This is a genomic window from Caballeronia sp. TF1N1, from assembly GCF_022878925.1.
Lineage (GTDB): Bacteria > Pseudomonadota > Gammaproteobacteria > Burkholderiales > Burkholderiaceae > Caballeronia.
Map to the genome: position 1 here is coordinate 630,781 of NZ_CP084628.1, position 55,389 is coordinate 686,169.

Annotated in this window: 55 protein-coding genes and 1 pseudogene (2 of these 56 cut by a window edge); 31 read left to right on the top strand and 25 right to left on the bottom strand. The window is 63.0% G+C overall.

Annotation, left to right across the window (positions count from 1 at the left end; all coding sequences use genetic code 11):
* Window positions 1-98, top strand: partial view of an MFS transporter gene (locus LDZ28_RS23610; RefSeq protein WP_370652263.1) — the final stretch only. The gene continues 1,261 nt to the left of window position 1, outside the view; the window shows 98 of its 1,359 coding nt (coding positions 1,262-1,359); the start codon falls outside the window, past its left edge; the stop codon is at window positions 96-98.
* A gap of 6 nt (window positions 99-104) precedes the next feature.
* Here the strand turns inward: LDZ28_RS23610 and LDZ28_RS23615 are convergent, their stop codons facing one another.
* The 6 genes and pseudogenes from LDZ28_RS23615 to aldA all read right to left on the bottom strand — a co-directional run bounded on the left by LDZ28_RS23615 (window position 105) and on the right by aldA (window position 8,116).
* Window positions 105-995, bottom strand: a complete 891-nt coding sequence (locus tag LDZ28_RS23615) for a LysR substrate-binding domain-containing protein (protein ID WP_244829809.1) — start codon at window positions 993-995, stop codon at window positions 105-107.
* Window positions 996-1,306: 311 nt separating this feature from the next.
* Complete coding sequence (locus tag LDZ28_RS23620; protein WP_244829810.1) at window positions 1,307-2,224, bottom strand: LysR substrate-binding domain-containing protein; 918 nt, start codon at window positions 2,222-2,224, stop codon at window positions 1,307-1,309.
* A gap of 156 nt (window positions 2,225-2,380) precedes the next feature.
* Window positions 2,381-4,039: a GMC family oxidoreductase gene (locus tag LDZ28_RS23625; RefSeq protein WP_244829811.1), complete on the bottom strand. Its 1,659-nt coding sequence runs from the start codon at window positions 4,037-4,039 to the stop codon at window positions 2,381-2,383.
* Between the two features lie 21 nt (window positions 4,040-4,060).
* The gene (locus LDZ28_RS23630) at window positions 4,061-5,278 is read right to left on the bottom strand and encodes a mandelate racemase/muconate lactonizing enzyme family protein (RefSeq protein ID WP_244829812.1); all 1,218 of its coding nucleotides are present in this window, start codon (window positions 5,276-5,278) and stop codon (window positions 4,061-4,063) included.
* Window positions 5,275-6,583 (bottom strand): annotated as a pseudogene (locus tag LDZ28_RS23635) (nitrate/nitrite transporter). Before LDZ28_RS23635 ends, LDZ28_RS23630 begins: the two are co-directional and overlap by 4 nt.
* A gap of 108 nt (window positions 6,584-6,691) precedes the next feature.
* Window positions 6,692-8,116, bottom strand: coding sequence for an aldehyde dehydrogenase (gene aldA / locus LDZ28_RS23640; protein WP_244829813.1), 1,425 nt, complete (start codon window positions 8,114-8,116; stop codon window positions 6,692-6,694).
* A gap of 23 nt (window positions 8,117-8,139) precedes the next feature.
* On the opposite strand from aldA, the gene LDZ28_RS23645 reads away from it, so the two are divergent.
* Window positions 8,140-8,349 carry a hypothetical protein gene (locus tag LDZ28_RS23645; protein WP_244829814.1) on the top strand — a complete coding sequence of 70 codons (210 nt, stop codon included), beginning with the start codon at window positions 8,140-8,142 and terminating at the stop codon, window positions 8,347-8,349.
* A 68-nt stretch (window positions 8,350-8,417) separates the two neighbouring features.
* Entirely contained in the window at window positions 8,418-9,563 is a 1,146-nt protein-coding gene (locus tag LDZ28_RS23650; protein ID WP_244829815.1) for a porin, read from the top strand.
* Between the two features lie 69 nt (window positions 9,564-9,632).
* On the opposite strand, the gene LDZ28_RS23655 is transcribed toward LDZ28_RS23650, so the two are convergent.
* Complete coding sequence (locus tag LDZ28_RS23655) at window positions 9,633-11,426, bottom strand: ShlB/FhaC/HecB family hemolysin secretion/activation protein (protein ID WP_244829816.1); 1,794 nt, start codon at window positions 11,424-11,426, stop codon at window positions 9,633-9,635.
* Window positions 11,427-11,705: 279 nt separating this feature from the next.
* Here LDZ28_RS23655 and LDZ28_RS23660 point away from each other — a divergent pair, with 279 nt between their 5' ends.
* Window positions 11,706-13,064, top strand: coding sequence for an MFS transporter (locus tag LDZ28_RS23660; RefSeq protein WP_244829817.1), 1,359 nt, complete (start codon window positions 11,706-11,708; stop codon window positions 13,062-13,064).
* A 9-nt stretch (window positions 13,065-13,073) separates the two neighbouring features.
* On the opposite strand, the gene LDZ28_RS23665 is transcribed toward LDZ28_RS23660, so the two are convergent.
* Entirely contained in the window at window positions 13,074-13,820 is a 747-nt protein-coding gene (locus LDZ28_RS23665; RefSeq protein WP_244829818.1) for a DUF4105 domain-containing protein, read from the bottom strand.
* A gap of 398 nt (window positions 13,821-14,218) precedes the next feature.
* Between LDZ28_RS23665 and LDZ28_RS23670 the strand changes: the two genes are divergently transcribed.
* Window positions 14,219-16,609, top strand: coding sequence for an ATP-binding protein (locus LDZ28_RS23670; protein ID WP_244829819.1), 2,391 nt, complete (start codon window positions 14,219-14,221; stop codon window positions 16,607-16,609).
* Between the two features lie 94 nt (window positions 16,610-16,703).
* Here the strand turns inward: LDZ28_RS23670 and LDZ28_RS23675 are convergent, their stop codons facing one another.
* The 3 genes from LDZ28_RS23675 to LDZ28_RS23685 form a co-directional block, all read right to left on the bottom strand.
* The gene (locus LDZ28_RS23675; protein WP_244829820.1) at window positions 16,704-17,858 is read right to left on the bottom strand and encodes a porin; all 1,155 of its coding nucleotides are present in this window, start codon (window positions 17,856-17,858) and stop codon (window positions 16,704-16,706) included.
* A gap of 515 nt (window positions 17,859-18,373) precedes the next feature.
* Window positions 18,374-20,170 (bottom strand): ATP-dependent DNA helicase RecQ, encoded by a 1,797-nt coding sequence (locus tag LDZ28_RS23680; protein WP_244829821.1) that lies wholly within the window; start codon window positions 20,168-20,170, stop codon window positions 18,374-18,376.
* Window positions 20,171-20,190: 20 nt separating this feature from the next.
* Window positions 20,191-20,478, bottom strand: coding sequence for a hypothetical protein (locus LDZ28_RS23685; RefSeq protein WP_244829822.1), 288 nt, complete (start codon window positions 20,476-20,478; stop codon window positions 20,191-20,193).
* Window positions 20,479-20,828: 350 nt separating this feature from the next.
* Here LDZ28_RS23685 and LDZ28_RS23690 point away from each other — a divergent pair, with 350 nt between their 5' ends.
* Window positions 20,829-21,143 (top strand): hypothetical protein, encoded by a 315-nt coding sequence (locus LDZ28_RS23690; RefSeq protein ID WP_244829823.1) that lies wholly within the window; start codon window positions 20,829-20,831, stop codon window positions 21,141-21,143.
* Between the two features lie 25 nt (window positions 21,144-21,168).
* Here the strand turns inward: LDZ28_RS23690 and LDZ28_RS23695 are convergent, their stop codons facing one another.
* Window positions 21,169-21,558, bottom strand: coding sequence for a hypothetical protein (locus tag LDZ28_RS23695; protein WP_244829824.1), 390 nt, complete (start codon window positions 21,556-21,558; stop codon window positions 21,169-21,171).
* A 295-nt stretch (window positions 21,559-21,853) separates the two neighbouring features.
* Here LDZ28_RS23695 and LDZ28_RS23700 point away from each other — a divergent pair, with 295 nt between their 5' ends.
* Window positions 21,854-22,870, top strand: a complete 1,017-nt coding sequence (locus LDZ28_RS23700) for an alpha/beta fold hydrolase (protein ID WP_244829825.1) — start codon at window positions 21,854-21,856, stop codon at window positions 22,868-22,870.
* Window positions 22,871-22,882: 12 nt separating this feature from the next.
* On the opposite strand, the gene LDZ28_RS23705 is transcribed toward LDZ28_RS23700, so the two are convergent.
* Window positions 22,883-23,173, bottom strand: a complete 291-nt coding sequence (locus tag LDZ28_RS23705) for a hypothetical protein (protein WP_244829826.1) — start codon at window positions 23,171-23,173, stop codon at window positions 22,883-22,885.
* Between the two features lie 397 nt (window positions 23,174-23,570).
* Between LDZ28_RS23705 and LDZ28_RS23710 the strand changes: the two genes are divergently transcribed.
* Window positions 23,571-24,041: an SET domain-containing protein gene (locus tag LDZ28_RS23710; protein WP_244829827.1), complete on the top strand. Its 471-nt coding sequence runs from the start codon at window positions 23,571-23,573 to the stop codon at window positions 24,039-24,041.
* Here LDZ28_RS23710 and LDZ28_RS23715 read toward each other — a convergent pair.
* Window positions 24,038-24,799, bottom strand: coding sequence for an SDR family NAD(P)-dependent oxidoreductase (locus LDZ28_RS23715; protein ID WP_244829828.1), 762 nt, complete (start codon window positions 24,797-24,799; stop codon window positions 24,038-24,040). The two genes, LDZ28_RS23710 and LDZ28_RS23715, sit on opposite strands and share 4 nt — an antisense overlap.
* A gap of 125 nt (window positions 24,800-24,924) precedes the next feature.
* On the opposite strand from LDZ28_RS23715, the gene LDZ28_RS23720 reads away from it, so the two are divergent.
* The 10 genes from LDZ28_RS23720 to LDZ28_RS23765 all read left to right on the top strand — a co-directional run bounded on the left by LDZ28_RS23720 (window position 24,925) and on the right by LDZ28_RS23765 (window position 34,695).
* A complete protein-coding gene (locus LDZ28_RS23720) occupies window positions 24,925-25,833 on the top strand; it encodes a LysR family transcriptional regulator (protein ID WP_244829829.1) in 909 nt (302 codons plus the stop codon).
* Window positions 25,834-26,021: 188 nt separating this feature from the next.
* Entirely contained in the window at window positions 26,022-26,636 is a 615-nt protein-coding gene (locus LDZ28_RS23725) for a sigma-70 family RNA polymerase sigma factor (protein WP_244829830.1), read from the top strand.
* Complete coding sequence (locus LDZ28_RS23730; protein ID WP_244829831.1) at window positions 26,633-27,361, top strand: anti-sigma factor domain-containing protein; 729 nt, start codon at window positions 26,633-26,635, stop codon at window positions 27,359-27,361. The genes LDZ28_RS23725 and LDZ28_RS23730 overlap by 4 nt, the downstream gene beginning before the upstream one ends.
* 233 nt (window positions 27,362-27,594) lie before the next feature.
* Complete coding sequence (locus tag LDZ28_RS23735; protein WP_244829832.1) at window positions 27,595-28,383, top strand: DUF1295 domain-containing protein; 789 nt, start codon at window positions 27,595-27,597, stop codon at window positions 28,381-28,383.
* Window positions 28,384-28,399: 16 nt separating this feature from the next.
* Window positions 28,400-29,542 carry a cyclopropane-fatty-acyl-phospholipid synthase family protein gene (locus tag LDZ28_RS23740; RefSeq protein ID WP_244829833.1) on the top strand — a complete coding sequence of 381 codons (1,143 nt, stop codon included), beginning with the start codon at window positions 28,400-28,402 and terminating at the stop codon, window positions 29,540-29,542.
* The gene (locus tag LDZ28_RS23745; protein WP_244829834.1) at window positions 29,539-30,138 is read left to right on the top strand and encodes a lipocalin family protein; all 600 of its coding nucleotides are present in this window, start codon (window positions 29,539-29,541) and stop codon (window positions 30,136-30,138) included. The genes LDZ28_RS23740 and LDZ28_RS23745 overlap by 4 nt, the downstream gene beginning before the upstream one ends.
* A 112-nt stretch (window positions 30,139-30,250) precedes the next feature.
* Entirely contained in the window at window positions 30,251-31,552 is a 1,302-nt protein-coding gene (locus LDZ28_RS23750) for an NAD(P)/FAD-dependent oxidoreductase (RefSeq protein WP_244829835.1), read from the top strand.
* Complete coding sequence (locus LDZ28_RS23755) at window positions 31,537-32,346, top strand: DUF1365 domain-containing protein (RefSeq protein ID WP_244829836.1); 810 nt, start codon at window positions 31,537-31,539, stop codon at window positions 32,344-32,346. Before LDZ28_RS23750 ends, LDZ28_RS23755 begins: the two co-directional genes overlap by 16 nt.
* Window positions 32,347-32,364: 18 nt before the next feature.
* A complete protein-coding gene (locus tag LDZ28_RS23760) occupies window positions 32,365-33,567 on the top strand; it encodes a cyclopropane-fatty-acyl-phospholipid synthase family protein (protein ID WP_244829837.1) in 1,203 nt (400 codons plus the stop codon).
* An 84-nt stretch (window positions 33,568-33,651) separates the two neighbouring features.
* Window positions 33,652-34,695 (top strand): sensor domain-containing diguanylate cyclase, encoded by a 1,044-nt coding sequence (locus LDZ28_RS23765; protein ID WP_244829838.1) that lies wholly within the window; start codon window positions 33,652-33,654, stop codon window positions 34,693-34,695.
* Window positions 34,696-34,749: 54 nt separating this feature from the next.
* Here LDZ28_RS23765 and LDZ28_RS23770 read toward each other — a convergent pair whose 3' ends face one another.
* From LDZ28_RS23770 to LDZ28_RS23800, 7 genes are all read right to left on the bottom strand, one after another.
* Window positions 34,750-35,448: an SDR family oxidoreductase gene (locus LDZ28_RS23770; RefSeq protein ID WP_244829839.1), complete on the bottom strand. Its 699-nt coding sequence runs from the start codon at window positions 35,446-35,448 to the stop codon at window positions 34,750-34,752.
* 48 nt (window positions 35,449-35,496) lie between these two features.
* A complete protein-coding gene (locus LDZ28_RS23775; RefSeq protein ID WP_244829840.1) occupies window positions 35,497-36,291 on the bottom strand; it encodes an amidohydrolase in 795 nt (264 codons plus the stop codon).
* The gene (locus LDZ28_RS23780; RefSeq protein ID WP_244829841.1) at window positions 36,288-37,313 is read right to left on the bottom strand and encodes a hydroxyacid dehydrogenase; all 1,026 of its coding nucleotides are present in this window, start codon (window positions 37,311-37,313) and stop codon (window positions 36,288-36,290) included. Before LDZ28_RS23780 ends, LDZ28_RS23775 begins: the two co-directional genes overlap by 4 nt.
* Window positions 37,314-37,333: 20 nt before the next feature.
* Window positions 37,334-38,386, bottom strand: coding sequence for a LacI family DNA-binding transcriptional regulator (locus LDZ28_RS23785; protein ID WP_244829842.1), 1,053 nt, complete (start codon window positions 38,384-38,386; stop codon window positions 37,334-37,336).
* A gap of 32 nt (window positions 38,387-38,418) precedes the next feature.
* Entirely contained in the window at window positions 38,419-40,317 is a 1,899-nt protein-coding gene (locus tag LDZ28_RS23790; protein WP_244829843.1) for a TRAP transporter large permease subunit, read from the bottom strand.
* A gap of 5 nt (window positions 40,318-40,322) precedes the next feature.
* Window positions 40,323-41,354: a TRAP transporter substrate-binding protein gene (locus tag LDZ28_RS23795; RefSeq protein WP_244829844.1), complete on the bottom strand. Its 1,032-nt coding sequence runs from the start codon at window positions 41,352-41,354 to the stop codon at window positions 40,323-40,325.
* Window positions 41,355-41,492: 138 nt separating this feature from the next.
* On the bottom strand, window positions 41,493-43,037 hold the full coding sequence (locus LDZ28_RS23800; RefSeq protein ID WP_244829845.1) for an MFS transporter: 1,545 nt from the start codon (window positions 43,035-43,037) through the stop codon (window positions 41,493-41,495).
* A 113-nt stretch (window positions 43,038-43,150) separates the two neighbouring features.
* Here LDZ28_RS23800 and LDZ28_RS23805 point away from each other — a divergent pair, with 113 nt between their 5' ends.
* From LDZ28_RS23805 to LDZ28_RS23835, 7 genes are all read left to right on the top strand, one after another.
* Window positions 43,151-44,023 (top strand): LysR substrate-binding domain-containing protein, encoded by an 873-nt coding sequence (locus tag LDZ28_RS23805; protein ID WP_244829846.1) that lies wholly within the window; start codon window positions 43,151-43,153, stop codon window positions 44,021-44,023.
* 234 nt (window positions 44,024-44,257) lie between these two features.
* Window positions 44,258-44,494 carry a type II toxin-antitoxin system VapB family antitoxin gene (gene vapB, locus LDZ28_RS23810; protein ID WP_244829847.1) on the top strand — a complete coding sequence of 79 codons (237 nt, stop codon included), beginning with the start codon at window positions 44,258-44,260 and terminating at the stop codon, window positions 44,492-44,494.
* Window positions 44,494-44,901: a type II toxin-antitoxin system VapC family toxin gene (locus tag LDZ28_RS23815; protein ID WP_244829848.1), complete on the top strand. Its 408-nt coding sequence runs from the start codon at window positions 44,494-44,496 to the stop codon at window positions 44,899-44,901. The genes vapB and LDZ28_RS23815 overlap by 1 nt, the downstream gene beginning before the upstream one ends.
* Window positions 44,902-44,996: 95 nt before the next feature.
* Window positions 44,997-45,167, top strand: a complete 171-nt coding sequence (locus tag LDZ28_RS23820; RefSeq protein ID WP_244829849.1) for a hypothetical protein — start codon at window positions 44,997-44,999, stop codon at window positions 45,165-45,167.
* A gap of 221 nt (window positions 45,168-45,388) precedes the next feature.
* Complete coding sequence (locus tag LDZ28_RS23825) at window positions 45,389-46,183, top strand: hypothetical protein (protein ID WP_244829850.1); 795 nt, start codon at window positions 45,389-45,391, stop codon at window positions 46,181-46,183.
* A gap of 209 nt (window positions 46,184-46,392) precedes the next feature.
* On the top strand, window positions 46,393-47,658 hold the full coding sequence (locus tag LDZ28_RS23830; RefSeq protein WP_244829851.1) for a sorbosone dehydrogenase family protein: 1,266 nt from the start codon (window positions 46,393-46,395) through the stop codon (window positions 47,656-47,658).
* 20 nt (window positions 47,659-47,678) lie between these two features.
* Entirely contained in the window at window positions 47,679-47,972 is a 294-nt protein-coding gene (locus tag LDZ28_RS23835) for a cytochrome c (RefSeq protein WP_370652227.1), read from the top strand.
* A 512-nt stretch (window positions 47,973-48,484) separates the two neighbouring features.
* On the opposite strand, the gene LDZ28_RS23840 is transcribed toward LDZ28_RS23835, so the two are convergent.
* From LDZ28_RS23840 to LDZ28_RS23850, 3 genes are all read right to left on the bottom strand, one after another.
* Window positions 48,485-48,670 carry a hypothetical protein gene (locus tag LDZ28_RS23840; protein WP_244829853.1) on the bottom strand — a complete coding sequence of 62 codons (186 nt, stop codon included), beginning with the start codon at window positions 48,668-48,670 and terminating at the stop codon, window positions 48,485-48,487.
* Between the two features lie 153 nt (window positions 48,671-48,823).
* Window positions 48,824-49,504, bottom strand: coding sequence for a glutathione S-transferase family protein (locus LDZ28_RS23845; RefSeq protein WP_244829854.1), 681 nt, complete (start codon window positions 49,502-49,504; stop codon window positions 48,824-48,826).
* 4 nt (window positions 49,505-49,508) lie between these two features.
* Complete coding sequence (locus LDZ28_RS23850) at window positions 49,509-50,294, bottom strand: enoyl-CoA hydratase/isomerase family protein (RefSeq protein ID WP_370652264.1); 786 nt, start codon at window positions 50,292-50,294, stop codon at window positions 49,509-49,511.
* A 304-nt stretch (window positions 50,295-50,598) separates the two neighbouring features.
* On the opposite strand from LDZ28_RS23850, the gene modA reads away from it, so the two are divergent.
* The 3 genes from modA to modC are packed head-to-tail and all read left to right on the top strand — an operon-like array spanning window position 50,599 to window position 53,149.
* Window positions 50,599-51,354 carry a molybdate ABC transporter substrate-binding protein gene (gene modA, locus LDZ28_RS23855; protein WP_244829856.1) on the top strand — a complete coding sequence of 252 codons (756 nt, stop codon included), beginning with the start codon at window positions 50,599-50,601 and terminating at the stop codon, window positions 51,352-51,354.
* 9 nt (window positions 51,355-51,363) lie between these two features.
* Window positions 51,364-52,044, top strand: a complete 681-nt coding sequence (gene modB, locus LDZ28_RS23860) for a molybdate ABC transporter permease subunit (RefSeq protein WP_244829857.1) — start codon at window positions 51,364-51,366, stop codon at window positions 52,042-52,044.
* Window positions 52,037-53,149 (top strand): molybdenum ABC transporter ATP-binding protein, encoded by a 1,113-nt coding sequence (gene modC, locus LDZ28_RS23865; RefSeq protein ID WP_244829858.1) that lies wholly within the window; start codon window positions 52,037-52,039, stop codon window positions 53,147-53,149. Before modB ends, modC begins: the two co-directional genes overlap by 8 nt.
* Here modC and LDZ28_RS23870 read toward each other — a convergent pair.
* Window positions 53,071-53,733, bottom strand: a complete 663-nt coding sequence (locus tag LDZ28_RS23870) for an NUDIX domain-containing protein (protein ID WP_244829859.1) — start codon at window positions 53,731-53,733, stop codon at window positions 53,071-53,073. The genes modC and LDZ28_RS23870 overlap by 79 nt on opposite strands.
* Window positions 53,734-53,813: 80 nt before the next feature.
* On the opposite strand from LDZ28_RS23870, the gene LDZ28_RS23875 reads away from it, so the two are divergent.
* From LDZ28_RS23875 to LDZ28_RS23885, 3 genes are all read left to right on the top strand, one after another.
* Window positions 53,814-54,569 carry a DeoR/GlpR family DNA-binding transcription regulator gene (locus LDZ28_RS23875; protein ID WP_244829860.1) on the top strand — a complete coding sequence of 252 codons (756 nt, stop codon included), beginning with the start codon at window positions 53,814-53,816 and terminating at the stop codon, window positions 54,567-54,569.
* 172 nt (window positions 54,570-54,741) lie between these two features.
* On the top strand, window positions 54,742-55,092 hold the full coding sequence (locus LDZ28_RS23880) for a hypothetical protein (RefSeq protein ID WP_244829861.1): 351 nt from the start codon (window positions 54,742-54,744) through the stop codon (window positions 55,090-55,092).
* 16 nt (window positions 55,093-55,108) lie between these two features.
* Window positions 55,109-55,389, top strand: the 5' portion of a protein-coding gene (locus LDZ28_RS23885; protein ID WP_244829862.1) for a YMGG-like glycine zipper-containing protein. The gene runs 244 nt beyond the window's last position; 281 of the gene's 525 nt are visible here — the first part of the coding sequence; its start codon is at window positions 55,109-55,111; the stop codon falls past the right edge of the window.

The following is a 55,389-nucleotide window of genomic DNA, read 5'->3' on the forward strand; positions in this document are numbered from 1 at the left end:
TCGCGCTCGCCGCAGTGCTGTTCATCGGGATGCTGGTTTCGATTGCATGGGCGCCGGAAACGAAGCATCTGACGTTGAACGAGGCGAGTGGCAACTGAACTGCTTCAAGGCTGCGCTGCGTTCGCGTTTGTCACCCCTTCGCCACGCAGCCACTCCGCGAACGCCTGCACATGATCCTGCGCGGCAGCCGACGGCCCGATGTCCAGCCAGTATCCATAAGGCCCCGTGGATTCCACCGGCGACAGTTGCGCAAGCGTGCCGTCGTGCAACTCGTCCGCGATCATGTTGCGGTCCACCACCGCGAGGCCGGTTCCGGCTAGCGCGGCGCGAATCGCCTGATCGAGCGTCGAGAACTCGATGCCGTTTTCCGCGAAACCGCGCGACAGGCTCGCGGCATCGAGCCAGTTTGGCCAAAGCGTGAGGCGCGCGTCGTTGTGCAGAACGTGCAGCGTGGGCAGGCGTTCCAGCAGCGCCACGACGTCCTGGCCCGCATACTTCGACGCGCCGACGAGCACATGCCGCTCGATGAACAGCAACGCCGACCGATGATCCGCCCGTGCCTCGTGCCCGAAGCGGATCGTGCATTGAAACTCGCCCGTGGCGTCGGTGCGCACCGAGAGGTCGATGTCGGGCACCGCGTCCATCAGCGAACCGAGACGTGGCGACAGCCAGCGCGATGCGAACGTCGGCGGCGCGCTCACCGTGAGCCGCTTGCGTTCGCTCTTCGGAGAAATCGAGAGCTTGCGGGTCGTGCGTTCAATGGAATCGAACGCCTCGGAGACGCACGCGAGCAACTCCGTCCCTTGCGCGGTCAGGCGTATGCCTTTGTGATCGCGGTCAAAAAGCCGCGCGCCGAGCGCGTCTTCGAGCAGACGAATCTGGCGGCTGACCGCGCCTGGCGTCACGCACAACGCGGCGGCGGATTTGTTGAAGCTCATGTGGCGCGCGCTTTCTTCGAAGAAGCGTAGCGCGGTGAGTGAGGGCAGGCGGCGCATGGTGTCTCGCTAGATTGGTTTTTTTCCTATGGTAACGAGTCGACAGGCGGTTGCGTCCGGCCTTCGCGGCTCAAACCTCAAGGTCGCCGCAGCTTGAGCGCTACAAGAATCCCGCATGAGCCTGTTTTGTAGCCTTCAGGCCGCGAATCGTGTGCAACGCCGACCGCCACCCGAAGAACATCGCGCTGTTCTGGTTCACATTCGGCGATGCGGCAATCACGCCCGCCTAAGACATCTGACGATGCAGGCTTACAACCCGCCGGGGTTATCCGTGGACGGACGCAAGAGCTCGGCGCCCGGCAACTCGTGACTCATCTTGCCGCCCGCATCCGCGCAAAGCATCGCTGCTGCTCGTCGACCTGTCCGCGCAGCCACTCGCGAAACATCGCGACATGCGGCGCATCGTCCTGTCCCGCGCGCGTCACGAGCCAGTACGACTGATGCCCGTCCACTTCGACATCCAGTAGCGGCACGAGCGCGCCGCGCGCAAGCTCCGGCGCGATCATGTGACGATCCGCGATGGTGACGCCAATGCCATCCACCGCCGCATGGATCGAATGATCGAGCAGGTCGAATTCGTAGCCGTCGTGGGTATCGACATCGTCGATGCCCGCCGCGTTCAGCCAGTGTTGCCAGGTGAGATAGCGCTGATCGTTGCTTGCAAGCACATGCAGCAAGGTGAACGCATTCAGGTCCACCGAGGTCGTCGCGCGCTCGCCCAGCAATTCGGGCGAGCACACGGCAATATGCCGCTCGTTCATCAGCAATTGATTGTCGAGCCCGGCCCATTCGCCGTTGCCGAAGCGAATGGCGCAATCGAGCGCGCCGGATTCGACGAGCTCGTCGGTGCGGCGCGTGGTCAGGGTGACTTCGACTTCAGGCGCGGCGGCACGAAGGGATGGCAGGCGCGGCATGAGCCAGCGGCTCGCGAAGGTCGGCGGCACGTTGATGCGCAAGCGCTTGAGATGCGTCTTCTCCTGAATGCTGCGCACCGTCAGCTCGATGCGATCGAACGACATCTTGAGCGCCTGCAGCAGCAAGCGCCCCGTGGCCGACAACTCCAGATGATGATGACGGCGCAGCAGCAAGGCTTCGCCGAGTTGCGTTTCGAGTTGGCGGACCTGACGGCTCACCGCGCTTTGCGTGACGTGCAGCACTTCCGCCGCACGCGTGAAACTGCCGGTGTGGCCAGCCACTTCGAAAGCCCTGAGCGCGTTCAGGGCGGGCATCTTCCGCTTCAAAACTGTCTCCTGTCTCGTCTGACGTGCGCGCATTTAACATGCGCTTCACGCCAGTCGTGCCGCTCTTTGGCAGCATTTTACGAATCGAGTCAAATTATGCCGGTTATCCGACCGGCGGCGGCGCGCAATCTAGACCCGCTTCGTTCATGCGGCGACGGGAAGTTCGAGCGGCTTCAACGCCTCGACCACCCCACGACGCGAATCTTCGAGAATCATGTCCGCGCCCTTCTCGGCGACCATCATCGTCGGCGCGTTGAGGTTGCCGGAGGTGATGTTCGGGAACACCGATGCATCGACGATGCGCAAACCATCGATGCCATGCACGCGCAGACGCTCGTCGACCACGGAGGTGCGCGCGTCCGGACCCATCGCGCAGGAACCGCACAGGTGATAGATCGAGCCGGACTGGTCGCGAAAATACGCGAGCATGTCTTCGTCGCTCTTCACGCCCGGTCCCGGCGAGATTTCCTCGGCCGTGACCTGGCGCAGCGCCTTCGTGCCCATGATGCGGCGAATGAGCTTGCTGCCCTGAATGACTTCGCGGATATCCTTCGCCGTCGTCAGCGCGTTGATGCGGATCTTCGCCGCATCCTCGACCTTCGCCGACGCAATTTCCACCGAACCGCGGCTCGTCGGGCGACACGGATTGAAGCACAGCAAAAAGCCCGAGTACGGTTCCGGTTCGAGTTGCGCCTTGCTGCTCTTCGGAATGCGGTACGACAGCGGGTTGAAGTAGAGTTGCAGGTTTGGCTCCAGCTCGTCGTCGGCGCCCTTGAAGAAGCCGCCCGCCTGGTTCACGCTCATGGCGAGCGGTCCCTTGCGCGTCATCAGATATTGCAGCGCCACCTTCGCCTTGCCGATGAGCGAACCCAACTGGTCGTTCAGCGTCTTTACCGTCGCGCGATAGTAGAAGCTCACGCACAGATGGTCCTGCAGATTCTTGCCGACCGCCGGCAGCTCATGCACGAGCGTCACGCCATGCTTCGCGAGCAACTCCGCTTCGCCGATACCGGAGAGTTGCATGAGCTTCGGTGTATCGACGGCACCCGCCGAGAGAATCACTTCGCGCTTCGCCCGGAACTGCAAGTCCTGGCCATTACGCGAGGCGAGCACGCCCATGGCGCGCGCGCCGTCGAACAACACGCGGCGCACCGTCACGTTGCGCTCGATCCTGAGATTGCCGCGTTCCATCACCGGATGCAGATACTCGAAGCTGCTCGACGAACGCTGACCGTCGCGCGTGTTGACATCGTAGATGCCCGCGCCTTCGTACTTCGGGCCGTTGAAGTCGTCGGTGCGCGGAAAGCCCGCTTCTTCCGCGGCTTGCAGAAAGTCCTGGCAGATCGGATGCGCGTCGTCCTTCATCGGCGAAACGCGGATCTTGCCGTTCGCGCCGTGATACTCCGTGTTGCCAAGCGGATGCGATTCCACGCGACGGAAATACGGCAGCACGTCCTTGAAGCTCCAGCCGCGATTGCCCGCTTTCGCCCAGTCGTCGAAATCGTGCGGCTGGCCGCGCACGTAGATCATCGCGTTGATGGAGCCGGAGCCGCCCTGCACCTTGCCGCGCGGGCAATACAGCTTGCGGTCGTTCAGCTGCGCTTCCGGCTCGCTGTAGTACATCCAGTTGTATTCGGGGTTGTAGTAGGTCTTGGTGAAGCCGACCGGGACCTTGAACCAGAACGACGCGTCCTCGCCGCCCGCTTCGAGCAGCAGGACCGAATACTGTCCCGACTCCGTCAGACGGTTGGCGAGAATGCAGCCCGCCGAACCCGCGCCCACGATGATGTAATCGAATTCCATGCTTGAGTATTCCGGTGAGTGTCAGCCTTTGGCAGGCGCGAGGTCTTTCACGTCGAAAGGCCGGGGCGTCATCTGCAGATGCAGACGGTCGCCGGTATAAGGCGTATGCGCGCGCACCACGTCCATGTTCAGTTCGACGCCAAGACCCGGCTCGTTCGACGGAATGATGTAGCCGTCTTCCCAGCGAATCGGCGTCTTCAGCACTTCGGCGTGAAAACCGTCCCACGTGCCGATGCTTTCCTGAATCAGGAAGTTCGGCGAGCACGCCGCGATCTGCACGCTGGCCGCCGCGCCGACAGGCCCGTTGTACAGATGCGGCGCGATCTGCGCGTAATGCACTTCGGCGAGACTCGCGATTTTTTTCGCTTCGAGTAGCCCGCCCACGCGTCCGACGTTGAATTGCAAAATCGATGCGGCGCGCGCTTCGAGCAGCTTGAAGAACTCGTACTTCGTGGTCAGACGCTCGCCCGCCGCAATCGGAATGCTCGTCTTCGCGGCGACTTGCGCCATCGCGTCTTCCTGTCCCGGCGGAACGGGCTCCTCGAACCACAGCGGATCGAACTTTTCGAGGCGTTGCGCGAGGCGGATCGCCGACGATGGCACCATCTGTCCGTGCGTGCCGAACAGCAGATCCGCCTTGCTGCCAACCGCTTCACGCACCTTGCGGCAGAAGGTTTCGCAGCGGTCCATGACTTCGAGCGAAATCTGGTGGCCGGAATACGCCGTGTACGGGCCTGCCGGATCGAACTTCACCGCCGTGAAACCGAGTTCGACGTTGTGCGCGGCACATTCCGCCGCGAGGTCCGGGTCGTCGTAGTCGTATTCGCCACGACTGTTCTTCGGATAAAGATACGTGTAGGAACGCAGACGCTCGTGCACGCGGCCGCCGAGCAGTTCGTACACCGGTTTGCCCGCCGCCTTGCCGATGATGTCCCAGCACGCCATTTCGAGGCCGCTTACGACGCCCATCATGGTGAGGTCGGGGCGTTGCGTGAAGCCGCTCGAAAAGGCTTCGCGATAGAAGCGCTCGACATGATGCGGATCGTGGCCGAGCAGATAGCGTTCGAATACATCTTCGATGATCGGCGTCATCGCCTTCGGATGAAACGTGGCCGAGTAAATCTCGCCGACGCCCTCGATGCCGCAATCCGTGCGCAGCTTCACGAAGATCCAGTACATGCCACCGACATGCGGCGGCGGCACGGCGACGATATGAGTTTCCAGTGCGGCGATTTTCATTGCTGCGATTCCTTGCGTTCCATGCGTTTGAGCCGATGCTTGAAGACAAGCGCGGCGACACCGCCGAGCGCGGCCATCACGGCGACATAGCCGAAGTACATTTGATAGCCGAGCACGCCGGGATAGTTCTGCGTCAGATGCCCGTTGACGAGCGGCAGGAATGCGTCCGGCGAGTAGCCAATCACCGAGATGAGGCCGATAGCGAGGCCGCTCGTCTCGGCCGGCACCTTGCAGTCGTCGAGCAGGGACCAGTAGAGACCGCGGATGGCATAGGTCATCACGCCGATGAACAGCACGACCACGGCGATCAGCACGTGACTCGAAATGCCCGGCGCGACGATCAGCACGACGAGCGAGAGCGCGGCTGCGAAGAGGGCGAACACGAGCACGGAAGACTTCGAGAAGCGGTCGCCGAAAGCCGCCGCCGATGCCGCCGATAGGACGCATCCACAGCTTGAGCGTGGTGATGAAACCCGCCGCGACCACGGAAAGGCCGATCTCCTTCTCATGCAGATACGCCGAGAAGCTGTACGTCGCCCAGAACACCTGATAGCCGCAGAACACGATGGCCGCGAGCAGCCACAACTGCGGATTCTTCAGCAGCACGGCGAGGTCGCGCAGCACGTTGCTCTTGCGCTTCGCCACGGCGGTGGCGCCCGCGTCGGGATCGCGAACCAGCCCGAGCACCACGCCAAGCAGGATGCACAGAAACGCGTACATATAGACCACGAGCTTGAAACCCGCCGCGGTGGAGTCGCCGCGCGTGTGCGTCACGTAGGCGAAGACCGAAATCGCGATGGTTGCGAGCAGCGCTTCGATCAAGCCGCGACCGCCATCGAGAAAGCCGAAGAAGCGGCCTTGCTCGTCGGCGGCGGCGATCATCTGCACGCGCTTGATGATGGCGGCCCAGAACGTGAGGCCGGTCGTTAAACCCCAGCAGCCGAAGATCACGATCAGCGAGGCGAACGAAGGCGCCGTCGAATACCACAGCCCGAGCGCGCCGGTCGCGATCAGCGAAAAACAGATGAGCACGCGCGGCGCGACGCGGTCCGCAAGCCAGCCGCTTGGCAAATAGCAGATCAGGAAGATCGTGCCGAGCGCGGAGTAGAGATAGCCGAGTTGCTCTTCGGTGATGCGGAATACTTCGAGCATCGTCGGCTGATAGACCTGCCGCAGATACAGAATCGGATAGATCGCGCCGGCGGCGACCACGAGCAGCGCGAGTTGCAGATAGCGGTCGGCGCGCGCGCTTTTGAGCGGCAGCGCAGCCGCGCCCTGGCTGGTTTGAGCAGGATTCGATGACACGGGAGGCTCCTCGATGAACCGCGGGCGCAAAGCCCGCAGCCTTCGTATATTTTTGTGTGAGTTGGAAAAGGAAAACGGCGGCGTCCTCGCGAGAAGACACGGCCTGGGTCAGTACTTCATGACGACGAGACGCGTCTGCGTGAATTCCAGCATGCCGTGCTTGCCGTCGTCACCGCCGATGCCGGAGCGTTTCCAGCCCGCGTGGAAGCCTTGATACGGATCGGCCGGCGTGCGGTTGATATAAAGCTCGCCCGCTTCGATGGAGTTGGCGACCTTCATCGCCGTGCGATAGTTTTCGGTGTAAAGCACGGACGAAAGACCGAATTGATGATCGTTCGCCATCGCGATGGCTTCATCGAGCGTGCCGTAGCGCACGACGGCGAGCACCGGCCCGAAGGTTTCTTCCTGCACGATCTCCATGTCCTGACGGCAGTTGGACAAAAGCGTCGGCGGATAGAAAAAGCCCTTGCGCTTCGGCACTTCGCCGCCGGTTTCGAGCACAGCGCCTGCCTCGACCGCGCGCATCACCATGGCGTGAATGCCTTTGCGCGATGCCTCGTTGACGAGCGGCCCCATGAAGCTCGCGTCTTCGAAACGGTCGCCGATCTGCTTGGCCAGCATCTGCTCCTTGAGCAGGCGAACGAATTCATCGTGGATGCTCGCGTGCGCATAAACGCGCTCGATGGCCGTGCAAAGCTGACCGCCATGCGTGAGCTTCGAGGCGACGAGTTCGCGGGCGGCCTTCTGCAAGTCGGCATCCGGCTCGATGATCGCGGGCGTCTTGCCGCCCAGTTCCAGCGAAGGCTTCGCAATATTCGCCTTGCAGTATTCGAGCACCTTGCGGCCCGCGGAAACGCTGCCCGTCAGCGTGATCATGCCGACGGCCGGATGCGTGCAGACGGCTTCGGCGGTGGCGTGATCCATCGCCAGGATATTGACGACGCCCGGCGGCAATGCAGCGCGTTCGACGGCGCGCGCCAATTCGAACGCGGACAGCGGCGTGTTGTTGCTCGGGCGCACGACCACCGTATTGCCCGCGATCAACGCCGGCGCAACCTTGCGCAGCAGCGTGTAGATGGGGAAATTGAAGGGAATCAGGCAGGCGACGACGCCTATCGGCTCGCGATGCAGCACGAGGTTTTCGTCGGGCGTATCGCTCGGAATGACTTCGCCTTCGATGCGCCGCGCCCATTCGCTGTGATAGCGCGTGATCTGCGCGGCGTAGATGGCTTCGTTGGTGGCGTCCGTCAGGCTCTTGCCCGACTCGGAGGCGAGCGCCGCGCCGATATCGGCGGAGGCTTCGACGATGGCGTCCGCGAGACGCTGCATGTGCACCGCGCGCTCGGCGGCGGGCATCACGCGCCAGCGCTTTTGCGCGGCGGCGGCGAATTCAACGGCTTGCAGCGCCTCTTCGCGCGTTGCGTTGTGCACGTGGCCGAGCACTTCTTCGGTAGCCGGATTGACGACGGCGGTGCGTTGATCGCTTGCGGGCGCGATGAAACATCCGTTCACGAAATTGCGTTCTGACTTCATGTTTCTCGATGATTCCTGGTTCGATGACGGGCGACGGCGGCCGCAGCGGAAAAACCAGCGCCGCTGATGTCGCGGCTGCCTCTTACGACTTTCGGCCCATTTTTCCGCGCTTCGCGCTGCAGCGACAAGCGAAGAATTTGCTGGCAGAACATTCAAAAAACTCACGTTCGATGTTCGGCGAAATCCCTTTGCAAGCGCGCGTCGATCACGCACAATCCGTCGCTCATCGTTAGCCATCCTTGGCGTTTTCGCGTGAGCGATGCCGACGTCATCGGATAAAACAAGAAAACTTGAGACTTTCATGAGAATTAAAGCCATTCTGTTCGCAGCGGTCTGCTGCCTGTCTTCCTCCGTCTTTGCAGCGAGCAGCGTCACGCTATACGGCGTGCTCGACGAAGGCCTCGACTACACGAGCAACGTCGGCGGAAATCACGCCTATGAATTGACGAGCGGTTATGCGTCGGGCAGCCGCTGGGGCTTGCGCGGGGTCGAAGATCTCGGCGGCGCGACTCAGGCCGTGTATCAACTGGAAAGCGGTTTGAACCTGAGCAACGGCGCGGCGGGTCAGGGTGGCCGCATGTTCGGCCGTCAGGCTTTCGTGGGCGTGCAGAACGAACGCTTCGGTTCGGTGACGCTTGGGCGTCAGTACGATTCCGTCGTCGATTACCTTGCGCCGACCACCGCCAACGGCAACTTCGCGGGCTATCTGTTCGCGCATCCGTTCGACAACGACAACACGGACAACTCGTTTCGCGTGAACAACGCGGTGAAGTATGCGAGTCCGTCTTTCGGCGGCTTCAAGTTCGGCGGCTTGTATGGCTTCAGCAACAGCACGGGTTTCACGGACAACCGCTTGTATAGCGTCGGCGCTTCGTATGCGAATGGCGGCTTGCTGGCCGGCGCGGCATATATGCGCGCGGACGGCGTCGGCGCGGGTGGCATCGGCGCCATCGCGGCCAACGATGCGAGCTTCGTCGCGCGACGCATGCAGGTCTACGGCGCGGGCGTGAACTACTCGTTCGGCCCCGCAACGGCAGGCTTCGCCTATACGAATTCGAGTTATCGCGATCCGTCGACCAATGGCTATATAGGCGGCACGCTCGTGGCAGCAGGCAACACGCTCAACGCCGTCAAGTATCAGAACTTCGAAGTGAACGGCAAGTACCAGTTCACGCCGGCGTTCTTCATCGGCGCGCAGTATGTGTATTCCATCGAGACGTACGACGCGGCTTCAGGCACGGTCAAGCCGAAGATTCACTCGTTCGGCTTGATGGCGGATTACTTCCTGTCCAAGCGCACGGACGTCTATGTGCAAGGCGCATATCAGAAAATCCACGGGCCTTCGACGGATTCGGTGCTGGACAACGCGTATATTCCGGGCGCGCAGCAAGTGTCGTCGAATTCGAATCAGTTCGTCGCGCGAGTGGCTTTGCGGCACGCGTTCTGATCTAGCTGACATTGAGTTCGTGGTGCGGAAGGCCGGACGCTCGTTCGGCCTTTTTCTTGGGCGTGAAACTCAACTCCCGATCACCACCGAAATCTCCCCCAACGGCGCCTTCGAGCCATTCGGCACGACTGCCCTGAGCGGGAACCCGAGCGTTCCCCTGAACGTGACGAAGCGGCTCATCTGAAAACGCACACCGCCGCCGATGCTCGCAAGCGATGCATTGTTGACCTCGCCCGCTTCGGGGATGCGGTTCCACACGTGCCCTGCATCGAAAAACACAAACGGCTGCATCGCCGCGAAGCCGAACGTGATGGCCGGCGAGCGCAACTCCGTCTGCACGTTCCAGCCGCGATCGCCTTGCGCCGCGTACGGGTCGTAGCCGCGCACGGTCGAGTCGCCGCCAATCCCGAGTTCCTCGCTCGGCAAAAGCGTGTTGTTGGTCCACTGCACGAGCCCGCGCGCAGATACCGAAAAGCCCGTCGCACCCAGCGGCGTATCGCGTTGCGCGGACAGTTGCAGATACTGATAGCGCGGTTTCGCGCCGAGACGCGCGGTATCGAAGGCGTCGCTGTTGTTGCTGCCGTCGAGATAGCCGGGGCTCGCGTAGAGCGATGCATTCAGATGCGTGTCGCCGGATGCGTCGCTCTTCGTCAAATCGTAGGCAAGCACGAACTGATGGACGTGCGTATTGGCATTGAACACCTGAAATCCGCCGAATTCGAGGTCGTTGTTCGAGCGCTTGAAGTCGTAGCCGAGTTGCAGTTGCTGCTGCCACGCACCCGCCTTTTCGAGCGGCGGAAGGCGCCAGTCGTAGCGAAAACTGAGCTGCGCGCTCGTCCCCGTCTGTCCGTAACTGTCCGGCAAGCGTGGCGTACTTTGCGCATACACCCCGAACAGTTCGATACGGTCGAGCCACGGCAGCGGCGCAATCAGGTTGAACGAATGCGCGATGAAGCGCGCCCGGTTAGGCCGCCCTTCGATATCCGGATTACCCGAAATGAGGTCGTTGCTCGCCGTCGCCTGATAGCCGATGCGCGCATCCGTGCCGAACAGATTGCCATAGTCGAAACCCGCAAGCAGGCGGTCGCGGCCCAGGTCCGGCACGCCGTCGTTGTTGTAGCCGCCATAGACGCGCAACGGCAGCCGGTCCTCGGTCTGCAGGACGACATCGGTGGTATTCGCGGCGGCGCCCGGCGCATAGATCACGTCGACACGGCGATACGGGTTCGAATTCAGGAGCGCGAGGCCCGCGGCGACATCGGCTTCGCGGATCGGCTCGCCGGTGGGCAGAGGCATCTCGCGGGCGAGGAGTGCATCGGAGAAATAGCGATTGCCTTGAGGGAGCACGCGCCCCGCGCGAAACTCGGCAATCGCAATGCGCACCACGCCGTCGCTCACGTCCTGCTCGGGCACGTAGACATCGACGAGCGGCAGGCCCGCCTCGCGATAACGCTGCACGACGGCGCGGCGAATTTCGGCCAGACGCGCGAAGGTGAGAGGATGGGCGAGATCGGCCGCGAAGGTATCGAGGAAGTTGGAATCGAGCAGCGGCGCGCCACTGGCCGTGATCGCAGCGCTCTGCGTGCCTTGCGTGCTGGCGGAACCGGCCGCGCCGTCCGAGCGCACGAAAGCGATGCCGCGTAAATCCGCGATCGCTACGGCCTGCGACGCATCGCCGGATTCGGCGGGCGGCTGCGGTGCACGCGGACGCTCGGCGGCGGGCGGGACAATCGGCGCGACGTCTTTATATGATTGCGCGTGCGCTGCATCGGTATAAGCGGCGGCATAAACAGCGGCATGAGCGGCGGCAATGCAGCACGCGAGCCGCGTGAACCGCACGCTCCCCTTCGATGCCCGCGTCATGCGCTACCGGCGCGCCGATGCGCGGGCCAACCACGGCGAATATCGAACGTCTGTCGCAAAGGCGCTCCTCGTCTCAATGTCCGCATTGTCACGCGGCGGCCTGACATCGTACTCGCTAATGGCCTGACCGTGAGCGCGCGAGGCGAAGCTCGAAAGCGCCACGATGTCGGTGTCGATCACGAATTGGTCGCACACGTGCTCAGGCGCCGTTCCGGTTTCAGGTAGCATCGGGTGCGAACGCACCTCGACCAAGGGCCGTTCCGAACGCAAACGAGTGTCATGACAAAAATAGCAGACGAAACGCCGCAGTTTTCCGATCAGACACAGAGCGAGACAACGCCGGAGTCCTCATCCATCGCACGGACCGGACCGCTCACCGAAGCCAAGCTCTTCGGCCGTCAGACACCGCCTTCGGGCGGCGACCCGCTTCCGCCGCCACCGCCCGGCGGCGCGGGCAGCAGTTATCGCGCGCTCGCGGGCCTGTTGTGCGGCTATGCGCTGCTCGTCGCGGGAAACGGACTCTTCCAGACGCTGATACCGCTGCGCATCCTGCAGGCGGGGTATCCGACGCTCGTGATCGGCCTCATTCAGTCGTGCTATTACCTGGGCTTCATTCTCGGCGCGGTGGTGAACCGGCGGCTCATCGACCGGATCGGGCAGCATCGGACATTCGTGGCTTTTTCAGCGGCCGCGTCGATTCTCGCGCTGGCGTTCGGCGCGAGCGAGTCGCCGTGGCTCCTCGCGCTCGTGCGTATTCTGACGGGCGTCGCGTTCATGGGGCTTTATACGTCCATCGAGAGCTGGCTCAACGGCACGGTGGAGAACGAGCGGCGCGGCCAGGTCTTCGGCTCGTATGCAGCCATCAACTATCTCGCGGTCGGCACCGGGCAGTTCTTGCTGAATGTCGGCGCGGGCACGGGTGCGCAGCAATTCTCCATCGCCGCCGCGCTGTTCGCCGCCGCCGTGCTGCCCGTGACCTTGCTGGAAGGCTGGCCCGTCAAGGTCGCCGATGAAAACCTCGACCGCGTGCCCGCCCGAACCTGGCGCGAGAGCCTGCGCGAGATGATGGCCGCGACGCCGCTCGCGGTTCCGGGCTGCATTCTCGCGGGCTTTCTCTACAGCGCGTTCTATTCGATGACGCCGGTCTATCTTCAACGCTCCGGCTTTTCGACGAGCGAACTCGCGACCTTCATGGGCGTGGCGCTAATCGGCGCACTCCTGCCGCAATGGCCGATGGGCCGTCTCTCCGACAAAGTGGACAGACGGCGTCTCGTGTTCTACACGGCATCGATTTCGGCGACCTTGAGCTTCGTGCTGCTGTGCTTCGATTTTCGCGCGGTGGTGTGGTGCGGCACGCTGGCGTATGTCGCGGTGACGTTCACGCAATACGGGCTCATCGTTTCGCACGTGCATGACAGAACGGAGGCGCATTTGCGCGTCGCAATCTCGGCGACCTTGCTCGTGCTGTTCTCACTCGGCGGCATGACCGGTCCGGCGCTGGCTTCGCTATTGATGACCGTCTTTGGTCCGCGCGGACTCTTTCTCTTCAACGGGCTGTCGTGCGTGTTGCTCGCGCTCTGCGCACGTCGGGCCCTTCATGCCGGTTCCGGCAGCGTCGCCGCGAGAACGGCTGGCTGACCCAAGCACTCAATGAGCGCGCCGGATCGCCGCCGAAAAGTCTTCGTCGATCAGCGCGCCTTCCGGCCGCACGATGAGACTGCGCCGCTTGAGTTCATCGAACGTCGAGGTGTTGTCGAGCAGGCCCATGCGATAGGTGTAGTCGTCGGCGTGGCCGCTTAGCAGCACCTTCCAGCTATAACGAAGATGCGGCGCGACCGTTCGCGCGTGATGCAGGATATTGCTCGTGCAGTTGTTGAAGAGCGTGTGATAGAACTCGGGGCGTTCGTTCAGGTCGTTCACGCGTCGCATGTAGTCTTTGAACAGCGCGCGCACGGTGGCGGCCGTGACCTGCGCGCGATACAGCGACACGCGTTCGCGCCGTATATCGGTACGCACGCCGATCAGATCGCGCTCGTCGGCCACGACATAGATCAGATCGTAATGCTTGAAGAAGCCGCGCCACGTCGAATAATGCTGCCCTTGCCGACGGCGCGTTTCGATTGAGATGGAGAGATAACGGCCATCGTCGAAACCGAAGCTGACGAACACATGTGCAATGGATTCATGCGTCCAGCGCGACACCACGAGATCGACCGTCTGTAGTCGCGAGATGTCATAGATGGCGTCGAAATAGGCGGGCGTGGCTTCGTCCCGCGTTCGGTAGACAAAGTTGCGGACATTGCGAATACGCACTTGGTCGCCGCACCACATGGCGGACGCGGTCCGTGCATATTCCTCCACCCAAGGCGCGCTCTTTTCCGTGCCGGATTTCACGGTCGGACTCCATGAAAGGCTCGTGAACAACTGCCACTGTACCGCGAGACTTCGTGCGACTCGAAGCGCGGAACGATTCATGCGAAAGCGCCGGTATGCCCGAATATCCGCATGAACGCGCCGGTCTGAAAACAAGGATTGCGATGCCCGCTTACAATTGCTTCATCAGCCAGGATGCGCCGCCCGGAGTAGAAATGACCGGCCGTGCCGCATCGACATGCAGAAAAAAATCCGGCTCAAAGACCGGCGTGCGAACCGTAAATCGTCTTCGACCATCGTGTCAGGGCCGCACGAAGCCCGCGACCCGATCGTCGTCTTAATGCGTCTGCTGCCTGGAAGCTTGCGGCCATTGGACAAACCGGCGCGCCTTTGCGCCGCCGAAACGCCTTCTCGAGACAATGACGGACAACTCCTCCACCGCACACAGCAGTGAGTTCAATGCGCCCGATGCATCGGCGTATGCCGAATGCGCGCGCGAGCCCATTCACGTTCCCGGCGGCATCCAGCCGCACGGTCTTCTTTTGAGCATCGACGCACAAGGCGCGATCTTGCAAGTGAGTGGCAATGTCGCGCAACTCACGTCGATCGCGCCCGAGCGTTGCCTCGGCGAGCCGCTGTCGTTCGTCATCGGCGATGAAGCCAGCCGCCGCGCCGTCGCCGAATTGGGAAGGCTTACGCGCGATGGCGCGACGATCCACACGGGCAATGTCGTCATCGATCATTGGAGCCAAAGCGGCCCGTTCGCGCTCGTCGTGCATCGGCATGAAGGCTTGCTTTTCGTTGAACTGGAACCCGCGCAACATACCGCCGAAGTGTTTTCGAGCATGTATCCGCTCGTGCGCTCCTTCGTCACCGAAGTGCAGTCCATGCGCACGGTCGAGCAGCTTTGCCAGTTCGCGGCGACGGAGATTGCGCGCATTACCGGTTTCGGGCGCACGCTCGTCTATCAATTCGACGATGCCGGCAACGGCCACGTGCTCGCCGAAGCCATCGAGCCGGGCTATCAGTCATACCTGAACCAGTATTTCCCCGCGTCCGATATTCCCGCCCAGGCGCGCGAACTCTACAAGCGCAATCGCATCCGCCTGATTTCGAACGCCGATTACGAAGCCGCGCCGCTCGTGCCCGCGCTGCATCCGCAGACTGGCCGGCCGACCGATCTCACCTACGCGTCCTTGCGCAGCGTTTCGCCCGTGCATCTGCAATATATGCGCAACATGGGCACGCTTGCCTCGATGTCGATGTCCATCGTCGTCGACGACACGCTCTGGGGATTGATCTCCTGTCATCACGCGACGCCGCGCCTGCCGCCCTTCGAAGTACGCACGGCTTGCGAGCATGTCGCGCAGATCGTCTCGCTGCAGATCGAGGCGCGTGAAACACAAAACGAAGCGCATTACCGGCTCGAACTGCGCCGCATGCTTTCGAAGCTGCTTTCGTCGATGGCCAATACCGACAGCTTCGTCGAAGCCCTGGTCAACGACTCGAACGACCTGCTCGGCTTGACGCGGGCATCGGGCGCGGCGGTGATCTTCGAGGGGCGCACGTCGCTCATCGGCGTGACGCCGAGCGAGCACGACGTGACAGCGCTTGTCGACTGGCTCGATCAGCAAAGCGAGGACGTGGTGCTGTCGGATCGCGCATCGGCGGATTGTCCCGTGCTGCCAGATTCGCCGAATGTCGCGGGTTTTCTCGCGGTATCGATCTCGAAGATCTATCGCAATTACGTGATCTGGTTTCGCCGCGAGGTGGTGCAGACCATCGAATGGGCAGGCGATCCGCGCGCGAAGCTAACGGGGCTTTCTTCTTCGCTCTCGCCGCGCGTGAGCTTCGAAACGTGGACCGACGAGGTGCGCAATCGCTCCTTGCCGTGGCGCACCGCCGAGCGCGAGATTGCGCTGGAGTTCCGCGCGGCCGTGCTCGGCATCGTGCTGCGGCGTGCGGAAGAGATCGCGCAACTGGCGACCGAACTCGGCCGCGCAAATCACGAACTGGAAGGCTTTTCGTACACGGTGTCGCACGATCTGCGAGCGCCGTTGCGGCATATCGTGGGCTTTGCGGATCTGCTCAAGCAGATGGACGGCCAGAAACTGTCGGAGCGTGGGCGCGGCTATCTGGAGCGTATCGTGACATCGGCACGCTTCGGCGGGCGTCTCGTCGACGACCTGCTTTCCTTCGCGCAACTCGGCCGCGCGGCGTTGCGGCCGCATAAGGTCGATATGCATGCGCTCGTGCATACGGTCATCCAGACCGACATCGACGAGGAAACGTCAGCGCGTGTGCACTGGAAGGTGGATGCGCTGCCGCCCACCGAAGCGGATCACGTCTTTTTGCATGTGGCGTTGAACAACATCATCGCCAATGCGGTCAAGTTCAGCGGCGCGCGCGAGCAACCGGTCATCGAAATCGGCTCGCGGGAAGGCACGGGCGAACTCGCGGGCTACACGGTGTACTTCGTGCGCGACAACGGCGTGGGCTTCGACATGCGCTACGTGGACAAGCTCTTCGGCGTGTTCCAGCGGCTGCACGTCGATGAAAAATTCGATGGCACGGGAATCGGGCTTGCGAACGTGCGGCGGATCATCGAGCGTCATGGGGGCAAGGTCTGGGGCGAAGGCCAGCCGGATCACGGCGCGACGTTCTTCATTGCGTTGCCTAAGCAGTATCGGCCGGAAAGCGGCGTGCGGCGCGATACGGCGGCTTCGGCGCTGGCGCGGCTGGCAGCGGGAACGGGCGGCGCGGCGCAGGATTTCGAACAGCTCGTCAAGCGCTCGGAAGAGAAGAAATAAGCGCTTCGTTATTTGAGCAAAAAGGGGCTGCGATCATGAGATCGCAGCCCCTTTTTTATCGCGTGATGCTAGGGCAACAACGAAGCACGCACGCTTAGAAGCGGTGACGCAAGCCGACCGCCGCCGCCACCTGATTCTGTGTCGTCGAAGGCGACAGCGTGTTGATCATCGCGACATTGGCGCCTGCATTGCCAAGCTCGCCCGAAGCATGCTGATACACGCCTTCGACGTACACATCCGTGCGACGCGAGAGCGAGTAATCCGCCTTGAGCGACACCGTATGCCACTTCGGATCGCCCGAGCCGTTTGCGCCGTCGATCTTGCCGTCGGTGTACGCGTAGGACGCGTCGAGATCGAGAGCTGGCGTCAACGCATAGCGGCCGTTCAGTTCGAAGTTGTTCATATGCAGGTTCGTGCCGCCCGGCAACGCGAACGTGGAGCCGCCTTGCGACGCCGCGATCAGGTTGTCGTAATGCGTATTCGTCCACACGAAGCCGACGGTCGCCGGGCCATAAGCGTAATTCAAGCCTGCGCCGAAGGTGCGTTGCTGATCCGCGGTCAGATTGTTGTTGCTGCCTTGACCCGCCGCTACCGCGCCGCCCGTATTGCCCGTGCGCGAGTTATTGATTTGCAGGTAAGACGCCGCAAAGTTCAACGGACCCGTGCTGTACGAAGCACCCGCGCTCCATGCGCGGTTGTTCGAGAACTGGCCGGCGTCATTGCTAAAGCCATACAAGCCGCCGAACTTGAAGCCGCCATAGTTGGCGCTTTGATACTTCACTGCATTCTTGATCGAGAACGAGTTGTCGAGGTTGTCGTTATCGAACGGATGCGCCGTCAGGTTATTGCCATAGCCGCCGCCCGGCTCCGACAAGGGCGCGAGATAATCGACCATGGAGTCGTATTGGCGACCGAGCGTGATCGTGCCGTACTGGTCATGTTGCAAGCCGACATACGCCTGACGACTGAACATGGAGTTGCTTTCGCTATAGCTGCCGTTGTTGAGGTTGAAGCCGCTTTCCAACTTGAAAAGCGCGCGCATTCCGCCACCCAGATCTTCAGACCCGCGCAAACCGAAATACGTGTCCGATACCGAACCACTGCCTTGCTGCCAGTTACTGTGTCCCGCGGAGTTGTTGGTGTAGACGAGGCCCGCGTCGAGCGTGCCGTACAAGGTGACGCTGCTTTGCGCCTGAGCCGTGGCGGCGAATGTGCCAAGAACGCCTGCGATGAGAAGAGTTTTTTTCATGGTTCTCTAAGTGCCCTGCTAAGTGTTCATGTTCAAGACCAGGCTTCTTCAAGATCAGGCTACCGCGCAAGCAGAAGCTCGCTCCTCAAGAAACTTGAGGGACACTATATGTGAGCACTTCGCTTATTCCGCTGCGGTCGCCAGGAAACAATATTTTGCTAAAACCGCACTAAGCTAAGTGGACGCTTCATATCCCTTTAAGCTCAGACGCTTAGGTCTCTTGGCGAGTAATACAGACGAGGTTTCGTGTTGTGCATGAACGACGGCATTCCGCCGATCCACGCAAGAGCCATTTGCGAGACATGCGGTTTGTTGTTGGCGATCGGGTTGTTACGCTTCGTCATGTCCTAAAGAACTCCGAATTGCAGTCCAGGGACAGGGGCGACTTCGCGAGAGGAAGCCGCCCTTTTACGCTTTGATTGCGCTTGATTGTCAAGCGTCGCTTAACGCGCTTTCATGACTTAAGGCCCTTAAGCCGCGCGCTTGGGAAATGCTAAGAAAACGCTAAAGAAAACTTAAGAAGCGCGCTTGACGAATTGCGCGACGAACGTGCGCGTCGAGTCATCGGCGAAGCGGACGGCAACGCTTTCACCGCTCATCATTTCCACGGTGCCCACGCCATAGCGACGCACGCGAACACGATCGCCCGCTTCGAAAGTCTTTAGTTTGCCCAGCGGCTTCGACGCTTCATCGACGCGTGCGTGCTCACGTTCTTCACGCGCGCTTATGCTGATCTCCGGCGGATGCAGGCAATTATCGCAAGCGCCGCATGTCTTGCCGCCAAGCTCGTCCTCCGGCGATCGATAATTCATCTCCGCCTGACGCAGAAGCTCATGCGACTTTGCATCGTCGATATCGGCAGCGAAATAGTCGAGCACGATGCGCCAGCGGCATTGCGCGCTCTGCACGTACGTGATCATTCGTTCAAGCACCGCGCGGTCACGCTCCGCTCTCGCGGTGTACGCGCCCGCTGCTTGATCGAGATGCGCGAAGGCCGCGCCATCGTCGATGAGTTTCATGCCGCCGCGCTGCGTGCGCCGCGTCATGCCGAGTTCGTTCAACAATGTTGCCGCCACGCGCAATTTGTTCGCACCGATATTCGGCATCGCTTCCTGCAAGCGTTCAAGCGGCTTCTGCAGCGTGTGACCAGCGTCTTCCTTGGCGAGCTTGCATACGGTTTCGGCCACGAGTCGAATAGTCTCCGCACTCGGATAGCGGCCACCGAGAAAGAACTGCTGAACCTGCTTGTCCTTCATCTCGAAGAGCAGAATGCAATCCGCAGGTTCGCCATCACGGCCCGCGCGGCCTGCTTCCTGATAGTACGCATCGAGGCTGCCGGGCATCTGCGCATGCAGCACGAAGCGAATGTCCGGCTTGTCGATCCCCATGCCGAATGCATTGGTCGCCACCATCACGCGCACGCGATCTTCCATGAAAGCGTCCTGCGCTTCCGAACGTACACTCGCCGCGAGCTTGCCGTGATAACGCTCGGCCTCCACGCCGGCATCGACGAGCGCGGCATGCAGCGCCTCGCACTCGGCCACCGTCGAGCAATACACAATGCCGCTGCCTTGCATTGCGCTCACGCGTTCGATTGCACGCGCGCGTTTTTCCTCGGGATTCGTCAACTGCTCGACGGAGAAATGCAGGTTCTCGCGATACACGCCCGTATGAATCACGTTTGCATGGCGCATTTGCAATTCGCGCACGATGTCCGTGACGACCGCGGGCGTCGCGGTTGCCGTCAGCGCGAGCACGGGCGGTCGGCCCAGCGTCTTGACCGCATGAATGAGTTCGACGTACGCGGGACGGAAGTCGTGTCCCCACTGCGAGATGCAATGCGCTTCGTCGATCACCACGAGCGGAACTTCGGGCATGCCATCGGCAAGAAGTGTTGCGTTGAACTCGGCATCGACGAGACGCTCGGGCGTGACGAACAGTATGCGAACCGCATGATCGGCGATGGCCTGCATGGCTTCGCGCGCTTCGCTTGCCTTGAGCGTGCTATTCAGAACCCTCGTCGCCACGCCCGCTTCCGCGAGCTTGGCAGCCTGATCGCGCATCAACGAAATGAGCGGCGATACCACGATTGTCATGCCTTCGAATTGCAGCGCCGGCAGTTGATAGCAAAGCGATTTGCCGGCGCCTGTCGGCATGACGGCGAGCGTATCGGCGCCGTCGAGCACGCTTCGAATGACCTCTTCCTGACCCGGCCGCAGGTGCGGAAATCCGAATACCTTGAGTAGTGCCTTTTCCAGTTCGGCGTCGAGCGGTCGCGACGAACGGCTCTTGCGTGTGCGGCTATCGTTCATGAGTCGAAGATGGCGAGGGCTTAGTCTTTCCAGTCTTTTCTTTTCGAATCGGCCTTGCCAGAGCCACTGCTCTTGGCGTTCTTCTGTTTCACGCGTTCCTCTTCGGTACGCGCGAGCGTCGTGGGATCGGTGCCTGCCTTGCCTGCGGCGCCCGCGCCGCCTGCGGTGCCAGCCGACTTGCCGGATGCGCCAGTGCCCGATTGCGTGTTGCCCGGCACGGTGCTCTCTTCAGCATGCGCCGCGATGGAGCCGATGAGTCCGGTCAACGCAACGGCGCAGCACAGGATGGAAGACGCTGTCTTTTTCATTGTCGATACCTCGATGGAGGCTAGCGCGTACGCAGGAGTTGCCGCGCTGCCTTCGAACAGCATCAAAGCAATCAGCAGACCCAGCACCGCTTGCTTGAAGAAAGCGCCAAGGCAATGAAGAAATTTCCCGTTGATTCTCCCGTGCTTTGCATGCGTTCCACGCCTCGAACGGTCGTTCGGAGAAAGAATGAGGGAAAACCCGCTCGATGCCAAAAGGTGCGGAAACGAGACCAGATAAGCCTCACCGCAAGCTGGTTTTCAATTGGAAACAATTTCGAAGAAGGTAAAGCGAACCTTCGGAACGTCAATTGCTCAGATCTTTACTTTACGAATTGAGCAGGAAAAGGACTATGAAGAAAGGCATCGATGCCGCCATCCCCGAGTTTCGACAGCGCCGAACCGCGCAACTCGCAGAAAGCGAACTCAGACATCTGGAATTGATTCTCGCAAGCTATGCCGGGCCGCCCGACGTGGCGCCGGGACGCTTTCCGACCGGATATTGGGACAAACGCATCGCCCAGCTCGATGCCGACTACGATCTCGTCCCGTCGCAGTGCCATCGCGTCGCCTCGCTGCAACGCAAGCTTGCTCTTTTGGATAACGCGCTCGACTCCGCGTACCCCGAGTCGCATGAGGACGCTCAGAACCGGCGCGCAGCCGCCTGAGTTTGGTCCGTTCTAGGCCCACCGACTACTTTGCTCGCCGGATGGCCATACGCGCCACATCCGCCGCGAGATCCGCGCAAAGCTCGGCCCACTTGCCGAGCAGCGATGAATCGTTAGTCAGGAAGTACGGCGAGCCGGCCCAGACCGGGCCGTTTTCATCGTCGTAAGCCACTTCGAAGATTCGCAGGTCTTCGTCATCGCCTTTGCCCATTGCGACGAGTTCGGCAAACGAGTGAACGTGTTTTAGCGCGACATCGTAGATGCCGATGCCGCGCAAGACCGCCATCACCGTCTTGCCGATTCGCCATGCCGCTTCGCGGCTGTCCGCCATGACGAAGGCCACGCCTTCTGCCGGCGTTTCAAGTGTGATCCGGAAAAGCCGGGTCCTGCATTCGTTGCTGAGTTGGGTATTCATGGTCCGCAAGCTGGCGCGCCGCTTTGGCTCTACTCCAATCGAAGAAAGAGCCGCCGCGAGGCACGCGTGTGTCGTGGACGCGATCGGCGCCTGAGGCACTGTCGCGTGTTTGTCGACCCCTTAGAGCCCCACAATAAGCCGTTGTTCCCGAGTGAAAGCCATTCGTCTGCGCGTAGTGTGCACCACGCGCCGGGGGACCGCGTGAAGCGGTTTGTAATTGCGCCGGTGCGCGTCGTGGAAGCATCTAGAATGAGGAACGATCCATCCCGCGTGCCCACCGAAAAAGGCGCCATCCATGACCGATCATCCCCACGCAGCCGACACACAGCGCCAGTTGCAAACCTGCATCTCGGTACGCGACATCGGCAGCTTCTTCGTCGGCGGCGAGATGCTCACGCTAAGCGGCATGCCGCATCGCGACCGCGTCAGCACGAACCAGGGCGCGGTGCATCCTGTCGATCAGAATGGCGAGATCATCGCGGGACAGATGTACGTGCAATACATCAGGCTCGAGCGTCCCACCGGACGATGGCCGCTCTTGCTCTGGCATGGCGGCGGCATGAGCGGCGTCAACTGGGAGACCACGCCCGACGGCCGTCCCGGCTGGCAGATGTTCTTCCTGCGCTCGGGTCTGGATGTGTATGTCTCCGATGCGGTCGAACGCGGACGCGCGTCGTGGGCGCCGTATCCCGAGGTATATGCCGAAGCGCCCTACTTTCGCACGGCGCGCGAGGCGTGGGAAGAAACCTTCCGCTTCGGCCCGGCGGGCTCGTGGCATCCGGATGAAGCGGCAAGACGCTCGCACGAAGGCGTGCGCTTTCCTGTCGGGCGGATGGAAACCTTCATGCATCAGTTCGTGCCGCGCTGGGCGACCAACAATGCCCGCACGCAACATGCTTATGACGCGCTCATCGCGAGCCTCGACACCAGCATCATCCTCACGCATAGTCAGGGCGGCAACTTCGGGCTGACGGCCGCGCTCAATGCGCCGGAACGCGTGAAGGCGGTGATCTCGCTGGAGCCATCCGGCGCGCCGTCCCCTGACGATCACGACGCCGCTCTTCTGCGCGATGTGCCGCATCTCTTCCTTTGGGGCGACTATCTCGATCAGCATTCGTTTTGGGTCGATTCGGTGCCGAACGTCCGGCACTGGCATGACGCGCTGGCCGCGGCGGGCACGGATGTCGAATGGATCGATCTGCCCGCGCGCGGCATTACCGGCAACTCTCACGCGCTCATGGCCGACGACAACAGCGACGCCATCGCTGCGATTGTGCTCGAATGGCTGCGCAAGCACAGCCTCGCGGCCTGAGCATATGCGTCCTTACGATCCCGTTATGCCGTTCGCCGAATTCGCATGCCCCATGATCGCCGCGATATTGCCGATGGCCGGCTGCACATAAACGGGCGGCGGTGCATCGAGCGGCAGCGGCGCGGGGCCGGAGTACATTGCGTGCGGGTAGACCGGCAGCGGCGGCGCGCTCTGCGCATTGGAAGCCACGGGAAACACGGGCCCGCCCACGATACCCACGCCAATGAACGGATGTGCCTCTGCCGCCGTCATGCAAGCGGCGCTCAAGGCCAGTGCCAGCGTGATGTTTTTGATCGTCTTCATGTTCGTCTCCTGTTGTTTCCGGTTCGTCGATGAAGCCATTCTGCGAGCCGAAAATGAGAGAAGAATGAGGACGTAGTGCAAGTCAGAAGAGTTCGGTATCCATCGGCAGCAGGTTGATCCACTTGACGGCGGTGCGCCGCTCGACGCCATCGTCGTGAATGGAGCGAATCATGACGCGTTCGCCGCGAGCCTCTCCCAACACTTCGACGATACGGTTACGATAGCGCGCGAGCGTGCCTCTGAGTGGCTTGCGTCTCTTGCGCCTGCGGGTTAAAACAGCGTGCATGGGCGTGACAGCGATTTATGACGGCATCATCATAACCATCGCCGCGCACAGGCTCAAACAAATCTCCCGTCTTCGAGCGAATTCAAGCAAACCCAAGCGAGCCGCCACACCATGCGACGAATCACAGTACGAACTTCTCCCGTCCATGGCCGGGGCGTTTTCGCCCTCGCCGATCTACCCACCGGCGCGCTGCTGCTCGAATACAAGGGGCAGCGGCTGACGTGGAAGCAGGCGCAACGCAGCCATGAACGCTCGACCGCCGAGGACGGTCACACCTTCTTCTTCGGTCTCGACGATGGCAGCGTGATCGACGGCGCACGCGGCGGCAACTCCGCACGCTGGCTCAATCACAGTTGCGCGCCGAACTGCGAAGCCGAGCAGGACGGCGAGCGCGTCTTCATCTTCGCCATCCAGCCCATTCGAAAGGGCGATGAGCTCTTCATCGATTACCGCCTGACGGTGGAAGGACGGCGCACGGCGGCAATGAAGCGGCTTTATGCATGCCGATGTCAGGCATCGGGCTGTCGGGGAACGATGTTGTCGGCGGGAAGGAAGTGCCTCGCCGACAACGTCGACGCTTAGATTTGCGCCATCCCTCCATCGACGAACAACTCGGCCCCGTTCACGAAGCTTGCGTCAGCGGATGCAAGAAACACCACCGCGCGTCCGATCTCACGCGGCTCGCCCAGTCGCGCGAGCGGCACCGACGAAGCCAGATGCGCATACAACCCTTCCTGCTGACCTTCGGGCACGATGCCCGCAAGCCCCGGCGTGCGCACCGGGCCCGGGCTCACCACGTTCACGCGAATGCCGCGATCCTTCAAATCCAGAATCCATGAGCGCGCGAAGTTACGCACCGCCGCCTTGCTCGCGCTGTAGACGCTGAAATTTTCCGTGCCTTGAATTCCAGTGGTCGAGGCCATCAGGACGACCGAGCCGCCATCCACGAGCAAGGGCAAGCTCTTTTGCACCGTGAACACGAGCCCCTTCACGTTGGTTCCGAAAATGCGGTCGAAGTGCTCCTCGTCGATCTGCGAAAGCGGCACCATGTCGCCACCGCCTGCGTTCGCCACGACGATATCGAGCCGCCCCGCACGCTCGCGAATCTCGCTGAAGACGCGGTCGAGATCGTCGAGCTTCGATACATCCGCGCGAATGCCCGTCGCGCCCGCGCCAATGGCCGCGACCGCCGCATCCAGTTCCGCCTGACGACGGCCTGTGATGAACACCGTCGCACCTTCCGCCGCCAGTTCCTGCGCCGACGCGAGACCAATGCCGCTCGATCCGCCCGTCACCAGTGCAATCTTGTTTGCCAGCTTGCCTTGCGTTTCTTGAGTCATGATGTTCTCCGATTCGATGAGTTAAGCCGGCGTCGTCGCCAGCGCATGAACGTCACTGTACAAACAATGGATTGTTGAATAAAGTCGTCGAACGCGATTACTTTATCCACCTGCGTAGATAATCAATGGACCAGATTCTTGCCATCCGGGTGTTCGCGCGCGTCGTCGAAACCGGATCGTTCACGCGCGCCGCCGGCTCGCTCGACATGCCGCTTGCAACCGTGAGCAAGCTCGTCGGTTCGCTCGAAAAGCATCTCGGCATGAAGCTGCTGCAGCGTACGACGCGTCAAGTCTCCGTTACGCCGGAAGGCAATGCGTACTATGAACGCACCACGCGCCTTCTGCACGAACTCGAAGATATCGACGCGAGCTTCAGCGCCGCGCAGAAGCGGCCACGCGGACGGTTGCGGATCGACATCGGTTCGTCCACGGCGAGTTGCGTGCTCATTCCGGCGCTGCCCGAATTTACCGCGCAATATCCGGAGATCAACATCGGGCTCGGCGTGAGCGACCGTCAGGTCGACCTGATCGGCGACAACGTCGACTGCGTGATTCGCGGCGGCCGGGCAGACGAACCATCGCTCGTTGCCCGGCCGCTCGGACGCGCGCGCTTCGTCACGTGCGCCACGCCCGGCTACATCGAACGATACGGCAAGCCGCGGCATCCGTCCGATCTGGAGAAAGGGCATCGCGTGGTGAACTACATGTCGGCACGATCGGGCCGCGTCGTGCCCATGCGCTTCGAAAAGGGTGCGACGAAGGTCGTCGTGGACGGCGTGCAGAACCGCTACATGGGCGTGAACGAAAGTACGGCGCACTTCGCGGCGGGGCTGGCGGGACTCGGCGTCATTCAGACGTTCGCCTATGCGGCCAATGCCGCGATCGCGCGCGGCGAACTCGTGCCGCTGCTGCAAGGCTGGCAGCCGGCGCCTTATCCGTTCTTTCTCGTCTATCCGCCCGACCGGCATATGAGCCAGCGGTTGCGCGTGTTCATCGACTGGGCGATGGCGCGCTTTTCCGAGGCGTTCGAATAGCCGCGGCTTGCATCCCGTGCGCGTTGTGATCCGTATCTTCCCTGAGAATACGAACGGGATGCCGGAAGGACACGGACATGACGAGGCTTCTTTATAGCGCCCTGGCGACAGATTGCTTGCAGCGCGCCGGCACGGTGATATATTTCGGCAGGACCTCACCCCCGAGCGCGGCTCGACCCATTCTGCCCATGACGGACACTACCTCCGGCAGCACCGGCAATTACTCCGACCGAAACGACGGCAGCGACACCGACGCCGGCTTGTTGCGGCGCGAGCGCCTGAACGACATGCTCGTGCGCGTCGCGAAGGGAGACCAGAAAGCGTTCGCGGAGTTATACCGCGTGACCTCGTCGCGCGTCTTCGGCGTGATCTTGCGGATGATGCACGACCGAGGCGAAGCCGAGGACATCCTGCAAGAGGTCTACGCCGCCGCCTGGCGTCGCGCCGATTCCTTCGATCCCGAACGCGGCAGCGCCATCACCTGGCTCATTACGCTCGGGCGCAATCGCACCATCGACCGCATGCGTCAGCGCCGCGAGGAATTGCTCGGCGACGACGAAACCCCCGAAATCGCCGACGATGCCCCGACACCCGCCGCCGCGGCCGAATCGAGCGAAGAGCGGCGGCGGCTCGAACAATGTCTCGACCGTTTGGAGCCGCAGCAAGGCCGCGCGGTGCGCGAAGCGTTCTTCACGGGCGCGACGTATAACGAGCTGGCGCAACGTCTGGCAGTGCCGCTCGGCACCATGAAGAGCTGGATTCGCCGAAGCCTCATGCAACTCAGGACGTGCCTCGAACAATGAACACGCCCGCCCAAAACGAAGACGATCTGCGCTGCGCCGAGTACGCGCTCGGCGTGCTCGACCTGCAGGAGCGCCGCGCGCTGGAAACGGACGTGACGCGCAATCCCGGTCTGCAACGCACGCTGGATGACTGGCACGAGCGGCTCGCTCCGCTCGCGCAGGACATCGCGCCGGTGACACCGCCCGCACGCATCTGGACGCGAATCCAGCGCGATCTCGGTTTCCTGCCGGAAGGCTCGGTGGCCAAGAAGAGCGGCTGGTGGAACAGCCTCGATCTGTGGCGCTGGCTGGCCGTCGGCGCGAGCGCCGTCGCTCTGGTGCTGGTCGCGGTGAATCTCACGCGCGCGCCGCAAGCGCCGCCGCAGCCAACCGTCGCTCAGGCGCCGCAATACATGGTGGCGACCATCGCGCAGAAGGACGGCGTCGCGCACTGGACCGCAACCGTCGACGTCTCGCGTTCGCGCATGGTCGTCGTACCGGCGGTGCAATCGGTCATCGCGGCGGATCGTGCGACCGAGCTCTGGCTGATCCCGCCGGACGCGAAGCCGATCGCGCTAGGCGTATTCCCGTCGAACACGCCTGCGACCATGAACCTTCCGCCCGAGATCATGGCGCTCCTGAGCAACAAGGCGGTGCTGGCGGTGTCGGTGGAACCGCCGGGCGGATCGCCGACCGGTGCGCCGACGGGTCCCGTGATCGGCACGGGCGAGATTCGCGGCACGTAACGCGCTACGTTACATAGGCGGTGCGCTTGCATTCTTTGCAGCGCACCGCTTGGCTTCGCGATCGAAAGTAGTCGTCGCGCCGCCTGACGAGCCCGCTTCACCGATGATCCGACGAACCAACGCCCACGCCGACGTCGAGTTTTCGTTCGCCGTCAACAAGACGCGCTCTAACTGCATCCATCCCAAACCGGCATCCGTATTGCTCTATCGAACGCATGTTCGTGGAGCTTCGCATGCCCGTTGTCGTCTCCTTCCTGATTGCCTTCGCCGGCCTCGTGCTAATCTTCAGCGCCGTATGGCTCTGGCAATTGCGCTCGAAAAACGCCGGCATGATCGATCCGATCTGGGCGGCATCGCTCGCACTCGTCGCGCTGTTTATCGCGGTGGCCGGGACTGGCGCGTCCATCAATCGTCTATGCGTTGCGGCTGGCGGATGCGTCTGGGGCGCGCGCCTTGCCTTGCATCTGTGGCGGCGCAATCACGGCAAACCCGAAGACCCGCGTTATCACGCGTTTCGTGAACGCTGGGGCGCGGCAGCGGCGCGCAACATGTTCTGGTTCTTCCAGTTGCAGGTGCTCATCTCCATCTTGCTCGCGCCCGCGTTCTTCGTGCCCGCATATTCGGTCGAGCCCGCGCATCCGGTGGCTATCGCGGCGGCGGTCGTGGTGTGGATCATCGCCGTGGCAGGCGAAGCGCTGGCCGACCGCCAGTTGAAGCGCTTTGCCGCCGACCCATCGCATCGCGGCAAGGTGTGCCGCGACGGCCTCTGGCGTTACTCGCGTCATCCCAACTATTTCTTCGAGTGCGTGCACTGGGTTGCCTACGCGGTGCTGTCGATCGGCCTGCCGTGGAGCTGGCTCACCATCGCGCCGCCGCTGTTGATGGCGTGGCTCCTTATCAAGGTGTCGGGCATTCCGCTGCTCGAAGCGCGGCTCGCCGAAACGCGCGACGGTTATCGCGACTACATGCGCACGACCAGCGTGCTGGTGCCGTGGCCGCCGAAGCCGCCCGTGCATTCATAACCCGAGGATTTCGCCGATGAACGCATCGACACGACAAGCCAGCCCGCTCGACAATTCGAATCCCCCGTTGGACGAAAGCTGGATGATCCGCCTTTGCGAACGCGGCTGGCTTCCCGACACGCTGGTGCGCGCCGGCATGCGCGCGTTCATCCGCCAGCGTCTGCGCGACGAACACGCGGGCGACGGCGAGCGCCGCACGCAAGCGCTCGATACGCTGCTGGCCGATTTGCGCACGAGCCCCATTGCCATCGAAACGCAAGCTGCCAACACGCAGCATTACGAGTTGCCGGGCGCGTTCTTCGAAGCTCATCTCGGGCCGCGCCTCAAATATTCGTGTGGCTATTTTCCGAGCGGCCAGGAAACGCTCGCACAAAGCGAGATTGCGATGCTCGAAAGCTATGCCGAACGCGCGCAACTCGCCGATGGCCAGCGCATTCTCGATCTCGGCTGCGGCTGGGGCTCGCTCGCGTTGTGGCTTGCCGAGCGTTACCCGAAGGCGCGCATCGTCGCGTTGTCGAATTCGCATGGACAGCGCGCGTTCATCGAGGCTCGCGCGGCCCAGCGCGGTCTCACGAACCTGCTGGTCACGACCGGCAATATCGTCGATTTCGACTTCCCCGCCGATGGCGACGCCGTCGCGTTCGACCGCATTGTGTCTGTCGAAATGTTCGAGCACATGAAGAATTACGGCCTGCTGCTCGAAAAGATTGCGCGCTGGCTCGCCGACGACGGCAAGCTCTTCGTGCATATTTTCGCGCATCGCACGCTCGCTTATCACTTCGCCTCGCGCGACAGTTCGGACTGGATGTCGCGCTATTTCTTCACCGGCGGAACCATGCCGTCCGCCGCGCTGCTGCTCAACTTCCAGGACGATTTGTGCGTGACGCGCCAATGGTGGGTCAACGGCTCGCACTACGCGCGCACGGCCGATCTCTGGCTCGCCGCGCTCGACGCGGCGCGCGCTCGCGTCATGCCGATGCTTCAGAACACTTATGGCGACGACGCCGCACTCTGGCTGCAACGCTGGCGCATGTTTTATATGGCAGTGTCCGAACTGTTCGGCTATGCGTCCGGTAGTGAGTGGGGCGTCGCGCACTACCTGTTCGAGAAGCGGCTGAACACTCGGCCGAACACTCTTCAGTCAAAGGTCATCTCATGAAACGCGCACTCATTGCCGCGCTCGCTGGCGCGGGCATCATCCTGCTGGTTGCAAGCTGCTCGAATGGTCCGCCGAATCCGAACCCGCGCGCCGAACAGCCTTTGCAAAGCGTGCCTGTCGATCTGCCGCGCTATATGGGACGCTGGTTCGTGATCGCGAATATCCCCTACTTCGCCGAACGCGATTTCGTCGCGAGCCATGTCATGTGGACCTTGCGCGACGACGGCAAGATCGTCGACGAGTTCTTCGGCCGCAAGAAGGGCTTCGACGCGCCCGAAACGCATCATCAGTTTCTCGACTCGGTGAAGCCCGGCAGCGGCGGCGGCGAATGGAGCGTGCGCATCTTCTGGCCGATCCACGTGACGCAGATGACGCTTTATGTCGATCCGGATTATCGCTACACCATTCTCGGCTATCCCAACAAGAAGCTCGGCTGGATCTTCTCGCGCGAGCCGACCATGAACGACGAGACGTATCGCTCGCTCCTCGCGCGTCTGGACGCAATGGGATACGACACGACGCAGTTCCGGCGCGTGCCGCAAAGCCCCGAGCAGATCGGACAGCCAGGCTTTCAAAGTCCCGGACAGGGCGACTGAAAACCTTTGCATGCCATTTGCATCCGGCGGGCGCGCCGCATCGTATTGATTTGCGACGACACGTTTGACCGCTGCCCGCAATGGCCCACTCGGCGCGAGGAGACCTCTCGACATGAACCGAAGAGCACCAGGACAAGGTCAGCGCATCGCCGTGGTCGGCGCGGGAATCGCCGGACTGGCGAGCGCGTGGCTACTCGCGCGCAAGCATCGCGTGACGTTGTTCGAATCCGCGGATTATCTCGGCGGCCATACCAACACCGTGGACGTGGAACTGGATGGTAAACGGCATCCCGTGGATACCGGCTTTCTCGTCTTCAACGAGCGCACGTATCCGAACCTGATCGCGATGCTCGCCGAACTCGGCGTGGCGACGCATCAAAGCGACATGTCGTTTTCCGTGTCGCTCGATGGCGGGCGGCTCGAATGGGCAGGCACGAGTCTGAACACGGTCTTCGCGCAGCGGCGCAATCTGTTTTCGCCCGCGTTCATCGGCATGTTGCGCGACATTCTGCGCTTCAATGCAGCGGCGCAGCAGCATTTGGAGCGTGCAACGCTCAACCGGTGTTCGGTCGGCGAGTTGCTGCTCGAAGGCGGTTATGGCGCGCCGTTTCAGCGTCACTATCTTCTGCCGATGGCCGCCGCGATCTGGTCGAGCGCCGCCAGCGACATCTTGCGTTTTCCCGCCGCGACCTTTCTGCGCTTCTGTCTCAATCACGCGCTCTTGCAGGTCAACAATCGGCCGCGGTGGCGCACCGTGACGGGCGGCGGACGCGAGTATGTGCGGCGTATCGCGGCAACGCTCGACGATGTGCGCATCGGCACGCCCGTGCGCGGTATTCGTCGCGATGACGAAGGCGTCGTCGTCATGACCGATGACGCCGGACCCGAGCGTTTCGATGCTCTCGTCCTCGCCACCCACGCGCCAACGAGCCTGCATCTGCTCGACGACGCTTCGGCCAGCGAGCGCACATTGCTTTCTGCCGTGCGCTATCAGCGCAATCTTGCCGTGCTGCATACGGATCGCGCGTTGCTGCCGCGCCGCCGCCGCGTGTGGTCGGCGTGGAACTATCTCGGCGCGCGCGCGTGGGCGGGCCACGGTGAGGCCGAACCGGTGTGCGTGAGCTATCTGCTCAATCAGCTTCAGCCGCTGCCGTTCGAAACACCGGTGATCGTGACGCTCAATCCCGTCGATGAACCCGCGCCCGGCAGCGAACTCGGCCGCTACGAATACGAGCATCCGCTGCTCGATCTCGCCGCCGTGGATGCACAGCAGCGCCTGCCCGAGATTCAGGGCGTGCACAACACCTGGTTCGCGGGTGCGTGGACCGGATACGGCTTTCACGAGGACGGCCTGAAGTCGGCGTTGAGGATCGCGCGGGACTTCGGCGTGGAACCGGAATGGGCGCGCTTGTGAAGGTCGCGCGCGGCCACGGCGAGGCAGCACGTTTGCTCACGGGCCGCGTGATGCACGAGCGCCTGCGGCCGGTGCATCATCGCTTCGAGTATCCGGTTTGTTATGTCTCTTGCGACCTCGCGCGCCTTGGCGAAGTGAAGCGTGCGTGGTTCGGCATCGACCAGGTTCGGCCGTTCGCGTTTTTTCAGCGCGACTTCGGTCCGCGCGATGGCAGCGATCTGCAAACGTGGATGCGCGCCCGCCTCGCCGATGCCGCGATTCCCGCCGATGGCGAAATCCGGCTGCTCTCCATTCCGCGCGTCTTCGGCCATGCGTTCAATCCCGTGAGCTTCTGGTTCTGCCATGACCGCGCGGGCAACTTGCGCGCGCTGTACGCGGACGTGCGCAACACCTTCGGCGAGCATCGCGGCTATCTCTTGAGCGCGCCCGACCACGCGCCTATCGTCGATGACACCGAGCTCGCCTGCCGCAAGACGCTGCACGTATCCCCTTTCTGCGACGTCGATGGCGACTATGCCTTTCGCGTGCGGCGGCATGGCGACCGGCTGTCGGTCGCCATCGACTATCGCGACCGCGACGGGCTATTGATTCGCACGGCAATCGGCCTGAAGGCGCGGCCGCTGACCGGCCCGCTTGCCTTGCGCACGCTATTGAGCCAGCCGCTGCTGACTGTCGCCGTCGTCGCGCGTATTTACTGGCAGGCGTTTCGGCTCTGGATCAAGCGCGTGCCGTTCCACGGCAGACATCCGCCATCGGCCGAGGACCCGAATGCGATGAAAGAACGGACCGAATAACAAAACACAAGGCTAGACATGAATCTTTTGCGGACGATTTCCGCGCAGGCGGGCATGCCGCTTTCGGCGCGGCTTTTCATGGGCCTCCTCAAACGCATACGCGTGGGTCATCTCGTGCTCGTCACGCCCGACGGCGACCGCTGTGTGTTCGGCGATGCCCTGCAGCAGCCCGCGGCTACGCTGCACCTGCACGACTGGCGCGCGTGCCGGGCCGTTCTCCGTTCAGGCGATATCGGCTTTGCGCAGGCGTATCGCGATCACTGGCTCGATACGCCCGACCCCGCGGCGGTATTGCGGCTCGCGATGCGCAATCAGAAGGTCGTCGAGCGCACCGTGAACGGTGGCTGGATCGCACAGTGCCTGCATAACGTCAGGCATCGGCTGCGGCCCAACACGCGCGCCGGCAGCCGTCGCAATATCCACGCGCATTACGACATCGGCAACGACTTTTACGCGCTCTGGCTCGACCCCACGTGGACCTATTCGAGCGCGTGGTTCGACGGCGACGCGAGCCTCTCGCTCGAAGCGGCGCAGGAACGCAAGTACCGGCGCATCGTCGAGACGCTCGGCTTGCGCGCGGGCATGCGCGTGCTCGAGATTGGCTGCGGCTGGGGCGGTTTCGCGCGGCATGCGGCGCGCGAGGGCATTCGCGTGCATGGCGTGACAATATCGGCGGCGCAGCATGCGTTCGCGCGCGAGCGCATGGAACGCGAGGGTTTGAGCGAACTCGTCGATATCGAGCTACGCGATTATCGCGATCTGCGTGAGCAATATGACGCCATCGTGTCGATCGAAATGTTCGAGGCGGTTGGCGAGCGCTTTTGGGCCACGTACTTCCGCACGCTGCGCCGCTGTCTCGCGCCGGGCGCGCAGGCGCTGGTGCAGTCGATCACGATCGAGGATGCGCGTTTTCTGGCGTATCGCGCGTCGAGCGATTTCATCCGCGAGCAGATTTTCCCTGGCGGCATGTTGCCGAGCCCCGAGCGCTTCGTGCAGGCGGCGCAGAAAGCGGGGATGAACGCGGCGCCGTCGCTTGCGTTCGGCGCGGACTATGCGCGCACGCTGCATCACTGGCGCGCCGCTTTCGAAGCGCGGCTCGACGCAGTGCGCGCACTTGGTTTCGACGATGCGTTCATTCGCACGTGGCGGCTGTATCTGGCTTTTTGCGAGGCGGGCTTTGGTGAAGGGCGGATCGATGTGATGCATTTCGTGGTGCGGTAAGGCTCCGACAGGGCGGAACGAATGCGTTAAAGACGTGCGCTTAACGGCCGTAAACACGCGCAACGAACCATTCCGACCGACACGATGAGCCAAGACCCATTTGAAAGCCCGCTCAAGGCTGAATTCCTGCGCCACGAAGACACGCTCGCGCCAGCCGAACGCGCGCTCGGCGAAGACGATCACGCGGTCTATCGAACGCTGCTCGAATCGACCAAGGCGATTCCGTGGAAGATCGATTGGGCCACCATGCAGTTCGCGTATATCGGACCGCAGATCGAGGCGTTGCTGGGCTGGGCGCCATCGTCGTGGAAGGACGTCAACGACTGGGCCGCGCGCATGCATCCCGACGATCGCGAGGCGGTCGTGAACTTCTGCGTGGCGCAGTCGCAGGCGGGCACGGATCACGAAGCGGACTATCGCGCGTTGACCAAGGATGGCGGCTATGTCTGGCTGCGCGATGTCGTGCATGTGGTGCGCAACGAGGCAGGCGGCGTGGATTCGCTGATCGGCTTCATGTTCGACATCAGCGAACGCAAGCGCACCGAGGAAGAACTCGCGCGCCTGCATAAGGAACTGGAACATCTGTCGCTGAGCGACGGCCTCACGGGCGTCGGCAATCGCCGCATGTTCGACAACGTGATGCAGCGCGAATGGCAGGCCGCGAAGGAGTCGGGCAAACCGTTGTCGCTCGTGATGGTGGATATCGACTTCTTCAAGTCCTTCAACGACTACTACGGCCATCTGCAAGGCGACGAATGCCTGAAGCGCGTTGCCCGCGTGCTCGCCGAGGCGGCCGGGCCACGGCATTTTCTCGGCCGTTTCGGCGGTGAGGAGTTCGTGCTCGTGCTCGCGGATACCGACGCCGAAGCGGTCATGCGTATTGCCGAGCGCTGCCGGGAATTGATCGCGGATGAAGACATCGCGCATCTGCGCTCGCCGCATAATCAGCGCGTGACGGCAAGTTTCGGCGTGGGCACCGTCGTGCCGACCGATGGCATCGATCCGACGACGTTCATCAATCTGACCGATGCGCAGCTTTATCAGGCGAAGGAACACGGGCGCAATCGCATCGCGTCCGTGGATCGGGCGGGGATTCGTGGGGAGGCGTTCAGGTTGCAGTCGCGGTGAGGTGAATCAGCCGCGCGGGGTTTCCGGCCCCGATGAACCACGCCAAGCCAACACTCAAACCCGCCCCGCCACCGGAATCGCCGCGCCCGTGATCGAGCGCGCATCGTCCGACAAGAGAAACGCGATCACCGCGCCGAGTTCCTCCGGCTGCACCCAGCGCGAGGAATCCGCCGATGGCATATCGGCGCGATTCTGTGCGGTATCGATAATCGAAGGCAGGATCGCGTTCACGGTAATGGCTCGATCCTTGAGCTCTTCGGCAAGCGCTTCGGTCAGACGCAGAAGCGCCGCCTTCGAAGCCGCATAAGCGCCCATCCCCGCTCCCGCTTTCAACGCCGCCAGCGCGCCCACGTTGACGATACGCCCGCCGCCCTCGCGCATGAGCCCGAGGGCCGCCTTCGATGCGTTGAGCGCCGTCTTCACGTTCACATCGAACATGAGGTTCCATGTGTCCACGCTGCCATCCGCGATGGTTTCCCAGCGAAACGCGCCCGCCACGTTCACCAGCGCCTGCACGCCGCCGAGCTTTTGCGCGATCGCGTCGAACGCGGCTTGCGCGGCTTTTGCATCCGACAAATCGGCGCCCGTGACGATGAACGCTTCCGCAAGCGGCGCGGGCAACGGGTCGTGCCGCGCGTCCCTGCCGATGAGCGCGATGCGTGCCCCGCGCTCGGCCAGCACGCGCGCGGTCGCAAGCCCCAGACTGCCGAAGCCGCCAGTGATGACAACGGTTTTTCCTTCGAGTGTGTTCATCGCGTGCTCCTTGAGCCGTGGCTGTTCAAGCATAGGATGGAACAGGCTTCAGAATTCGTAAAGCTCGGCGGGGTTATCGACGAGGATTTTGCCGCGCGTGGCTTCATCGGGCATGCAATGAGAAAACCAGTCGAGCAGGCTCGCGTTATCCGGAACCGGCTGCACGTTCGGATGCGGCCAGTTCGACGCCCACACGCCGCGCTGCGGATAGCGCGCGGCCAGTGTGCGCACGATCGGTGCGATGTCGTCGTATTCCGGCGCACCGCTGCGTGAACTCTCGTAAGGCGCCGAGAGCTTGATCCAGCAGCGCGGTCCGTCGAGCAGGCGGCATAGGGACGCGAAGCCATCGCTTGCAGGCGTGACCGGCCCCTGAAACTTGCCGATATGATCGATCACGAGCTTCGACGGCAAACGCGCGAGCAGCGCCTCAAATTGCGGCAGCGTGTGTCCGTCGAGCTGAAGATCGATGTTCCAGCCAAGCGGCGCGATACGTGCCGACATCGCCTCGATGCTGTCCCACGCAAGCAGCCCGCCAGGAAACATCATGTAGCGCACGCCGCGTATGCCGGCTTCGTGCAGACGTTGCAATTCGGCATCGTCGACGTCGGGCGGAACGACCGCGATGCCGCGTGCGCCCTTGCCCAGTTGTTCGATGGCCGCGAGCGTGCAGCGATTGTCGAAGCCGTAGCCGGTCGGCTGCACGACGATCGCACGCGACAAGCCCAACGCGCGCTGCACTTCGCGATAAGCCGATGCGGGCGCCGATGGCGGCCGGAACGTCGCGCTCGGTGCAAGCGGGTAAGCGTCGTCGTAGACGTGGAGGTGGCAATCGCAGGCGTTCATCGCGCGTCGCTCGAAATGGCGTCGACTTTCGGCGCTTCACGCTGCGCGAGCCTGAACGCATGCCGTGGATTGACCGCGCCCATCGGCATGCGCCCTTGAAACAGCGCTTCGGTTTGCGCGACGGTTTCCATCGACTGATGCTCGATCGCAGCCGGCGTGAGGCCGCCGACATGCGGCGTTGCGATGACACGTTCGTGCGCGCAAAGCGCCGGCGAAGGCATCTGGTCCGGCGCACGCCCCACGTCGAGCGCCGCGCCCGCAAGACGGCCGCTTTGCAGCGCGGCCAGCAAGGCATTGTCGTCGACGAGTTCGCCGCGCGCCGCATTGATGAAATACGCGTCCGGCTTCATCGTCGCGAAGGCTTGCGCGTTCATCAGATTGCGCGTCGCATCGTTCGCGGGCGCGAGGCACACCACGAAGTCGGCGGCGGCGAGCAAGGCCGGAAGATCGCTCTGACTCAGGCGAGCATCGTCGATCTTCGCGTGCGGATCGGACACGACCACGCGCATGCCGAACGCCAGCGCAAGCTCGCACAGATAGCGCGAGATCTGCCCGTAGCCGATCACTCCGAGCACGCTGCCGCGCAACTCGCGACCCATCTTCGGCGCCAGCATCTCTCCGCGATGGTATGCCGACGCATAAGCCGTGGTGGCGCGGCCCAGATCGATCATCGCGCCGATTACCCATTCCGATACCGCCGGCACGAAGCCCGCGCTCGCCTGCGTGACGAGCACGCCATGATCGCTGGCGGCATCGACATCGATGGTACGGATATCCACCGCGCAGCGCACGAACGCGGCAAGCCGCGGCAAGGCTGCGAACAGTTCGCGTGGCGCGGGGGTCTGCCGGTAGCCGATGATCACGTCGGCATCGCGCGCGGCCGCGATGAGTTCGGCGGTCGTGAGTTCGCGGTCTTCCGTGTTGTAGGTCGCATCGGCGATGGCGTCGAGCGCCGCGCTCGCGCGTGCGCCGAAATAGTGTTCCAGCATGTGCCGGGGATGACTCACGAAAACCTTGTTCATGTCTCGGTCCTGAAGGGCTTCTACGTTGCTTTTGCGGCAGGCGGCGCCACGGATTCGCGCTCGACGAGCGTGATGTCGGTGAATAGCGCCTGCGCGGAATCGATTACAGCGTCGTCTTGCTGACGCATCACGCGCTCGACCATGGCCGCGGCCATCGCAGGAACGGGCAGTTGCACGGTCGTGAGCGCGGGGTTCGAGATAGCGGCGAGAAAGTGCCCGTCCATGCCGACCACGGACATATCGTCCGGTACGCGCAAGCCCGATTCGCGCAGACCCGCCATCAGACCGAGCGCCATCAGGTCGTTGACCGCGACGATTCCGGTCGGCCGCGCGGCGTCTTCCGAGAGTTGGCGTGCGAGCGCGCGACCGTTCTCCGCGATCATCGAGTCGCCGTATTCGTTCACCGGGCCGCTGTCGAGCACGCGCGCGCCGTGGCCGAGGCCCGCTTCCTCGGCGGCGGCGAGAAAGCCGCGAATCTTGTCGCGTCGGCTCAGCGTCATGCCGGCGAGCGTCGCATAACCGAGCCGTGTGTGACCATGCGCGATGAGATGCCGCGTCGCGAGCCGCGCCGCCTCGAAATTGTCCGGCGTGACGTGATCGATGCGCGTGGTCTCGCCTTCGGTCGCGCGCCGGTCGTAGCTCACGACGACCATGCCGCGCTCGGCCGCGGTTTCCAGATGGCGCTCATCCGCGAGCGATGAGATCACGATCACGCGCCGCACGCCGTGCGAGAGCAAATCTTCGAAGAACGACGCTTCCTTCGCCGGGTCGCGATACGTATTGCCGATCAGCACGCGATAACCGTAGCGCTCCTGCGCGTAAGTCTCGACTTCGCGAGCGATATAGCCGTACATCGGATTGGCGATGGACGGCACGAGCAAGCCGACGAGCGGCGTCTGACCGGTCTTCAGCTGGCGCGCGAGCGTGCTCGGACGGTATTGCAACGCGGTCATCGCGGCCTGCACGCGCGCGAGCGTTTCCTGACGCATCTGGTCGGTGCGGCCGTTGAGCACGTTGGAAACCGTGCTCACGGATACACCAGCGTGGCGGGCTACGTCCTGAATGGTGCTCATGACAGTTCTTGTTTCGGACTTCGGACAACAGGCTACAGGCCGAGCCGGGTCGGCAGCCACAGAGAAAACGATGGCACCAGAATGAGTACCACGAGCGCGGCGCACAGCACCACCAGATATTTGACCATCGGTTTCGCGACGGCCTTCATTTCCGTGCCGGTGATCGCGCAGGTCGCGAAAAGCCCCAAGCCGACGGGCGGCGCGAACAGACCGAGCCCCATCGCCACGACGATCACCGTGCCGAAGTGCAGCGGGTTGATGCCGAGCTGCGTGGCGATCGGCGTGAGAAGCGGTCCAAAGATGATAAGCGCGGGTGCGCCTTCCAGCACCGCGCCGAATACGATCATGATGAGCACGGACAGCAGCAGGAACATCGTCGGCCCGTATTGATGCGCGAAGTTGATCATGGCATCGGAGACGAGCGCGGGAATCTGCTCGATGGTGAGCGCGAACGACACGCTCGACGCCGCCGCCACGATGAACAGGATGCTGCTTGCCATCGACGCCGAACGCACGAACACGCGCGCCACCTTGCGCGGCGTGAGTTCGCGAAACGCGAGCCAGCCGACCACGAGCGCATAGACCACGGCGAACGCCGACACTTCCGTCGATGTCGCGATACCGGAGGTCACGCCCTTGCCGATCATCGCGATCATCACGAGCGCGACGAACGCGCCGCCAATCAGCGGCAGAAACGCACGCGGGTTCTTGAGCGCATCGGCCACGTTGATACGACGCCCGAAGATCACCGCGACGACGGCAAGCGCGAGCGCCAGCACCGCCGCCGGGACCACGCCCGCGAGAAACAGCCCCGCGATGGAAATGTTCGCGACGAAACCCATGATGATCATGTTCACGCACGGCGGAATGGTCTCGGCCATCACCGCGCTGCACGCGAGGAGCGCCGCCGCTTCGTTCGGATCCTGCTTGCTCTGACGCACGGCCGGCATGACCACGCCGCCGACCGCCGCGATATCCGCGAGCTTCGAGCCGGACACGCCTGAGAAGAACGCCGTCGCCATGATGGTGATGAGACCGAGCCCGCCGCGCACGCGACCGAAAATACGCAGCAGGAGTTCGATCAGCCGCGACGACATGCCGTTGGTTTCCATCAGCAAGCCCGCAAGCACGAAGAACGGAATGGCAAGCAGCACGAAGTGGTCGGCGCCGGCCATCACCTGTTGCGAGTAGACGAGGATCGGCAGGGTCGGCTCGGCGAGAAAATACAGCAGCGCGGAGAACGCGAGCACGAAGCCGATGGGCACGCCGAGCACGAGTCCGCCGACAAAACCGGCCGCGAGCAGAATGCCCGGCTTGATCGCGTGATCGGGCATGAGCGCGTTCCAGCCGAACAGCGCCGCCGCGACCACGACGCAACCGATGAGCGCGCCGAACACCGTTTTGCGCGGCCCGTTCAATGCATTGGCGAGCGCGAACACCGCCATGAACACACTGCCCGCGACGAGCGGATACACGTTGATCCACGCGGGCAGGCCGCTTGGCGTCATCTGGCCGTAGGAATCGACGAGCAAGAGGCACGACGAGAAGCACAGATTGGCCGCCACGGCCGCGATGATCCAGTGCCCGGCCTGAATCAGCGCCGGTTGCCAGCGTGCGGGCAGCGCCGCGCGAAACAGATCGACGCCGACATGCTGACTGCGCGCAAGCACGGTCGCCGCGCCGAAGAAGACCAGCACGATCATCAACGCACGCGCGATCTCCTCGGCCCAATCGACTGGATCGTGCAGAAAGTAGCGATAGATGACGGAGACGAACACCACGATCACATCGGCCGCGAGCACGGCGGCGCAAAGGTATTCGATCCAGCGCATGACGACGGCGAGCGCGCGCGTGAGCGCGGTCTTCTGGCCAAAGCCGGGCGCGGCCGCAAGCTGCGCTTCGGGGCCGGGCGTCGCGGAGAAAGAGGTCATGGCGTTCAGCCTCGTGCGGCGGCGATGGCCGGAAAAAGCGGCGCGGTCGCGGGATACTGTTTCGCGAAATTCGCGTACAACTGCGTCTGCATTTCGTGACGCGCGGTCTCGCGGTCCGCGGGCGACATCGGGAAGAAAGTCATGCCTCGCTGCTTCAGTTCCTGCTCGGCGCGCGCCGCCGTCTGCACGGCTACCGTACGCTGCTTCGCCGTCGCATCCTGCGCGGCCTTCTGGAAGGCCGGCCGAAGACTCGCGGGAATCTTGTCGAGCGAGCGGCGGCCCATCACGACGACGAGCGGGCTGAACACGTGCTGCGTCTGCCAGCACGACTTCACCACTTCGTCGTATTTGCTCGCGAGCACGGTCGCGCAGTCGTGCTCGAAGCCGTCGACCACACCGGTTTGCGCCGCCATGTACAACTCGCCGATGGGAATGGGCGTCGGCACCGCGCCCATCAGCTTGAACGTGTCCATGAAAGCGGGCGTGGGCAGCACGCGCAGTTTCACGCCCTTGATTTCCGCGAGCGAGTGCGCGGGCTTCTTCGTGAACACGTTGCGGCCGCCGAACGAATAGCCCCACGTGATGACCGAACAACCCGCGCGCTTTTGCAGCAGGCTGTCGAAGCTCTGGCCGACGCTGCCGTCCATCGCGCGGCCGACGTGATCGAAGTTATCGAAGACGTAACCCAGATCGAGCATGCCGAGTTCGGGCAGAACCGTTGCCCAGATGGACGAGCCCGTCACCATCATGTCGACCGCGCCGACCTTCACTTGCTGAACGACGTCGCTTTCCTTGCCGAGCTGATTGTTCGGAAAATAGTCGATGCGAATCTGCTCGCCCACGCTCGCCTTCAGGTTTTCAGCCAGGTACTGATACCAGACGTAGTGCGCGGCGTTTTGATTCGCGGGCATCGACGACGAAAGCCGCAGCGCGACCGGCGCCTGCGCGCGTGCGAGCGACGGCAACGCGCCGCCCGCCACCGCGAGCGAGGCCGCCGAGGCGGTTTGAAGGAAGCGTCGCCGGGATGTCGATTGCATGTCTTGTCTCCTGAGAGCCGCGGATCGCAGTGCGCCGGTTGCGGCTGTATCGATTTAGTGTATCGATACAGTAAACGGCGGGCGGATCTTCACCCATAGGGGTTATCCCGCTGATTCTTACGCGCACGGGATGGTTCTCTACGCGTCGACTCGCACAGCGCTAGCCCGCTCGCTGCGTCCGGCAAGCACCCACACCGCCGACGCCACGAGCAACGCACTCACGCCCGCCACACCTAACGCAGCCGCGAAGCCGCTCGCGAAACTCGCACGTGCGATCGCGATGACAGCCGCGTTGCCGCCCGCGCCCGCGTGTGCCAGATCGCCCGCAAGCACGCGCGAGAGGAAGGTTTCATCGAGCGCGTGCATGAGGACAGGGAAACCGCTTGCATGCAGATCGAGCGCGCTTTTCGTGCGCGCCGCGAGCACCGCGCCGAGCACGCCCACCGACGTGACGATGGCCGTAAAGCGCGTCGTCGTGCTGATACCCGACGCCATGCCCGTGCGATGCGCCGGCACACACGCCATGATCGCTTTCTGCGTGTCGCCGTTGAGGATGCCCGCGCCGAGTCCGGTGACGATCATCGAGACCGCGATGAGCCCGTAATACGACATCGACGCGAACCACGCCGTCAGCAGATTGCCCACGCCGATGGTCGCAAGCCCGAGCGTGAGCAGCGCCATTGCAGGCACGCGCTTGCCGAGCGCCGCGCCTAGATGCGGCCCGGCGATCATCGCGAGCGCGAACGGCAACATGCCGACGCCCGCGCGCACCGCGGTCAAGCCGAACGCGTTTTGCAGATAAAGCGGCAGGAACGTCATCATGACTTGCGCGCAGGCCGCGTAGCCGAACATGGCGAGCACGGCGGCGACGAAGCGCGGTTCGCGAAACAGCGAGAGATCGATCATCGGATGCGCGCGCGAGCGTTGCACGCGCACGAACACGACCAGGAGCGCCGCGCACGCGGCAAGGCGCGCTTCGGTGCGCCAGCTCGTCCAGCCATCGGCCTGACCGCCGATCAGCGCCCAGATGCCGAGCGAAAGCGACGCGGCAAAGATCGCGCTGCCGAGCAGGTCGAGCGATCCCGCATGCGGATTACGCGACTCGCGCATGCCGCGCCACGCGCACCACGCGAGCAGCGCGCAGATCGGCAGGTTCATGAGGAAGATCCAACGCCAGCCGAACCATTGCGTGATCGCGCCGCCGACGAGTGGCGCGACGGTCGTCGAAATACCCATGCAGGTGCCCCAGATCGCCCATGCACGAGCGCGCGCCGCGCCTTCGTGGAAGGTGTTGGCGATGATCGCGAGCGCGGACGTAAGCAGCATTGCCGCGCCGACGCCCTTCGCCGCGCGCGCCAGATTCAGCGCGAACGCGGAAGGCGCGAGGCCGCAGCCGAGCGAGGCCAGCGCGAACGCCGCGAGCCCGGCGATCAGCATCTTCTTTCTGCCGATGCGGTCGGCGAGCGCGCCCGCCGGCAGCAGACACGCGGCGAACGCGACCATGTAGGCGCTCACGACCCATTCGACATCGGCGAAACCGGCGTGGAAATCGCGCGCGATGGATGGCAGCGCCACGGCGACGACGTTGGTGTCGAGCGTGATCAGCGAGCAAGTCGCCGATGCGGTGAGAAGCACGAAGCGCGCGGCGGACTGGTTCGGCGAGACATCGGCGGTGTCGGACATGGCGGGCGAATGTTGACGATGAAACTATCGATGCTAGTGAGATCACTCTTGTCTGTCATTGACATAGAATCTCCAAATAATTGATGCATTCGACAATACGAAGCGAGGCTCTCATGCCAGTGGAATTGCGCCATGTGCGCTGCTTTTTGAGCGTCGCGCGGCATCTGCATTTCACGCGTGCCGCCGATGAACTCGGCATTGCGCCGCCCGCGCTCACGCGACGAATTCAGGAAGCGGAGCGGCTCCTTGGCGTGCGGCTTTTTCAGCGCACGAAGCGCTCGGTGGCGCTGACCGCGGCGGGCGAGGCGTATCTCGTCGAGGCATCGAGCGCGCTCGATCATCTCGCGCGCGGGGCCGAGCGCGCGGCGCTGGCGGAGCGCGGCGAGCTGGGCAGGATCGTGATCGGCTACGTCGGTTCGGCGGTTTATTCGGGCGTGCTGCAGACACACGTGCGCGGCTTTCGTGCGCGCTATCCGCAGGTTGCCATCGGTATCCGCGAGATCGTCATGCGCGAGGCGGGCGCGCTGCTCATCGACGGTCATATCGATATCGCTTACGTGCGGCCGCCCGTGCCGTATCCGGATGGCGTCGAGGTGCGCACGGTGCGTCGCGATGCGTTCATCGTCGCGCTGCCGGCCGATTCTCCGCTGACGGAAACGGAAACCATCACGCCCGCGCAACTGCGTGGTCAGTCGTTCGTGTTGCCGGAGCAGGAGTCCGGCACGCTCGAGGTTGGAAGACGCGGGCGCTTCGAGCCGCACATCGCCGGACAGCCGGGCACGCTGTCGGATGTGCTCGCGCATGTGTCGCTCGGCGGCGATGTGGCGGTCGTGCCACGATCGCTCGCGCAATGCGTGACGGTGCCGGGCGTTGAGTATCGCGAGATCGCGGGAAAGCCGGTGCCTTCGGAAGTCGCGGTGGTGTATCGGCGGTTCGAGAAAGGGGCGGCGGTAAAGGGGTTTTTGGAAATGGCTTCGAAGGCGTGAAGCGAATTTCCGGTTGCATTGTTGGCTTTGCTTGGATGATCGATACATATCAATTGGATTGGCCGATCGGGGTAGTTTTCTGATTGCGTCGGTTGGTGCACGATAAGACGCATGAGCAAAAACCTTTCCGCGCTTTGTTCGATTTCCTTTGACTTCAAGAACGCCGCCATGCAATCAACCGTTCCTTCGATCCGTCTGGTACAGTACACACGTATGTACACACACGGTGCCAACGTGGCTATTACCCGAATCTTTCGCAATGGCAACTCGCAGGCCATTCGCATTCCCGCCGATATCGCGTTTCCCGAAACGGAAACGGAAGTCGAGATTGAACGCGTGGGCGACGAATTGCGGATTCGCCGCCTGCGCCGCCCGCTTGCCGGCGCGCTCGACTGTTTCGGGCGTTTTGGCGCCGACTTCATGTCGGAGGGGCGTGGCGATCAGACGCAAGACAAACGGGACGCGCTCTGATGCCCAAGTACTTGTTCGATACGAATATGTGTATCTACCTGATGAAAAATCAGCCCGAACAGGTGGCGCGGCGTTTCGCGCAGCTCTTTGTCGGCGACGTCGTCATGTCATCGATTACGTTCGCGGAGCTGGCATACGGCGCAAGCACGAGTGCGCGACCCAGGCGCGAGCGGAACAATCTCGCTGCGCTCGTGAAACTGATCGAAGTCGCGCCTTTCGACGAGGCAGCGGCAAGCGCTTATGGCCCGATCCGCGCGGCCACGCGAGAGCGCAAGCACGACGCACTCGACAAGCTGATCGCGGCCCATGCGGTTGCGCTCGGCGTACCGGTCGTGACCAACAACGTGAGGGATTTCACTCACTATCCAGGCGTCAAGATCGAAAACTGGCTCGACGGTCCCGCTTGAGACGCGCGTCCTGACGCAAGAGCCTTGCGGCCTCACACTGTCCTAACTCTTCGCGCCCAGACTTCCCCTCACACGCTGCATGACAGGAGGGGAAAATGAAGATCGAACCGACACCCATCGCAGGCGCATCGCTCGTCGACATCGACATCGGGCGCGACGCACCCGTGATCGATACCGCGCCCACCTTGCCCGACACGCAAGCGACGGCCATGTCTTACGAAGCGCTGCTGCCCTATCTGCTGTTGCCGATCGCAGGCGCTTACTAAGCGAACAAGCCATGTTCGAACGAGACGGCGCCACTTACGAGTTTCACCACATCTGCATTCCGATCGCATCGACATGAAGCCGTCGTAAAGACGCTGAACGAGGAAGACTCGGCGCGCCGCACGGTCGTGCATCGCGCTTGACCTGTGCTTTTTCAGCGCCTATACAGGACGTTCACCGCGCGCATCGCACGATGCCGCCTCGATCGAGACCGGAGTCCAGAGTGACGATAACCACAAGATTCAAGCCGCCAGTCCCGCTGACTTTCACATTGCCGCTCGCCCTGAGTCTCGCGCTCGCGGCCTGCGCAACCGACTCTTCCGCTCCGCCACCGCCCGGCACCGTCACGACGACGCTGCCATCGGGCGGCGTCTACAAAGGGACAATCGACAACAGTCAGGCCGATGCCACGCTGCTCGTGCTCTTCGATGGCTCGGCGTATCTCTTCTACGGCACTCCGAACGACACGCGCGGCACGAACCTGTCGGGCGTCGCCATCGCCACGGGCGGCACGCAGACGAGCGACGGCAAGTTCGCGAGCACCTCGGCGTTCGACTATCGCGTGGGCCGGGCGCCCGCCACCGCCGCCAACTTCAGCGCAAACTTCGCGCAAGCGCCGGCCGTAAGCGGCACGGTCGCAAGCAAAAACGGCGGCGCGAACCTCTCCTTCAACGTGCACGCCGCGCCGATGCTCGACACCGGACCGAGCCTCGCCAACGCGGGCGGTCTTTACAGCGGCCGCGGAATGTCGCTCGGAGGCGCGACGACCACGCGCATCACCGTCGCCGCCGATGGCTACGCCGCCGGCACGACGAGCGCCGGTTGCATCTTCAAGGGAACGGTGGCGCCGCGTCCCGGCGCGAACGCCTACGACGTCTCGGTGACGTTCGGCCCCGCGCCCTGCCCGCTGCCCGACGCGACCGTCAAGGGCGCCGCCGTGCTCGACGGCCCGCGCCTGCTGGTCGCGCTGCCGAGCCCCGACCGCGCCAACGTCTTTCTCTTCGATGGCAGGAAATAGCTGCCGACGCTTTTTATCAGCGCGTGAAAAAAGCCGGCTCGCTGCTTGCAGCGGGCGATTCGTATTCTAAGATTGTTGCTACCGTAGGCAGCGGCGTCGTAATACGCGTGCTTGGTCGAGGTTCGCGTGACGCCGTCTCCTTCGGCGAGAGTCATCAGTCGTGTTGTTCAGTGAGGTTCAATAAGCCGTAACAACAAGGAGACAACCAGATGAACGCAACGCTCAAGCTTTTGCCGTTGGCGGTCGGCGCCATGCTCGCCTGCCTGCCGTATGCGAACGCCGCGCAAGACAATCTCAATTCGCTGTCCAACTTCAAGCAGACCGGCACGAGTCAGGCCGAAAAGGTGCCGCAAGGCGGCCAGACCGCCGACGCGCTGCGCGAAAATCTCAAGCAAATCAAACTGCCGCCAGGCTTCAAGATCGACCTGTATGCAATCGTGCCGGAAGCGCGGCACATGGCTATCGAGCCTTCGACGGGCGTGGTGTTCGTCGGCACGCGCAAGAATCGCGTATGGCAGGTGACGGATCGAACCAAAAGGCGCGTCGCGGATGACGTCGTTCAATTCGCCTCGTCGGTCACGTTCAAGGTGCCGAACGGCGTCTGCTTCTCGCCGGATGGCGTGCTTTACGTGGTCGAGCAGAATCGCGTGCTCGGTTTCCCGGCGGCGCAGTTCTTCGGCGACGGCGGGCCGGACGTGGCTGCGGCGGTCGTCGTGCCGCAAGGCAAGCTGATCCCGGCGACGTTCGAGAGCTTCAATCACGGCGCGCGCGCGTGCCGTATCGGGCCTGACAAGAAGCTATACATCGCGCTCGGCCAGCCGTGGAACGTGCCGCCGAAAGACAAACTCGCCGATATCGACAAGAACGGGCTCGCGGGCATCATCCGTCTGGATCAAGACGGCAAGAACCGCGAAACCTACGCGCACGGCGTGCGTAATTCGGTCGGCCTCGACTTCAATCCGAAGGACAAGACGCTCTGGTTCACCGACAACCAGGTCGACGGCATGGGCGACGACATTCCTCCGGGCGAACTGAACCGCGCGACCAAGGCGGGCGAGAACTTCGGCTTCCCGTGGTATGGCGGCGGCAAGGTGCGGACCGTCGACTACAAGGATCAGAATCCGCCGGCGAACCTGGTGTATCCGCAAGTCGAATTCGCGGCGCACGCGGCCGACCTCGGCATGTCGTTCTATAACGCGAAGACGTTCCCGGACAAGTACCAGGGCGGCATCTTCGTCGCGGAACACGGTTCGTGGAATCGCACGAAGCCGATCGGCGCACGCATCATGTACGTGCCCGTCAAGGACGACGGCACGGCGGGCGAACCGGAAGTCTTCGCGGATGGCTGGCTCACTTCGAGCGGCGAGTACATGGGACGCCCGGTCGATGTCCAGGTATTGCAGGACGGCTCGCTGCTGGTATCCGACGACTATGCCGGCGCCATCTATCGTATTTCGTATTCGGGGTCGAAGTGATGCGGCCGGCGCAGACAGCCGTGGTGGCAAGCCTGATGCTGGCGGTATCCAGCGTCGCGCTCGCAGCGGGCGATATGAAGGCGGGGCGTGCGAAGGCGGCACAGTGTCAGGCGTGCCACGGGCTCGACGGCATGTCGAAGCTGCCGGAAGCGCCCAACCTCGCGGGGCAGACGGAGGAGTATCTCGTGAAGGCGCTGACCGACTTTCACACGGGCGCGCGCCAGAACGAAATGATGTCGATGGTCGCGAAACCCTTGTCCGAGGCGGATATCGCCAATCTCGCGGCGTACTACCACAGTCTCGGCAAGCAATGACCGAAGCAGACTTGCTTGACGATGCCCTTCCCCAGCGCAAATTTTTTTGGTTTGACGCTTGACTTGGATGGGTAAGGGTTTATACTAAGCCTTGTCTCCTCCATGTCTCAACCGATATGGATTCAAGCCCGCTCAATGCAGCGGGCTTTTTTTTCGCCCGCTTGCGGCGCTTACGCACGTCTCACCGCCGAAGCGCACCCCCGCGCGCCTCGTTCCCCGCATTGACTGTTGGTCTCCCCTGCGCTTTTCCGCGCGGTGAATTTACGTTCGTATCGAACCTCGAACCTGTTGGCCCCGCTCGCCTGGACGCCTTCGCGTCTCATTGTATGTGGTCTCCCCAGCGCTCCCCGTGCGCCGGTTGGGGTTTTCGTTTCCAGGGCGCCCCCGGCCCTGGTTGTCCACAGATCTTCTGCACAAGCCTGTGGATATCGTTATGGAAATCAATGCAACGTGTTGATTCGAAACCGCTAACCGTGAGCGCCTTTGCATCGTGCGGCGCGCCTCGAATAGCGTCAATCTACGTCTGACACGCACGACGCCAGCATCGTCGTCATGCGATTCAATTCGCTGCTGAAGAAAGTGTGCGGCGCGGTCGCTACGCTGAGTTCGTCGGCGGCCGAGCGCGGCATCGCAAATACGATCGTGCCCGTTGCCACGAGCGCGACGATCATCGATAAGAGCCAGGAGAAGACGTACATCGCCAGTTACCTCGTCTGTCTGATTTGCGCTCGCAAACGTGAGCGCCTGATGAGCAGATTAAGGTTCGATGGCGTTCCGCACAGCCCCGCGGATGGGGGGACGTGAAGGAGGGACGACGTGCGCCCGCGTTCACGCGTCGAGCCGGAAGGCTGCTAGCGCGAGCCGAACGGCCGCATATCCGGCGATGGATCGGGCGACACGCCCTGCGCGACAGCCGCGTCGCTTTGCGCGCGCATGGCTCGCTGGAAACCATCGCGTTCGCGCAATCGGGACCAATAGCGCGCGATCGGCTCCGCGAAGCGTTCGTGCAAACCGATATGCTCCGCGAGCATCAACGCATAACCAACCGAGATATCCGCGGCCGTGAACCGCCCCGCGCATAAAAAAGCCTCGCGCTCCAGCAGCGGCACGAGCGTGCGCAGACGCGCATGAAACCACTTCGCGTAATCCTCGGCGACTTGCGGCTGCCGGCGCTCGGGCGGCTCCAGATGCGTGTAACGCAAGACGAGCGTCTGTGGAAACGTGAGCGTCGCCTCGCCGAAGTGCAGGAAGTTGAGATAGCGGCCGAAGTCCGCTTCGTGCGAACCGACATCAAGGGCGCCGGGCGAATAACGCGCCGCAAGATACTGACAAATCGCGGCCGATTCGGTCATGAAGAGCGCGTCGTCATTGAACGCCGGAATCGTACCGAGCGAGTTCACTTGCATGAACTCGCGCGCCACCACACGCGGCGGAAACGGCAGCATCTTCAGTTGGTACGGCACGCCGATTTCCTCGAGCGCCCAAAGCGGCCGGAACGACCGCGCGCTCACGCAATGATGCAGCGTGATCATCGCGTCACCCGAGCCATGACGGCTTGCGCTTTTCGAGGAAGCTCTGCACGCCCTCGCGCCCTTCGTCCGATGCCCGAATGCGCGCGATGCGTTCGGCCGTATCGGAGATCAACGAATCGTCGATGACCTTGCCCGCGAGTTCCGACACCAGCCGCTTGCACTCGCCCACGGCGTTCGGGCTGTTGGACGCGATGCCGTTCGCCATTGCATCGACGGTTCGGTCGAGCTCGCCGCTCGTCGTCAGTTGATGCACGAAGCCGATACGCAGCGCTTCCGTCGCATCGAAACGCTCGGCCGTCACGAAGTAGCGATGCGCGGCGCGCGCGCCCATCGCGCGAATGACGTAAGGCGCGATGGTCGCGGGCATGAGCCCGAGCTTCGCCTCCGATAGGCAGAAGTTCGCGCTGTCCACGCTCACCGCGATATCGCACGCGGCGACGAGGCCCATGCCGCCCGCGTAGGCATCGCCCTGCACGCTGGCGATCACCGGCTTCGCGCTCGTGTAGATGGTGTTGAGCATGGTCGCAAGCCCGAGCGCGTCCGCGCGGTTTTCCGCCTCCGAATATCCGGCCATGCGCTTCATATAGTTGAGGTCGGCGCCCGCGCAAAAGGCCGGGCCGTTCGCCGCGAGCACGATGACGCGCACGCTCGTGTCGTCGTTGAGCGCGCGAAAGGCGGCAGTCAGTTCGACGATGGTCGCGTCGTCGAAGGCGTTGCGTACATCGGCGCGATCCAGCGTCACGCGGGCGACGTGTCCCGTCACCGAGAGCTCGATGCGTTGCAGATTCATGGCGTCGGACATGTCCTTGTCTCCTTATGCTTGCCGCCGAAAGTTGAGCCGTGCTCAGTTCCAGGCGGATCATTTGCAAAGTTTCGGCGAACATCGCGGCGGCGGTCAATCGATTTTCATGAGTCTCACTCACACGAAATCATCCGAGGAGACCCATACTCGTCATGTGACGCAGCGAGCATGCCCGAACGCAATATAGTCGTATATATTACGGTGCTCGCCGGATCGCATGACCGCGCGAAGATCCAAGACCAGCAGCGCGCAATCCGGTGCAGCCAATAAAACAGAACCCAAGGAGCTTTACGTGAAGACTCGTTTGTTGCGCACTTTGCTTTCGTTGGCGGTGGGCTTCGCCGCTTCGTCGGCGTTTGCAGGCGAAGTGCAGATCGCCGTGGCGGCCAATTTCACGGCGCCCGTGCAGGCCATTGCAGCGGACTTCGAAAAGGATACCGGCAACAAGGTCGTCGCTTCGTTCGGCGCGACGGGTCAGTTCTATGCGCAGATCAAGAACGGCGCGCCCTTCGAAGTATTCCTCGCCGCCGACGACACCACGCCCGCCAAGCTCGAAAGCGAAGGCATGACGGTGCCGGGAAGCCGCTTCACTTACGCGACCGGGGCGCTCGCGTTGTGGTCGGCGAAGGAAGGTTACGTCGACGCCAAAGGCGAAGTGCTGAAGAAGAACCAGTTCACGCATCTGGCGATCGCCAATCCGAAAGCCGCGCCGTACGGACTTGCCGCCACGCAGACGCTCGACAAGCTCGGGCTCACGCAGGCGGTGGCATCGAAGATCGTCGAAGGGCAAAGCATCTCGCAAGCGCAGCAGTTCATCGCGACGGGCAATGCCGAACTCGGCTTCGTCGCGCTCTCGCAGATCTACAAGAACGGCAAGATCACGAGCGGTTCGGCGTGGATCGTGCCGGAATCGCTGCACGAGCCGATCAAGCAGGACGCGGTCATTCTCAACAAGGGCAAGGACAATCCGGTCGCGAAGCAGTTCGAGGATTACCTCAAGGGACCGAAGGCCGCCGAGGTGATCCGCTCGTTCGGCTATCAGCTCTGATTGTTCGCGATGCCGCTCGATAGCGCCGATCTCCAGGCCATCACGCTGACGCTCGAACTGGCGTCGCTGGCGACGGCGCTTCTGCTCGTCATCGGCACGCCTGTCGCGTGGTGGCTATCGCGCACGCGCTCGCGGGCGAAGGGTGTCGTCGGCGCGGTGGTGGCGTTGCCGCTCGTGCTGCCGCCTACCGTCATCGGCTTTTATCTGCTCGTGCTGATGGGGCCGAACGGCTACGTCGGCAAGCTCACGCAGGCGTCGGGCATCGGCCTCTTGCCCTTCACGTTCGCGGGGCTCGTAATCGGCTCGGTCATCTATTCGATGCCGTTCGTCGTGCAGCCACTGCAGAACGCGTTTGAAGCCATCGGCAGCCGTCCGCTCGAAGCCGCCGCGACCTTGCGCGCGGGACCGTGGGACACGTTCTTCACTGTCGTGTTGCCGCTTGCGCGGCCGGGCATCGTCACGGCGACGATCCTCGGTTTTGCGCACACGGTCGGCGAATTCGGCGTCGTGCTGATGATAGGCGGCAATATTCCCGGGCGCACGCGCGTGGTCTCCGTGCAGATCTTCGATCACGTCGAAGCGCTCGAATACGCGCAGGCGCACTGGCTCGCGGGCGGCATGGTGCTGTTCTCGTTCATCGTGCTGTTGCTGCTCTATTCGAGCCGTCGATCGGCGGCGGTGCATGCCTGAAATCTCATCGACCGGTCAAGCCATCGAGGCGCGCTTTCTCGTCGAACAAGGCCGCTTCACGCTCGATGTCGATCTGCGCTTGCCGGGACGCGGCGTGACCGCGCTCTTCGGCCATTCGGGTTCCGGCAAGACCACGCTGCTGCGCTGTCTCGCGGGACTCGCACGGCCGCGCGCGGGAAGGCTCGTCGTCAATGGCGACGTGTGGCTCGATACCGACCGCAACGTTTTTCTGCCGACGCACAAGCGTCCGCTCGGCTACGTTTTTCAGGAAGCCAGTCTTTTCGCGCACTTGAGCGTGCGCAAGAATCTTCGCTATGGGCTCGATCGCGTGGCGGCAAGCGAGCGACGCGTCGACCTGGAACAGGCGGCGGAACTGCTTGGCATCGGGCATCTGCTGGAGCGCGATCCAGGCGGATTGTCGGGCGGCGAACGCCAGCGCGTGGGCATTGCGCGGGCGCTGTTGACGAGTCCGCGTCTCTTGCTTCTCGACGAACCGCTCGCCGCGCTCGATCAGAAACGCAAGCTCGAAATCCTGCCGTATCTCGAACGTCTGCACGACGAGCTCGATATCCCCGTGCTGTACGTGACCCACGCGCCCGAGGAAGTCGCGCGCCTCGCGGATCACCTCGTTCTGCTCGAAGCCGGCCGCGCGCTGGCGAGCGGCGCAATTGCCGATACGCTCGCGCGGCTCGATCTGCCGCTCGCGCTCGCCGACGATGCATCGGTGGTGCTGGAAGGCATCGTCGCCGATCACGATGCGCGTTATGGTTTGCTGTCGCTCGCGCTGCCGGGCGGGCGCGCCTCGCTCACCGTCGTGCATGCGCCAGTCGAACGAGGCCGCGCGATGCGTGTCGCCGTGAAAGCGCGCGACGTAAGCCTGATCGCCGGCAATGAACCGCACACGTCGAGCAGCGTTCTCAATCTGCTGCCCGCAGTCGTGTCCGACATCGCCGACGATGCCGACCCCGCGCAAGTCGTCGTGCGCCTCGACGTGGACGGCTCGCCGCTCCTCGCGCGCATCACGCGTTATTCGCTGGACCGGCTAGGGATTGTCGCGGGCGTGCGGGTCTGGGCGCAGGTAAAGGCCGTCTCGCTGCTCGCCTGATCGCGGCGCTCTTTCAGCGCGGCGTATTGCAGCAGCATGATGGTCTTGCCGTCGGCGATTTCTCCGCTGTCGATCATGGCCAGCGCTTTCTCCAACGGCACCTCGATCACTTCGATTTCCTCGCCTTCGTCCTCCACGCCGCCGCCGTCACTGACGCGCATGGAGCCGTCGTATTCGCCGAGATAAAAGTAGAGTTTCTCCGTCACCGATCCGGGGCTCATGAACGCCTCGAAGATCTTTTCGACGTGCTGCACGCGATACCCGGTTTCCTCCTCGACTTCGGCGCGAATGCGCTCTTCCGGCGTCGAGTTGTCGAGCAGGCCACCAGGCGCTTCGATCAACATGCCGTCGTGGCCGTTGACGAAAGCCGGCATGCGAAATTGGCGCGTCAGGAGCACGTGGCCGTTATGCCGGTTACGCAGCAAGATGGTCGCGCCGTTGCCGCGATCGTAGGTCTCACGGCTCTGGCGCTGCCACGTGCCGTCGCGGCGCAGAAAGTCGAAAGTGACCTTTCTCAGCACGTACCAGTCGTCGGATAAAACAGCGGTATCGAGCACGCGTACTCGTTCCTTGGTCTCAGTCATTGCAGTCTTCCATGGCGTGGTGGTGCCTTCCATGGTAACGTGCAGTTTCGTGCAATTACAAGCAAATTCGTGCAACGATCATGCTCACGAGTCAACGCAAGAAAACAATCCTCGACGCCCTCGCGCGTGACGGTCAGGTGCTCGCCAGCGAGTTGAGCGCGAGTTTCGGCGTGTCGGAAGACACGGTGCGCCGCGATCTACGCGAGTTGGCTGCGGAAGGTCTGCTGCAACGCGTGCACGGCGGCGCCCTGCCCGCCTCTCCGGCCGTGGCGCCGTTTGCGCGTCGGCAGGAAATGGAATCGGAGGCGAAGCGCCGTATCGCGCGGCGCGCCGTGGAGATGATCGAACCGGGGCAAATCGTGATAGTCGATGGCGGCACGACTTCGGCCTTGCTCGTACAGCAACTTCCCGCGAGCCTCGCGGTTACGATCGTCACGCATAGTCCGAGCGTGGCCGTCGCGCTCGCCGAACACGCGACGGTGGAAGTCGTGCTGATCGGCGGCAAGCTTTTCAAGCATTCCATCGTCACGGTCGGCGCGGCGGCCGTCGAAGCGATGTCGCATATCCACGCCGATCTGTATTTCATGGGCGTCACGGGCGTTCATCCCACTGCCGGGCTGACCACCGGCGATTTCGAGGAAGCGCATATCAAACGCGCGCTCGCGGCGCGCGCGGCGGAGACCGTCGTGCTCGCGTCTGCCGCCAAGCTCAACGCGGCATCGCCATACCGTATCGGCGATATCGAGCTTGCGCAGACGGTCATCGTCGAAAGTGCGACGGATGCACGTCTCACCGATCCCATCGAACAAGCAGGCGTGACCATCCTTCGCGCCTGATCGATGCCGCAACTTGTTACGGGGTAACGCGCCGAAAGAATCATCGGGAGAGCCGTAATTGAATTTCCTCCGCAACTGGAATAGCGTAGAAAAATACGCCAAACGCGGTCCGGGCAGGAATTCTCCATGCTGTACGGGTAACGGGTCAGGCGATAATTTTTGGAGAAATGTCGTGAATCGCGTGAAGGCTCTCATCGCGTTGTCGGCGCTTGCCGCGGCGGGTTTCGCCGCCACGGCGCACGCGGGCGGTCACGTCGGCGTGTTTATCGGCGGGCCGCTGTACTACCCGTATCCGGTGGCGCCCGTGCCGTACTACTATGCGCCGCCGCAGGTCATCGTTCCGGCGCCCGCCGCGCCGACCACTTATGTCGAGCAAGGCCAGCCCGACCAATCACAGGCTCAGGCTCAGTCGGGCGGCACTTGGTATTACTGCGAGGGATCGCGCACGTACTACCCGTATGTCAAGCAGTGTCCCGGTGGATGGCGCGAAGTTCCGGCGCAACCCCCGCCGCCATCGAATTGAATCGAAGCTGGCTTTTATGAATACTCGCAGGCTCGTTATTTTTCTCGCGCTCTCAGGCTTGGGTCTGTCCGCGTGCACGGTCATGCCGACCGGACCCAGCGTGATGGCGCTGCCCGGCACCGGCAAGACCTTCGACCAGTTCCGCGCGGACGACGCATCGTGCCGTCAGTTCGCGTTTCAGCAAACGGGCGGCGTCACCGCAGATCAGGCTGCGACGAACAGCGCGGTGGGGAGCGCCGTGGTTGGGACCGCCATCGGTGCGGCAGCGGGCGCGGCGTTCGGCGGCGGCACGGGTGC

What these genes read in the sequence shown, in the direction of transcription:
- LDZ28_RS23615 (WP_244829809.1), bottom strand. Translation starts at nt 995, where the DNA reads ATGCGCCGCCTGCCCTCACTCACCGCGCTACGCTTCTTCGAAGAAAGC.
- LDZ28_RS23620 (WP_244829810.1), bottom strand. Translation starts at nt 2,224, where the DNA reads ATGCCCGCCCTGAACGCGCTCAGGGCTTTCGAAGTGGCTGGCCACACC.
- LDZ28_RS23625 (WP_244829811.1), bottom strand. Translation starts at nt 4,039, where the DNA reads ATGGAATTCGATTACATCATCGTGGGCGCGGGTTCGGCGGGCTGCATT.
- LDZ28_RS23630 (WP_244829812.1), bottom strand. Translation starts at nt 5,278, where the DNA reads ATGAAAATCGCCGCACTGGAAACTCATATCGTCGCCGTGCCGCCGCCG.
- aldA (WP_244829813.1), bottom strand. Translation starts at nt 8,116, where the DNA reads ATGAAGTCAGAACGCAATTTCGTGAACGGATGTTTCATCGCGCCCGCA.
- LDZ28_RS23645 (WP_244829814.1), top strand. Translation starts at nt 8,140, where the DNA reads ATGACGGGCGACGGCGGCCGCAGCGGAAAAACCAGCGCCGCTGATGTC.
- LDZ28_RS23650 (WP_244829815.1), top strand. Translation starts at nt 8,418, where the DNA reads ATGAGAATTAAAGCCATTCTGTTCGCAGCGGTCTGCTGCCTGTCTTCC.
- LDZ28_RS23655 (WP_244829816.1), bottom strand. Translation starts at nt 11,426, where the DNA reads ATGACGCGGGCATCGAAGGGGAGCGTGCGGTTCACGCGGCTCGCGTGC.
- LDZ28_RS23660 (WP_244829817.1), top strand. Translation starts at nt 11,706, where the DNA reads ATGACAAAAATAGCAGACGAAACGCCGCAGTTTTCCGATCAGACACAG.
- LDZ28_RS23670 (WP_244829819.1), top strand. Translation starts at nt 14,219, where the DNA reads ATGACGGACAACTCCTCCACCGCACACAGCAGTGAGTTCAATGCGCCC.
- LDZ28_RS23675 (WP_244829820.1), bottom strand. Translation starts at nt 17,858, where the DNA reads ATGAAAAAAACTCTTCTCATCGCAGGCGTTCTTGGCACATTCGCCGCC.
- LDZ28_RS23680 (WP_244829821.1), bottom strand. Translation starts at nt 20,170, where the DNA reads ATGAACGATAGCCGCACACGCAAGAGCCGTTCGTCGCGACCGCTCGAC.
- LDZ28_RS23685 (WP_244829822.1), bottom strand. Translation starts at nt 20,478, where the DNA reads ATGAAAAAGACAGCGTCTTCCATCCTGTGCTGCGCCGTTGCGTTGACC.
- LDZ28_RS23690 (WP_244829823.1), top strand. Translation starts at nt 20,829, where the DNA reads ATGAAGAAAGGCATCGATGCCGCCATCCCCGAGTTTCGACAGCGCCGA.
- LDZ28_RS23695 (WP_244829824.1), bottom strand. Translation starts at nt 21,558, where the DNA reads ATGAATACCCAACTCAGCAACGAATGCAGGACCCGGCTTTTCCGGATC.
- LDZ28_RS23700 (WP_244829825.1), top strand. Translation starts at nt 21,854, where the DNA reads ATGACCGATCATCCCCACGCAGCCGACACACAGCGCCAGTTGCAAACC.
- LDZ28_RS23705 (WP_244829826.1), bottom strand. Translation starts at nt 23,173, where the DNA reads ATGAAGACGATCAAAAACATCACGCTGGCACTGGCCTTGAGCGCCGCT.
- LDZ28_RS23710 (WP_244829827.1), top strand. Translation starts at nt 23,571, where the DNA reads ATGCGACGAATCACAGTACGAACTTCTCCCGTCCATGGCCGGGGCGTT.
- LDZ28_RS23715 (WP_244829828.1), bottom strand. Translation starts at nt 24,799, where the DNA reads ATGACTCAAGAAACGCAAGGCAAGCTGGCAAACAAGATTGCACTGGTG.
- LDZ28_RS23720 (WP_244829829.1), top strand. Translation starts at nt 24,925, where the DNA reads ATGGACCAGATTCTTGCCATCCGGGTGTTCGCGCGCGTCGTCGAAACC.
- LDZ28_RS23725 (WP_244829830.1), top strand. Translation starts at nt 26,022, where the DNA reads ATGACGGACACTACCTCCGGCAGCACCGGCAATTACTCCGACCGAAAC.
- LDZ28_RS23730 (WP_244829831.1), top strand. Translation starts at nt 26,633, where the DNA reads ATGAACACGCCCGCCCAAAACGAAGACGATCTGCGCTGCGCCGAGTAC.
- LDZ28_RS23735 (WP_244829832.1), top strand. Translation starts at nt 27,595, where the DNA reads ATGCCCGTTGTCGTCTCCTTCCTGATTGCCTTCGCCGGCCTCGTGCTA.
- LDZ28_RS23740 (WP_244829833.1), top strand. Translation starts at nt 28,400, where the DNA reads ATGAACGCATCGACACGACAAGCCAGCCCGCTCGACAATTCGAATCCC.
- LDZ28_RS23745 (WP_244829834.1), top strand. Translation starts at nt 29,539, where the DNA reads ATGAAACGCGCACTCATTGCCGCGCTCGCTGGCGCGGGCATCATCCTG.
- LDZ28_RS23750 (WP_244829835.1), top strand. Translation starts at nt 30,251, where the DNA reads ATGAACCGAAGAGCACCAGGACAAGGTCAGCGCATCGCCGTGGTCGGC.
- LDZ28_RS23755 (WP_244829836.1), top strand. Translation starts at nt 31,537, where the DNA reads ATGGGCGCGCTTGTGAAGGTCGCGCGCGGCCACGGCGAGGCAGCACGT.
- LDZ28_RS23760 (WP_244829837.1), top strand. Translation starts at nt 32,365, where the DNA reads ATGAATCTTTTGCGGACGATTTCCGCGCAGGCGGGCATGCCGCTTTCG.
- LDZ28_RS23765 (WP_244829838.1), top strand. Translation starts at nt 33,652, where the DNA reads ATGAGCCAAGACCCATTTGAAAGCCCGCTCAAGGCTGAATTCCTGCGC.
- LDZ28_RS23770 (WP_244829839.1), bottom strand. Translation starts at nt 35,448, where the DNA reads ATGAACACACTCGAAGGAAAAACCGTTGTCATCACTGGCGGCTTCGGC.
- LDZ28_RS23775 (WP_244829840.1), bottom strand. Translation starts at nt 36,291, where the DNA reads ATGAACGCCTGCGATTGCCACCTCCACGTCTACGACGACGCTTACCCG.
- LDZ28_RS23780 (WP_244829841.1), bottom strand. Translation starts at nt 37,313, where the DNA reads ATGAACAAGGTTTTCGTGAGTCATCCCCGGCACATGCTGGAACACTAT.
- LDZ28_RS23785 (WP_244829842.1), bottom strand. Translation starts at nt 38,386, where the DNA reads ATGAGCACCATTCAGGACGTAGCCCGCCACGCTGGTGTATCCGTGAGC.
- LDZ28_RS23790 (WP_244829843.1), bottom strand. Translation starts at nt 40,317, where the DNA reads ATGACCTCTTTCTCCGCGACGCCCGGCCCCGAAGCGCAGCTTGCGGCC.
- LDZ28_RS23795 (WP_244829844.1), bottom strand. Translation starts at nt 41,354, where the DNA reads ATGCAATCGACATCCCGGCGACGCTTCCTTCAAACCGCCTCGGCGGCC.
- LDZ28_RS23800 (WP_244829845.1), bottom strand. Translation starts at nt 43,037, where the DNA reads ATGTCCGACACCGCCGATGTCTCGCCGAACCAGTCCGCCGCGCGCTTC.
- LDZ28_RS23805 (WP_244829846.1), top strand. Translation starts at nt 43,151, where the DNA reads ATGCCAGTGGAATTGCGCCATGTGCGCTGCTTTTTGAGCGTCGCGCGG.
- LDZ28_RS23815 (WP_244829848.1), top strand. Translation starts at nt 44,494, where the DNA reads ATGCCCAAGTACTTGTTCGATACGAATATGTGTATCTACCTGATGAAA.
- LDZ28_RS23820 (WP_244829849.1), top strand. Translation starts at nt 44,997, where the DNA reads ATGAAGATCGAACCGACACCCATCGCAGGCGCATCGCTCGTCGACATC.
- LDZ28_RS23830 (WP_244829851.1), top strand. Translation starts at nt 46,393, where the DNA reads ATGAACGCAACGCTCAAGCTTTTGCCGTTGGCGGTCGGCGCCATGCTC.
- LDZ28_RS23840 (WP_244829853.1), bottom strand. Translation starts at nt 48,670, where the DNA reads ATGTACGTCTTCTCCTGGCTCTTATCGATGATCGTCGCGCTCGTGGCA.
- LDZ28_RS23845 (WP_244829854.1), bottom strand. Translation starts at nt 49,504, where the DNA reads ATGATCACGCTGCATCATTGCGTGAGCGCGCGGTCGTTCCGGCCGCTT.
- LDZ28_RS23850 (WP_370652264.1), bottom strand. Translation starts at nt 50,294, where the DNA reads ATGAATCTGCAACGCATCGAGCTCTCGGTGACGGGACACGTCGCCCGC.
- modB (WP_244829857.1), top strand. Translation starts at nt 51,364, where the DNA reads ATGCCGCTCGATAGCGCCGATCTCCAGGCCATCACGCTGACGCTCGAA.
- modC (WP_244829858.1), top strand. Translation starts at nt 52,037, where the DNA reads ATGCCTGAAATCTCATCGACCGGTCAAGCCATCGAGGCGCGCTTTCTC.
- LDZ28_RS23870 (WP_244829859.1), bottom strand. Translation starts at nt 53,733, where the DNA reads ATGACTGAGACCAAGGAACGAGTACGCGTGCTCGATACCGCTGTTTTA.
- LDZ28_RS23875 (WP_244829860.1), top strand. Translation starts at nt 53,814, where the DNA reads ATGCTCACGAGTCAACGCAAGAAAACAATCCTCGACGCCCTCGCGCGT.